Below are 57239 nucleotides of genomic sequence, written 5' to 3' on the forward strand. Positions count from 1 at the left end.
TCCAGTTTTCTGGGACCACTTCATCCTACCGCCTCGACCTAATGGACACGGCTATTCAGAAATTGCAGCGGGGAGGTGGAACATCGCTGCGAAAAACGCAAACGGACAGATTGGGGATATTGGCAGACCGACTGGTCTTGAGAATACTCTGACGAAAGCTGACTTCTGTGGATGCCTGGGGCAAATAAGCTTCGGTTGATCTATCAAGAAATTCTCCTCACGACTTTTCAGAGAAAGCGGCAGGTACCATTCACTTGCCAGCCATGTACCCCGTCGACTTGTACCGGGTGGTAGTCGGCAAAATCGTTCCTTACCTTGGCACCAGGATGACCCCACTTTCCGAGCGGATCAGAGCAATAGAGGCTCGCTACCGGCTTAAACAGAGAAGCGATGTCATCTCTCCAGTTTGCATCCGACCCATGATGCATCACTTGGAAAATCGCACCTCGACTAATCCGATCGCCAACACTGTAGAAGACCATGAAATCAGCAACCTTCTTCTTGGTGTGGAGAAAACCGTCACCTGTCAAAATCTGTCCGAACCGATCAGTTCCCAACCAACCGTTTGGTACCTGACCGATGTGTGAAACCATCTCATGGCGCGGGATCGTCACCTTCACGTTTACAAGTTCAACTCGACCAATTGGCCCCGCATAGAGAAACAGCGAAATTTCATTCCGCCGTCGTGGCGTGATGTTTTTTGCCGTTCGAGATTTGAACGTTGCATCGTAAAGTTTAGTCAACTTCTTGAGTGCCGTCTGCCGGTGCTCTTCGTTTTCGGCGTGAGTGAGTTTGTGCGCAAGGGGGCGCGCTTTGTTCTTAAATGAATTGGTGGCAAGCGCTTCGAGCCGACAGTCGTTGTAGGGGACAAACTCCCAGGCCTGAGAGACGAGGATGTATCCCCCTGGGTGGAGAAATCGCACCCGAGGATCGGCCAGTCCATCGTCAGCTCCAAGCCCGTCGATGTCGTTTTCCCCTTCGGGCTTATGATCCTTGATCAACAGCTTCGGCAACGCCTCCGGCTCAGTCTCACGTGTTGGTTCGTCCGGCGAGATCGGGGGGGCTGCCGCCTCTCTGCCCGCGCTCGGTGGTACGAGAAGGATACGTTCGATCCGCATGTCTGCACGCGCCAGAAGAAACTCCGTCGGCGCGGTCAGGAAGGTAAAAAGATCCGATCCAACAGCAGTTTGCTCGGAAATGGCAACGATCAGCCTTTCCCAAGGAGTGAGATAGGGCAAGAGCAAGGTACCTACGCTGAATTTTTTCAAAAGGTCGAGCATCCCGCTCAAATGATCTTCGTCGAAATGCGATAGCGTCACGAGGTCGAGATGGGACGTTGCCTGATCGTTTTGGAGCGCCCTAATTTCAGCGCGCACATGTCGAGCACGGGTTGATCTGCGCGAGCCTGCCTCGGTGCCACAATCGTAGACCCAGCGGAACGGATCCTGGCCGGCCCGGCTGAAGTGACCGGAGCAGAACAGGCCCTGACCGACCGGATGGAAGCGGTAGCCGAATTCGAATTCATCTAACGATGAATTTGGCGCGCCGGCGACCTCTGCCGCTCGGTTGTTTTCCTGCCAATCACCAGTCCATGCGTCCAAAAAAAAACGGCAATTTGGCAAGTCCGCGGGAGGATAGTCGGCGACGCTGGCACAAACCTCTTCGCGCGCGATCGCAGAAATGACGTTGTGATGAACGGTCCGCTGTGGGAACGAGAAATAGGCAATGAGACGCTGCTGATTGATCCCCAGTTGCTTACGATGCTTGATCAACCCTTTGACAAGGCAAATTTCGTGATCGCTTAGCGGTACACTGTCGCGCGACACTACATTCATGATTTTATCTTTTCATAGTAAAGCGGGCAGTCAGCCGCATTCATTCGGTCACCTATTTGCTGGAGCCTTCAAAAATGATCGCAGGCTGCCGAGTCTCATTCGCACCGCCCTGGTAGCCGATCCAGAGAAGCCGTGGTTCACAGCCATTGACGGCTGTTGACATGGACGGATAGCCGCCATTCTCTGGATTTGTACAGGGAAAGATCAAGCCGGAGCGCATTGATCGCCTCGAAAAGCATTATCGGCTCGCCATTCGAATAGCGACGGCGTTCAATGCGGCAACGTCTGGTAGTTCCTGGGCCCAACCAGCTGCAAACGAAATATCATTGGATTTTGGCCTTTGGCCTTCAGCCAAGAACGTTAGCTTAATCCTGGACGGCAAAGCAGCTGCTTCACCAACAAACAAAGCCTCTCTGCGTGGTAATGACGGCAAAAGTTTTATCAGAGCAGCCATGGAATCGGGGAGAAATCGGCCAACATGTTCTTGATCTCGGCCATTCGTCAGACGCAGTACGAGCCAAGAATTACACTGTGACAAAACTGTACTCTCAACGTCAGATGGTCTCTGTGATACCAGCATTAGGCCAATCCCATACTTTCTTCCTTCCCGCGCGATCCGGCGAATTGCATCTTGGGCTGCGGCATACTGCGCTTCTCCTCGATCAGGGACGTAGCGATGTGCCTCCTCGCAGACCAAAAGAATTGGGTCTCTTTCGCGCTCCTCACGCGTCTGTACTAACTTGTATGAAAACAACAGGCGCGCGAGAGCTGCAGTCAAAGGACCTGCCACTTCGGTAGGTAAACCCGAAATATCGAGAATCCGTATGGGCGCATTCGGCTTATCTTCATCCCCGCCGACAAACTGAGCCAAAATTTCTGCAAGCGCTGGATCTCCACCCACTTGGTTCCGCATTAAGAAAGATAACCGACTATCCAAGCGAAGAACCGATAGTTTGTCCAAAATTGAGGCGAATTTTTTCTGAAACTCACTTGGAGTTTCTGGTGCCCAAGTGGCCCCACTGGGCCGATTGTTTTGGCAAAGTTCGATATGCTTTCGAAACTCATCCAGATCGAAAGGGATTGGCCAGTCTCGATCAAACTGCACAATTTCCTCCATCGTTTTGCCGGGCGCTGGACGAGGAAGATCAGGATGCCCAAACTCATCTGTTTTTCTTGCTGCATCTTCGGCAGACAGCACCAATCCTGCTGCAAACATCCGGGCATGAGCCAGCGCCTTATAAACAACGTTTGATTGCGAAGTCGCTTCAAACTCCCCTTTTCCAACGACAAGACGACGAAATTCCTCGCTGGACATTAACCAATAAGGAAGTTTCGCTGCGCGAAAACCAGCGCCGCCATCTCCAGCGTCCTGATATGCTCGGTAGACAACAGCGCGGTCCCCAAATGCTGGGCCATACTCCCCGTGCGGGTCGATTATGATTACCCGTGGTCGTGAAAGCTGTCCGTCTTCCGTTGCTTTGTGACCAAGAACAGCGTGAAGGATAGCGGCCACGGCAGTAGACTTACCGCTACCTGTTGACCCCAGAACGGCAAAGTGCTGTCCGAACAGCTTGTCCATGTCAGCATGGCAAGCAACCCCATCTGCACCGACATACGAACCAAACGAAACAAAACGATTGGGGCCGCCTCCGCCTTGCATTTCGATGGCGGTATAGAGACGTCGCGCCTCCGAAAATGTGACGATGAAAACACCCTGGAGAGGAAGAGGTGAATTTCGAACGCCTCGGTCAAAGGTCAAAGCCTCTTTCGATTTCTGCCAGCGGGCTTCCTCGAATAAGTCTGCTTCAAGTACCCGCCGATCCATCCCGTCTGTCACACCATGTGCAGCAGCCTCTTCCTCAGTCTGCAAGCGAAGCAATCGAACCATACCGAAAAGGACTGTACGACCAATATGAAGTTTCACCAAGCTCCCTATTTGACCAACTGAATACACCGTTCCACCATGGGTTTGAACGAGTTCAGTTAGACTGCGCTTCAACGATACTTTAATCGTGGTTCCAGAAATCTCGAAGACTGTACCAATTTGAATGTCTGGGTCGTAGTCAAAATCACTCATTCAATTGCCTCCGCAATATCGTCAGGCAAGCCATTTTCCAGCAAATTAGTTGCACCAGAGAAGGTCCACCAATCCCGGTCCGCCAAAGGCGCGGATGGAGGAAAATATGGCCCATTCTTTCCACGGTAGAGCCCATCTTTAGCCAGTACGAATATTCGATCCCCGGCTCCGCTTGCTCCCCACTCTTCCAGTTTGCCGCCGTAAGCACCGGCAAAGGCCACAAGGGTGGTCTTGCTTTCTGGGTGAAGGAGGTGCTGACTAATGATAGAGTCAATGTGATCATCCCCAAAAGAATAACCGCAGACAAACAATACCTGCTGGCGCTCGTACGAAAGAAGACTGCGAAACCTCTGGAAAAGGTTTCCAAATGGGTCTTCACGAGATGCCATATACTTTGTAGATTGGGGATAGATCACAACATTTCCGTTCTCGTTCGACCTGCTTGGATAGATATCGTCATATCGAACACGGAAAACGCGCCCATTTTCTTCGCCGCTTCGGTACCAATCGATTGAACCATGGAGCTTCGTGATAATTGCTTTTAGACGTTGGTCTGTTGATGCCGCCTCAAAAAGGCGTTCATCCCAGGCAGCGATGGCACCACCAGAAAATCCGTCCGCGTATGGAATGCGTTCGAGGGAAAGAGCGTCTTCAATCAAGGTATCATAGTTTGTCGTAACAAAATGGATTGCATCCCGGCGTTCATCTAATCCAGCACGATTTACCCGATATAGTGTGCGAATAAATCGGCGGTGGTCTTCGATGGAAACGATTGGTTTGCCTTGCATTCCGACTTTTTCAGAATCTTCGCCCGATGCTGGTTGATACCCCCACCGAAGAATATCTCGAATGTGCCGCAGAATAGTGTGATGCGCAGCCTGAAGATTGATCTTCTTCACACGTTCATTTCCGATAGTGGCGCTCATGTCTTTTGCTCGCTCTGCAAGCGCTATGAGATCACCAAGATGGCTGAGAATATGTTCGATGTGGAGTTTGTCAGGCAGGTCGCAGCGCACCTCCGTAACGAGTTTATGCACATGCTCGTCGGCTGGATTTTTTTCCAGGAGGTGAAAGACTCGATCTGTAAGTGGATACATCAAAGGGAGTCCAGCACCGAAACTGATACCTGCCCCCGTCAGCCAAACTTGTCTGGGAGCGCGGAGATGATGGTCAAGTTGCCGCGCGGCTTCAATGTTCCCAGTCATAATTTCCCCAATACAAAATACCCTAATCAGACACTAAATCTCCCCTCCACTTCAACGCAACCTGAAAGAAGAATTCACCTTTCTTCATATTCTCTCTGCCTACGAAAGAACATGTTTTCGCTTGGGGACAAACCAACTCCGATACATTTAAGTCATATTGCTCTCGTGAGCCGGTGCGGTCATCTCTGTCAGTCTGGGGCGCTGCTACGCAGCATATCAACTGGGAAGAAATTCTGCTTTGAACCGATTTCTGGTATCAAGGTTGCAAATTTCTCCATCTGGTTTGGGCCCTAAAATTAGCCACTGGCAACTGCGGAAACCTGGTCCAGCCGCAAAATTCAGAAACGGTGTGGTCATTGCTTGGATAATACCGGTGAACGCAAAGTCTGCACCCCCCGCCACCATTTGTTTGGAACGATGGAACAAGTCCTATTTTACTAATGAATAACAGACACTTGAGACGTTCCATGGATATGCCACAGAATGTTCCGGAAAAACTCAATGGCACATGTCTATTGGCACGAAACCAAGATCGCTTGGCACAGACAAATGGCACATCCACCCTATTGAAAAGTCTATATATTTTCCATTGCAGTTTCAAATAAGATGCCGATGGAAGCATTTTTTTCCAGTAGTTTCAACCGTTTAATAAAGCCCAGCCATGAAGAACACTTGTGTGAAGTCTCACTCTCCCAAGCATCGTGTTTTCGACAAAAAAATGGGTGCTGCACAACACGTTTTGAAGCCTGCACAACACCCGAAATTTAATTCAATTTTATCAATGCGTTATATTGTATTCACGACATCCCAAGCGCTTCTTTGTACATCTCAAGCACTGCCTCCTCCTCGGCGATATCGTCTTTGTCCCTTTTCCGGAGCCGTATCAGTGTGCGCACGACCTTCACATCGTATCCACGCCCCTTCAGCTCTGAAAATACCTCTTTTTGCTGTTCCGCGAGATCGGCCTTTTCCTGGTCAAGTCTCTCGATGCGCTCGACGAACTGGCGCAGTTCACTGGCAGTTACCTTGTAGGAGTCGGTTGCTTCTTCGTAGTCACTCATCGTTTCCTCATTTGCATTCTTGGCATGGACTGGCGCTGTGGAAACCACACTATGGGATAGTGCCTCCCTCTCAGCCTTTGTTTACTCAGTCACAAAAAATTTTGGGGTGGTACTTGCGCCGACGCCGGCTGGCCTCGAAGGACGTCTTTTGCGGCGCTTCGATTGCCCTTTGCTCTTTGTCCAGTCACTCAAAGCGCTCGACAAACTGACGCAGGTCGCCTGCGGCCACGCGATGGTTTCCGCTCTTTTCGTCTTCGGTCATATCCATGGGGTCGCAGCCTCCGCAATTTGACTCATTCGCCCGGTTCAGACCCGGTCAAAGCCGAGGGATACAGGCGCGCACCCGGCCCTGCAAGACAGGAAAGGCGGCCGCCGAAAGGACCGGAAGCTTGCGCCGCCGACGCCACTGAGGTAGGCGCAGGGTGAAGCACAGGCGAGGCCGGGTTGGCGGCCATAGAGTGGAAAGGGAAACAGATGGACTATCTGATCTGGGCCGGCGGGGCCCTTTCGCTCACCGGGATGATCGGCCTCGTGTGGTGCGTAATCGTCGTGCTGCGCGCCAAGCGCAAAGGGCTGGACGACGACCAGCTCCGCGCCGTTCTGCAATCGGTCCTGCCAAGGAACCTCGGCGCGCTGCTGCTGTCAGTCTTGGGGTTGATGCTGATCATGGTGGGCCTGTTCCTGCGCTGACTGCGTGATCTGCCGATCCGACGATTTGCCCGCAGGGGTCTCTTGTATCGGACCGCAGGGCCGATGGAGATTGGCACTCGCGGCCCGATGCGGCCACCCCCCACTCTGCGCCCTATTGCGCCGTACCCATGGCGCCGTCGTCTCGGGAACAGAGCGGCGCAGGGATCGCCGCACGCAGTTTTGGTAAAAGGCCGCTCTGTCAGACCGGCACGTTGTCAAACTGGTTTTCGACCAGCTCATCAAAAAGCACCTCTTCCGTTCGGCGCAGATGCGCAGGAATGCGGGCGCCGCCAGCCTTGATCCGCGACATCACGCGGACAAACTCATGCTGAAAATCAGACCGCGCCATTTCTGGTGTCGTTCGAATTTTCTGCTCCAGAAGGCAGGCTCGTTCAATCAGTTGCTCTATGGTCATTTGATATTCATCCCCTCCACCGCAGCTTGCCGCCACCGGACCTCCGGCATTGGGCGGACTACACTTATCCACCCTACAACATTCTAAGGTTGTATCAACGGCAAAGAGAGTATTTTTGCCACATTCCGAGAAAATCTGAATATATGCCAAGATAGCAGGCATTATCTGACCGGTATAATCGACGTGACTGACCACAGCCCCAGGCTTCCCCTGCACAGTCCCCGCACATTGATGTTAGCGTTGACTCTCCTTTAGCGTGTATTATTTATCCGCATCTGGCTATGCATTGACAATCGTTTCACAATACATATCTACTTTATCGAATGTGATATTGCCCGCAGGGGTCAGGCCGCGAGGCAGGACGTGCCCGCATGAGGAATCGGAGAACACATGCCACAGGAATGGATAATGGGACTGGCCGGAGGGCTGACTATCGGGATCGCAGGCGCGATCTATTTGCTGGGCGCCGGACGCATCATGGGAGCCAGCGGAATCATTGGCGGGCTGGTCGACGGATCCGGCCGCGACACCGCCCTTGACCGGCTGTGGTTTCTGGCAGGCCTGATCGCCACTCCAGCGATTCTGATGGCTCTGTTCGGCCTGTCACCGCACACCAATGCCAGCAGCGCTCCGGCCGTTCTGGTTCTGGCGGGCGTATTGGTGGGGGTCGGAACCCGGCTCGCCAATGGGTGCACATCGGGGCACGGCGTTTGCGGGTTGTCCCGCCTGTCACCCCGCGCGATCGTGGCGACTGCACTCTATATTTCTGCAGGGATGCTGGCGATGGCTGTCCTGCGCCATATCTGGGGGGTGATCTGATGCTCCGTTCGATGATTTCACTGCTGTCCGGCGGTCTGTTTGGTGCGGGACTGATGATCTCCGGCATGACAGACACGACCCGAGTTCAGGGTTGGCTGGATATATTTGGCGCCTGGGACCCGACGCTGGCCTTCGTGCTGGGCGGCGCCTTGCTGCCGATGGCGCTGGCCTGGCGCTTGACCAGGGCTGGCCGTCCCCTGGCCGGAGGCCGCTTCCCTGCTCCGGCAACACCGACGCCGGACAGGGCGCTGATCGTCGGGTCGGTTATCTTCGGCTTCGGTTGGGCTCTTGCCGGGCTGTGCCCGGGTCCGGCGCTGGCCTCGCTTGGCTTTGGCGGCTGGCAGGGGATATTATTCGTGGCGGCAATGATTGCAGGGATGTGGATGGCACCCAGGCTGCGCTTGGTTCTGGACCGGCGCCCGGCAAAGGCGTAAAGAAAAGCCATGGATGCACGTACGCTTACCCCCCGCTATTCCGTTTCTCCTCAAATCTCAGTTGAGGATATCCCCGCAATTGCCGCCGCAGGTTTCACCACTGTGATCTGCAACCGGCCGGACGGAGAAGTCCCCCCCAGTCATCAGGCCGACACCATACGCGCTGCCACCGAAGAGGCTGGCCTCACGTTTCAGGACCTGCCCCTGACCCATCAGACGATGACGCCCGAAAACATCGCCCAGCATCGCGCCTTTATTGACGAATCGGACGGGCCGGTCCTTGCCTATTGCGCTTCCGGGACCCGCAGTTCAGTGGCCTGGGCATTGGGTGTGGCAGGCGCCGGTGACCTTGGTGTCAGCGATATCCTGACCACGGCGCAGAAGGCGGGGTATGATCTCTCAGGGTTGCGCCCGACGCTGGAATCGATGGGCGCAGAACAAAGCTGAGCCGCACTCTATTCGCGTCATATTATATGCGACCCCGAGACCCGCAGATGCTCCTGCGGGTCTTGGTGTTGGTACAGGGGCACAGACCGGGAGCACAGACCCGGAGCTCAGTCTCGGAACACAGGCCCGGACCTGGGGAACGACCGCGGCAGAACATCCGGCCAGCGCAAAGACACAAAGAACCCCTCGCATCATTGAGAACGTCACTGAAGAATCAGGAGCAGAACTCAAGAGCAGAGGCAACGATCCAAGGTGTTGCCGACGAGATCAGGTGCCTGTTTCAGGCAGCTCGCTGCCCAGACCGGCCAATTCGGAAATTTCCGCCGCCGCAGCATCCGGGTTGAAATCGCCGAGATCATTCATCGGCAAATCAGGCAGTTCTGCCATTCCGCCAAAGTCGCCCATCGGCATGTCGCCGCCCTCAAGGCCGCCGCCGAAGTCACCACCCAGATCTCCTCCGCCGAGGTCGCTGCCCAGATCACCGCCCCCCATCATGCCGCCCATATCCGCATCAAAGCCGCCAAGCGCATCGCCCGGCTCCTGCAGGCCCTGCGCCGCGATGGACAGGCCGAGTGAATTATCTTCGAGCGCCGGAGCATGCCCCTGCCCCAGGCTTTCGGAAAATACGCCTTCCTCAATGGCCATCACATTGGTGCGCGCCTCATTCAGACGCACGGCGCGGGCCCCCTTCTTCTGACCCAGCCGTCCCTTTGCAATCGTCTGACCATTGATCGCAACCATATCGGTCTCGTAGAGATAGGCCTGATCCAGATGGAGCAATTCGCCCTTTTTCAGCGCCGCGAACTGACGCAGGGGGATACGCATCTTGCACAGCACAGCCGAGAGTTCAGCCCGCATGGACCCGACGCTTGACCCCAGTCGCGGTCCGCGCACGGCGTCGGCCTCATCATATTGGTCGACGGATGGTTCGGGCAGAACCAGACAGATTTCACCCTGCATTTTGCCCGAATCAAGGTCAACGTTCAGGTTGATCACGCGGTAATCCTCCGCTTCCATCCCGAGCACGAGCGTGCGCACATCCTCAACCTGCGCGCCAAACCGATAGCCTTCAAAGATCCGCAGGTCGGTCTGGTCCTTCAGCAAGGCAGAGACTTTGCCGAACAGTTTTTCCAGGAATTCCGCGACCATGGCCGCATCTGTCGGCGTGTAGATCCGTTCGTCCGAGTTCATCCCCAGCACCGACCCCATGGTCTGTTGCTGAATGAGCGCAGTTACCGCCGCTGCATCCAGCGTCGCCGCACCGATACGGCCCTGCGGGCAATCCAGAACCACCAGAAGATGCTTGTTCGACAACAGGCCGCTCAGGTCCTCGGGCACACGGTTGGTCTGACGGGCCGCAATCACGGCCATGGGCAGCTCGCACAGGTCCTCGGCGGCGCGGGCCACTGACCTGCGCAATGCCTTGAGCGTGATCGAGCCGCCACTGCCGCTCGTCCCGTCCTTTGAGGCAGCAAGTTTCCGCGCCAGTCCCCCGACCGCGCGGTTGCTATCCTGCGTTTGATCCTTGTCAGTCATAAAATGAACCTGAGCCTTCCGCACCCTTGTAGAACTGGTTCTAGCGTAGTGCTGGTTACTAAGAGCTTTACAGCTTTCAGAGGATTTCTTCTATTTTCGTATGAAATGGCAAAGTTACCCGAAATGCAGCGCCATTTTGGCCCGGTAAATATGAAATATCCCCCCCAAGCCGACGCATGATTTCGCGACAAATCGCCAGCCCGAGACCCGCACCGCCGGCACGTTCCGGCGTAACCCTTGAGAACTTCTCGAATATCACTTCCTGGAAATCAACCGGCACGCCTTCACCATTGTCGTAGAGATCAATATGGACCACCTGTTTCCCAAAAGTAACGTCAATTCGCAATTCCGGATCTGGCGCAACGCAATATTTTTGGGCGTTGGCGATCAGGTTGATGAAGACCTGTGACAATCGATCCACATCGGTTTCCAGCTCCACCGCTTCGGCGCGATGATCGCGGTGCACGCGCAGCGCCCCCTCCGCGCCTGCCAAAGCCGAGGCCACTGCATGATCCAGCACATCCGACAGCTGACGGCGCGACACATTCAGCGTCACCTCGCCGCTCTCCAGCACACTGAGATCCAGCAGATCGTTCAGCAGACGGGTCAGGCGCAGGGCTTCGTCGTGGATGATTGATGCGTATTTATGCTGCTCGGCAAGGCTCAACCCCTGCTCATCCCGCAGGATTTCCGAAAAGGCCCGCACCGAGGTCATCGGGGTGCGCAATTCATGGCTGACCTGGCTGAGAAACGCGTCCTTCTGCTCTGACAGGCGCGTCAATTTCTGATTGGTTTCCCGGAGCTTGCGGGCGGTAGTGGAGAGTTCCAGCGATTGCGCCTCCAGCCTGCTGGAATACTCCAGTAGCTGCGCCGATTCGTCGGCGACCGCCAATAGGTCCTCGACCGAGACGGCGGCGCCGCTGACGATCTGGCCGATCATCGCATGCGCGGCTGCGGCACCAATAGAGGCGCTCAGTTCCCGTTCCAGTTGCTCCAGAAAGGCCGGTGTCGGTTCCGGCAGAGGGCCTTGCCCGCCCTGCCTGTCCACCGCCGCCTGAAAAAACGCCTGCGCGTCCTCGGGGCCCAGGATGCGCTGCGACATGATCATCAGATCCTCGCTCTGTGCGACAGACCCCGTCCACCCGCCCGGACCTGCGGAATGGTCAAAGACATGCACGAACTGCGCCCCCTGCAGCCGTTCCATCGGGCTCGGGAAACTCAGCACAGAGACCACGCAGAACACCACGACGTTGAGCGTCATCGACCACAGCACGCAATGGACGATCGGATCCAGCCCCTCGATCCCGAACAGCGCCTGAGGCCGCAGCCAGGACAGGCCGAAAGGACCCGCGCGGAGGGTCTCGGCTGAGAACACGCCCCCCGCCACCTCCGGCAACAAGAGCGTGTAGCCCCAAAGACCAAAGCCGACAAAAAGCCCCGCCAGCGCGCCCGCACGGGTCGCCCCGCGCCAGAACAGCCCCCCGACAAGGGCCGGCAGGATCTGGGAAATTCCGGAAAACGAGATCAGCCCGATCGCAGCCAGCGCCGCCCCGCCACCGGAGATCTGATAATAGGCGTAGCCAAGCCCCATGATCGCCGCGATCGAGAACCTGCGGGCAAACAACACCACGCTGCGCACATCGCCCGACACGGAAGCCCCGCCAAACGCATCGGTGGAGCGCAGCCACACCGGCATCACGATATGGTTCGACACCATCGTCGAGAGGCTCATGGCTGCCACGATGACCATCGATGTCGCCGAGGAGAACCCGCCCAGAAACGAGAGCATCGCCAGCCCGTTCTGGCCCTGCGACAAGGGCAGCGTCAGCACGAACAGATCCGGGTTTGACCCTTGCGGCATCAGCTCCAGCCCGAGTGCGGCAATGGGGATCACAAAGATCGAGATCAGCAGCAGATAGGTCGGAAAGGCCCAGGCGGCGATGCGCAGGTGCCGCTCGTCCTCGTTTTCGACCACCATCACCTGAAACATGCGCGGCAGGCAGACAAAGGCAGCGGCGGAGAGAAACGTGATCGCGGTCCAGCGCCCGCCCTCCACCTGCCAGGCCCCGATGGGCGAGGCGTCGATCCGGGCCAGCGTCTGTGACACCCCGCCCGCAAGCCCCCAGACCACGAAGATGCCGACCGCCACCAGCGCCACCAGCTTCACCACCGCCTCCAGCGCGACGGCCATGACCACCCCGTGGTGGCGTTCATTGGCATTCAGGTTGCGGGTGCCGAAGAGGATGGCAAAACAGGCCAGCCCGGTGGCGATCCAGAACACCGTGCCGCTCTCGTTGTAGCCGCGGGCCGGATCGGCGGCGGCAAAGGTCGCCACGGAAAGCGTGATCGACTGCAGCTGCAACGCGATATAGGGGGTGACGCCCACCACCGCCAGCAGGGTCACCCCGATGGCCAGCACATTGGACTTTCCGTATCGTGCGGACAGCAGATCGGCAATCGAGCTGATCCGCTGACTGCGCCCGACCCGGACCAGCTTGCGCAGCCCCCACCACCAGCCGATCATCACCAAAGTCGGCCCGAGGTAGATGGTGACATACTCCATGCCCGACCGCGCCGCGTAGCCCACCGCGCCATAAAAGGTCCAGGCGGTACAGTAGATTGACAGCGACAGCGTATAGATCAGCGGCGATCCCATGAACCGCGCCCCCCGCCCCCGCAACGCCTGTCGGTCCGCCCAGAAGGCCACCATGAACAGGATCGACACATAGCCGATACTGACCAGCGCCAGCAGGTTGAGTGAGGTCATGCGCCGCGCTCCGGATCCTGGGGCCCGACCACAGTGGTCGCAGTGGCCACAATAGCCACCTCTGACTCCGGCGGCTCTTCCAGATCCAGCGGGGCGCTGAGCCCGGTCCAATGCACCGCCCAACGGCGCACCGCAACTGAGAAGCCAACGGAGAACAGGATCAAGCCGACCCAGACCGAAAAGATGTAGATCATGGCAGACGACATGCTGCTGCCGCCATCGCCGCCGCCGCGCTCCGTATCACCTGCCATCCGAGAGGCGGACAGAGCGTCCTCAACAGACCCCTCGCCCTCCGGCCAGAGCAGAGGCACCAGAAACAACAGCGCCCCGATCAAGGGAGCGAGCCGCGCGATATCCATCAACCGGCGACGACGGTAGGTGCGCTGCTCCACAAAGGGGGCGCGCAGCTCATCCTTGCCCCCGGCCCCGTCGGAACGGATCATCCGGCCCTGCTCAGCCTGCGTCGCGCACGCGGGCGCTCTGCAGAGCCTGCGCGTTCAGATCCCGCACAGCGGTCAGAACCTCGGCATTGGAGAATGGTTTTGTCATGAAGCGGGTCACCCCTGCACGTTCCGCCATTTCGCGATCTTTCACCTGACCGCGCGCTGTCAGCATCAGAACCGGTAGATGAGCCAACGCATCCATCTCTCTGATTTCACGGATGATTTCCATACCGCTCTTTCCGGGCAGCATCAGGTCCAGAATAACCAGATCCGGTGCAGCGGCCTCGATCACCGCCAGCGCATCGCTGCCATCGGCGTGCACATCCACCTGCCATCCCTCGCGCGACAGCAGAAAGCGGATGGCCTCCGCTATATTGGCTTCGTCTTCGATCAGAACGACTCGTCCAGCCATAAATCCTATTGCCCTCCCCCTTGCACCACACCGATCGACGGCTCCTCCGGGTGCAGACCGGATCTTGCACCAAACGGCGCCCGGTGTCACGTGGCAGTTACACGCGATCCAGCCCGGGATCCTCGGAGCCGCGCAGAATCGAAGGCTCGCGCCGGGCAGCACAGCCGCGCCGGACGCAGATCCGGCAACTCGCCCCCACCGGGCGCGACCCGGCCGCCGGAGAGGCATCGGGCTGATCTCCGGGCAGGATCAGCATCGCCGCGCGCCGGACCGGATCGCTGTCAAAGGTCAAAGGTTCCGCCGCCCAGGAAATCGCAAAGCACAGGCTGTCCCGTGCCGCCCGCCCCTGTTGGTGCACCTGCCGCCGGATCGGAACATCCGGCTGGGACAAGGCCGTGAACAAGGGCCACAGCGGACAGGAGGCGCCAAGGCGCGGCAGCGAAAACCCCGCCACCGGCTTGCGAAACAGGATGGAACCGGACGCATCGCACACCACCAACCCCGAAGCCTGGCCGAGGGTTTCTTCGGGCAGCGCAGCAAGACGTCGCAGAACCCTGTGCACCTCGACGCCGAATTCCCGCGCCAGCGCCCCGGGCGCCACCCCAAGTCGGCCCAGAGCCTCGCTCAGCACCGTCAGCGGCATCGCACGTGCGTCGGTCTCGTAATCGGCCAGGGCGGACGCTGCGAGTTTCTGCGCTGCACGCCCCTCCAGTTCGGGCGCCGCAGTGGCCAACTCTGCTGCCGTGGTGCGCCCCTCCTCAAGTTCGGGGAAATGAAATCCCCGCGCCGCGAAGAACGCCTCCACCTCCTCCTGTGGCAGGCCGCGCCGGTCGGCACTGCTGTCGCCGTCGTCGAGAAACCGCACCAGCGCCCGGCTGCTGTCGGCGAGCCGCTGGGCGTCCTGATCGAGGTTGCGGTGAAACCTGTCGCGCCACTCGGCCGCCAGCTCGCCCGGTTCGGCCAGAATGGCAGAGGTGGAGCGGATGGCCGCAGCGGTGGACAGAACCTCATGCAAGGAGGCCGCCAGATGCGGGTCATGGGTCAGGCGGTCCGACAGCCCGCGCACGGTACGTTCCAGCGCGCCAATGCGGCTGTGGGTCTCGGCCAGCACCTCGGCCCAGCCGGGAAAGCGGCCCGCGAACTCGTCGACGCGGTCCAGTTCGGCATTGCGCGCGCGTGCATCCGCGGCCGCCTCCCGCAGGGCCGCCACCAGCGTCGCCTCGACCCCTTCGCTCAGGACCGACGGCTCCACCCCCAGCGCCTGCGCCAGCGTCACCAGCAGCTTGCCGCCGATTCTGCGACGGTTGTGTTCGATCAGGTTGAGGTAGGAGGCAGAGATCCCCACCTCCCGCGCCAGATCCGCCTGACGCAGCGCGAGCATCAACCGTCGTTCCCGGATCCGGCTCCCTGTGAGACTGTCTGACCCCAACGGCATCCTGTGGCATCCCTCTGACCAAAACGCCGGTTTTTCAACAGCTTTCTGCAAAGCAGAATAACACAATTTACCAAACCACCGCCAACGCTGTACATTTATTTACAGAAAAACTCCGCGAAACAAGGGTTTTATTGCGCGGCTTTACAATAGCCCCGCATACTCGCTTTGCACAATGTTGCAGGGGACGCGCGAAAGTGAGGAGTCGCGCCTCGCCTTTTTCATCCAAGGGAGGAACCCAATGTCCAAATTAGACGTAAGCCGTCGTGGCCTACTCAGAACCGGTGCCGTGACAGGTGCAGGTCTGGCGCTGCCGACCATTTTCACCGCTCAAAGCGCGGCGGCTTTCACCAATGATCCGACCGGTGGCTCTGTCACGCTCGGTTTCAACGTGCCACAGACCGGCCCCTATGCCGATGAAGGCGCGGATGAATTGCGGGCCTATGAGCTCGCCGTAGACCACCTGAACGGTGACGGCGACGGCGGCATGCTCAACTCCTTCAGCTCCAAGGCGCTCGAAGGCAGCGGCATCCTGGGCAAGAAGGTCGAATATGTGACCGGTGACACCCAGACCAAATCCGACGCGGCGCGCGCCTCAGCGAAGTCGATGATCGAAAAAGACGGTGCCATCATGATCTCCGGCGGTTCGTCCTCCGGTGTTGCGATCGCGGTTCAGGGCCTGTGCCAGGAAGCCGGCGTGATCTTCATGGCGGGGCTCACCCACTCCAACGACACCACCGGCAAGGACAAGAAGGCCAATGGCTTCCGCCACTTCTTCAATGCCTATATGTCCGGTGCCGCGCTGGCGCCGGTGCTGAAGAACCTCTATGGCGATGACCGCAAGGCCTATCACCTGACGGCCGACTACACCTGGGGCTGGACCCAGGAGGAATCGATCAAGGCCGCCACCGAGGCGCTTGGCTGGGAAACTGTCAACACGGTGAAGACCCCGCTCGCGGCGACGGACTTCTCCTCCTATATCGCACCGGTTCTGAACTCCGGGGCGGATGTGCTGATCCTGAACCACTACGGCGGCAACATGGTGAACTCGCTCACCAACGCGGTCCAGTTCGGCCTGCGCGACAAAGTGGTCAACGGCAAGAACTTTGAAATTGTCGTGCCGCTCTACTCCCGCCTGATGGCCAAAGGCGCAGGCGCCAACGTCAAAGGCATCCACGGCTCCACCAACTGGCACTGGTCCCTGCAGGACGAAGGCTCCAAGGCGTTCGTGCGCTCCTTCGGCACCAAATACGGCTTCCCGCCGTCACAGGCCGCGCATACCTGCTACGTGCAGACATTGCTCTATGCGGATGCGGTCCAGCGCGCGGGCTCCTTCAACCCCTGCGCCGTGGCCGAAGCGCTCGAAGGGTTCGAGTTCGACGGTATGGGCAACGGCAAGACGCTCTATCGTGCCGACGACCACCAGTGCTTCAAGGATGTTCTGGTTGTGCGCGGTAAAGAGAACCCGACCTCCGAGTTCGACCTTCTGGAAGTTGTCGAGGTCACTCCGCGTGAACAGGTTGAATATGCACCTGACCACCCGATGTTCGCAGGCGGCCAGCTCGGCTCCTGCAACCCGGGCGCGTAAGCGAGAGCAAAACAGCCAGGTCGGGCGCCCATGATGCGCCCGACCACCCTTCTCCCGCACAGTCCGGCCAACCTGAAACGCGCCTCGGCACTCCCGGGTCGTGGCCTGCTGCTGCATTCCCAAAACCAACCACCCAGACGAACCGGAAGGTGGGACCCATGGACGCGTTCCTTCTACAGATCCTAAACGGGCTCGATAAGGGCTCTGCCTATGCGCTGATTGCGTTGGGCCTGACACTCATTTTTGGCACATTAGGCGTCGTGAACTTTGCCCATGGGGCCCTGTTCATGATCGGGGCCTTCTGCGCGGTGACCGTGCAAAAGATTCTCAGCCTCAGCGTAGAGACCATCGACCCGGACAAGACCGACTTTCTCGGCAATCCGCTGAAGGTCAAAACCCCCTATGTGGAGAATTGGTTCGGCCCCGACATCGGCGGCACCATCATCGACTGGTCGGTGCCCCTCGCGATCCTGTTCGCGATCCCGATCATGATCGCCGTCGGCTTCATCATGGAGCGCGGCCTGATCAAGCATTTCTACAAACGCCCCCACGCGGATCAGATCCTGGTGACCTTCGGTCTCGCCATCGTGCTGCAGGAAGTGATCAAGTATTTCTACGGCGCCAACCCGATCCCGACCCCCGCACCGGATGCCCTGAACGGCGTTGCCAACCTCGGCGCGATCATCGGCATGGACCTGATCTATCCGGTCTGGCGGATCGTCTATTTCTGCTTTGCCTGCCTCATCATCAGCGGCGTCTTTGCCTTCCTGCAGTTCACCACCTTCGGAATGGTGGTCCGGGCGGGGATGGCCGACCGCGAGACGGTGGGCCTTTTGGGCATCAACATCGACCGCCGCTTCACCATCATGTTCGGCATCGCCGCCGCCGTGGCGGGGCTCGCCGGGGTGATGTACACGCCGATCAACTCGCCCAACTACCACATGGGCATGGATTTCCTTGTGCTCAGCTTCGTGGTCGTCGTCGTCGGCGGTATGGGCTCTCTGCCCGGGGCCGTGCTCGCGGGGTTTGTGCTCGGGATCCTCGAAAGCTTTGCCTCAATGGAATGGGCCATCAACCTGATCCCCGGAATCAACCAGATCATCATCTACCTCGTCGCAATCGTCATCCTTCTGGTCCGCCCGCGCGGATTGATGGGGCGCAAAGGCGTGATGGAGGACTAAGACCATGTTCGGACTAGATAAAAAAGACACATCCCTGCTGATGATCGTCGCTGTTCTGACGCTCTTCGCACCCTTCATCCTGAACCCGTTTCCCACCGGATCCGGTCTGGCACAGTTCAATGCCGGCTATCCTGATCTGATGCAGCGGTTCGTCATCTTCGGCATCTTCGCCATCGGCTTCAACATCCTGTTCGGCCTCACCGGATATCTGTCCTTCGGCCACGCGGCCTTTCTCGGGGTGGGATCCTATTCGGCGGTCTGGATGTTCAAACTGCTGAGCATGAACGTGCTGCCTGCCATCCTGCTCAGCGTCATCATCTCAGGTCTGTTTGCGCTGGTGATCGGCTTTATCAGCCTGCGCAGGTCGGGCATCTATTTCTCGATCCTGACGCTGGCCTTTGCACAGATGTCGTTCAGCCTCGCCTACTCGGTGCTGACCCCGATCACCAACGGTGAAACCGGCCTGCAGCTGACGCTGGATGATCCGCGCGTTCTGGGCGTCACCGCCACCGCAGACGGGTCGATCCCGGTGACCAACCTCTTTGGCCTTGAGATGCGCGGCACCTACGAGATGGCCGTCGGCCCCTGGGCGTTCCAGTTCAACATCGGCTACTACCTCTGCGCGCTGGTGCTGATCGCCGCCTTCTACCTGGCGATCCGGATCTTCCGCTCCCCCTTCGGCATGATGCTGCGGGCGGTGAAATCGAACCAGCAACGGATGAACTACACCGGCCTCAACTCCAAACCCTACACCCTCGCGGCCTTTGTGATCTCGGGCATGTATGCAGGTCTTGCAGGCGGGCTGATGGCCTCGATGGATCCCCTCGCGGGGGCCGAGCGGATGCAATGGACCGCCTCGGGCGAAGTCGTCCTGATGACCATCCTCGGCGGCGCAGGCACCCTGATCGGGCCGGTTCTGGGCGCGGGCTTCATCAAATACTTCGAGAACATCTTCTCCAAGATCAACGACAACGTGCTGCACGGCTGGTTCAGTTTCATGCCCGACGGGCTTGAGGATTTCGTCGTCTTCATCGTGCACCCCTTCATCGGCAAAGGCTGGCACCTGACGCTTGGCATTCTGTTCATGCTGGTGGTGATCTACCTGCCCGGCGGGCTGGTCGAGGGCGGGCAGCGCATCGCAGGCTGGATCAAGGGCAACAAGCAGTCCGACGCCCAGCAAAGCGAAACCAAACCCGCGGAATAAGGAGAGAAAACAATGGGTATTCTCGAAGTCAAAAACGTGGGCAAACGCTTTGGCGGCTTGCAGGCGCTCTCTGATGTGAACCTGTCGGTCCGTGAGAACTCGGTCCATGCGATCATCGGCCCCAACGGCGCGGGCAAATCCACCCTGCTGAACTGCCTGGTGGGCAAGCTGATCCCGGACAGCGGATCGGTGATGTTCGACGGCCAGTCCGTGCTGGGCCGCGCGCCCTACGAGATCAATCAGATGGGTATTTCCCGCGTGTTCCAGACGCCGGAGATCTTTGGCGATCTGTCGGTGCTGGAAAACATGATGATCCCCTGCCTGGCCAAGCGCGACGGTTCGTTTGAACTCAATGCCATCGCCAATGTCATGGGCCAGAGGGACATCATCGAAAAGGCAGAGCGCATGCTGGAGGAGATGAACATGGCCGACAAGCGGCACATGAACGCCGCCTCCCTGTCCCGCGGCGACAAACGTCGGCTGGAAATCGGCATGTGCCTCAGTCAGGAACCACGCCTGTTGCTGCTGGACGAACCGACGGCGGGCATGGCGCGCGCCGATACCAACAATACCATCGATCTGCTCAAACAGATCTCCGATCAGCGCAGCATCACCATCGCCATCATCGAGCACGACATGCATGTGGTGTTCTCGCTGGCCAACCGGATCACGGTGCTGGCGCAGGGAACACCGCTGGTCGAAGACGATCCCGAAAACATCCGGGGCAATCCAAAGGTCCGCGAAGCCTATCTCGGCGAGAGCGCGTAAAGGAGCACGACAATGAACGTCAAACCTGATTTCTCCAGAAGCTCGAACCAGGCAGCGACCGCTCCGGCCTTTCTGTCGGTCTGGGATGTGCATGCCTACTATGGCGAGAGCTATATCGTTCAGGGCATCAACTTCAATGTTCACGAGGGCGAGATCCTCGCCCTGCTGGGGCGCAACGGCGCGGGCAAGACCTCGACCTTGCGCTCCATCGCCCGCACCGGATCGCCCATGGTCACCAAGGGCGAGATCTGGCTCGATCACCAGCCGCTGCATCTGATGGCCTCGCATGAGGCCGCCACCGCAGGCCTCGGTCTGGTGCCCGAGGATCGCCGCATCATTCCCGGCCTCACGGTCGAGGAAAACCTGCAGCTGGCTCAGATCGCACCCCCCATCGGCTGGTCGATCGAGCGCCTCTACGAGCTGTTCCCCCGTCTCGGCGAACGGCGCAAACAGGAGGGTGTGACATTGTCCGGCGGCGAACAGCAGATGCTGGCGATTGCCCGGACGCTCGCCCGCGACATCAAGGTGCTGCTGCTGGATGAACCCTACGAGGGTCTGGCCCCGGTGATCGTGGATGAGATCGAAAAGACCCTGGTCCATATCAAGGAGCAGGGCATGACCACCATCATCGTGGAACAGAATGCCGTGCGCGCGCTGCAACTGGCGGACCGGGCGGTGATCCTCGACACCGGTGGTATCGTCTTTGACGGCCTCGCCGAGGAGGTTCTGGAAAACGAAGAGCTGCGGGCCGAATACCTCGCGATCTGATCTCGCTCGCTGCAATTTTCTCCCTGTCGCACAGCAATGGACGGCTGCGCGCACCTCATCGACCGGGTTCCCTCAGGGCCCGGTCGTTTTTTGTCGGCCAACTGATCCGCCTGCCCTTCCCCCCCGCCCGGACTTCAGCGTAAAACCATCTCCATGAGCGATCCTGCCTTTGATTTTGCCCCCGTCGGACTGGCCCTGCTGGAGCACCGCGTGATCAAGCGCTGCAACCGGCAGTTTGCGGAGACCTTTGGTGGCACCTGCGCCGAGCTGACCGATCTGCCGATCGCCGCGCTCTATCCCAGCCCCGAGGATTACCGGCGGATCGGCGCGCGCCTGCAACTGCCCGAAGCCCGCAGCGGCGTCTATCACGACGAGCGGATCATGCGCCGCACCTCCGGCGCGCTGTTCTGGTGTCGCGTCCGGGGGCGGTCGATCAGCCGCGAACAGCCCTTCCAGACCGGGGTGTGGTCCTTTGCCGACCTCTCGGACGAGCGACCCGTTGTCAGCCTGACCCCCCGGGAACGCGAGGTGGCCATTCTGACCTGCCGGGGGCTGTCGGCCAAGGAGATCGGCCAGCAACTGGATCTGTCCTATCGCACGGTAGAGACTCACCGCGCCCGGCTGCTGGACAAATTCGGGGCCCGAAAGCTGCCGGAACTGGTGGCCAAACTCACCGGCATGCCATTGTAATCCAACCGTCAAACCCGAGGGAATGCGCTAAAAACGATTGAAACCCTTGGCCTTCGCGCTCATCTTGTGGCGAAACCAAGTGCGCTTTCCTTATGGTCATCGATGGCCTATAAGGCCGAAAATTTCCGCTCCGGTATCTCCCGGGGCCAGACAGGACCCTGCCGAGGAACAAAATGACAAATAAATCTCATGACGCAGATGTGGAATTCATCAAGGCTCTGGCAGAGCTTTTGCGGGAAAACGACCTGACCGAACTGCAGGTCAAGCGCGATTACGGTGAGGATGACAGCCTGAACGTCCGGGTTTCGCGTCAGCTTGTGGCCGCGCCAGCAGCACCGGTGCAGGTTGCCGCCGCAGCCGCCCCTGTTGCCGCCGCCGCCCCAGCCGCCCCTGCGGCCGAGGTTGCCGAAGATCCCGCAGCCCACCCCGGCGCTGTGTCTTCGCCCATGGTCGGCACCGTCTACCTGCAGCCCGAACCCGGCGCCCCCTCCTTTATCAAGGTGGGACAGCAGGTGGCCGAAGGCGATACGCTGCTGATCGTCGAAGCCATGAAAACCATGAACCATATCCCGGCCCCCAAGGCCGGTACCGTGAAACGCATTCTGGTCGAAGACGGTGCCGCGGTCGAGTTTGGATCGCCGCTGGTCATCGTCGAGTAAGGATCCCACATGTTTGACAAGATCCTGATTGCAAACCGGGGCGAGATCGCGCTGCGCGTGATCCGTGCCTGTCGCGAAATGGGCATCCGGTCCGTGGCGGTCCATTCCACCGCCGATTCCGATGCCATGCATGTGCGCATGGCTGACGAATCGATCTGCATCGGCCCCCCCTCCGGCGCCCAGAGCTACCTGTCGATCCCGGCCATCATATCCGCCTGCGAAGTGACCGGGGCCCAGGCCATCCACCCCGGCTATGGCTTTCTGTCGGAAAATGCCAATTTCGTGCAGATCGTCGAAGATCACGGCATCACCTTCATCGGCCCCTCCGCGGCGCATATCCGCCAGATGGGGGACAAGATCACGGCCAAGGATACTGCCAAATCCCTTGGCATTCCCTGCGTGCCCGGCTCTGACGGGGGCGTTCCTGACGTGGAAACGGCCAGAACCGTCGCCGCCGAAATGGGCTATCCCGTGATCATCAAGGCCACCGCCGGCGGCGGCGGGCGCGGCATGAAAGTCGCCAAGACCGAGGCCGACCTTGTCCAGGCTTTCCAGACCGCGCGCTCGGAATCCAAAGCGGCCTTCGGCAATGACGAAGTCTACATGGAGAAATACCTCCAGAAACCGCGCCACATCGAAATTCAGGTTTTCGGCGACGGCAAGGGCGGCGGCGTACACCTGGGAGAGCGCGATTGCTCTCTGCAACGCCGCCACCAAAAGGTCTTTGAAGAGGCGCCCGGCCCCTGCATCACCCCAGAAGAGCGCGCCCGCATCGGCAAGATCTGCGCCGATGCCATCGGCGAAATGGGCTATTCCGGCGCGGGCACCGTGGAATTCCTCTATGAAGATGGCGAATTCTATTTCATCGAGATGAACACCCGCCTGCAGGTGGAACACCCCGTCACCGAAGCGATCTTTGGTCAGGATCTCGTGCGCGAACAGATCCGCATCGCCGCCGGCCTGCCGCTGTCGTTCACGCAGGACGAGCTGCAGATCAACGGCCATGCCATCGAAGTCCGCATCAACGCCGAGAAACTGCCCAACTTCTCGCCCTGCCCGGGCAAGATCACGGCGTTTCATGCGCCCGGCGGGCTGGGCGTCCGAATGGATTCCGCCCTCTATGACGGCTATTCGATCCCGCCCTACTACGACAGCCTCATCGGCAAGCTGATCGTTCATGGCCGCGACCGCAACGAGGCGCTGGCGCGGCTCAGCAGATCCTTGGGCGAGCTGATCGTCGATGGGATCGACACCACCGTACCGCTGTTCCATGCGCTGTTGCAGGAAGAGGCCGTGCAAACCGGGGACTACAACATCCACTGGCTGGAAAAATGGCTCGACGCCAACCTGCAGGGCTGATCTGCCAGAACCGGGGCGGCCCCCATGGTCGCCGCCCCGCCGCGCCGCGTCGCGCCTGCTGCCCTCTCTGTGATGCCTGTGACGCCACTCTCGCCTGTGTCGGGGTCGGTTCGTGACGCTCAGTGCCGATCTGTTGTTGCATGCCTATGCCAGCGGCGTCTTTCCCATGGCCGAAAGCCGCGATGACCCGGAGGTGTTCTGGGTCGATCCCAAACGCCGCGGCATCCTGCCGCTTGACGGGTTTCACATTTCCCGCTCGCTCGCCCGATCCCTGCGCCGCGATGACTATTCCATTGAAATAAACAGGGATTTCTCCGCCGTCGTGGAGGGATGCGCGGCGCGTGACGAGACCTGGATCAACGAAGAGATCTTTGATCGCTATCATGAACTGCATGAAATGGGCTTTGCCCACTCGCTCGAAGTCTGGGGCGAAACGGGGCTGATCGGCGGCGTCTATGGCGTGTCCCTTGGCGGGGCCTTCTTCGGGGAAAGCATGTTTTCCCGCCGCCGCGACGCGTCAAAAATCGCCCTCGCCTATCTGATCGATCGCCTCGACCGCGCGGGCTACCTTCTCTGCGATACCCAGTTCATCACACCGCATCTGGCCTCGCTCGGAGGACAGGAAATTTCTCGCGCGTGCTATCGCAGATTGCTAGCCGAGGCGCTTCAGAAAGAGGCCTCATTCCTGGCCCCCGCCATCCCGTCGCCTCAGGCGCTCTTGCAGCGCAGAACCCAAACATCGTAGCGCCGGTGATCCAGCGCGTTCAGCGCCGGACTCGATGCGATCATCCAACCCTCGAAAAACACCTGACCATCCATCGGATCACGTACCGTGAGATAGGCAAAGGCATCGCCCGTCGGATTCTCGGCCGGGTATCTGCATTCCTGCAGGGTCACGAGCAGACCAAAAATCTCGGCCGATCCGCCTGTCGGCAAGTCCACGTCGATGCTCTTGCCGTTGACCTTATCCAATCCCCGCAGGCTGACGGTATTGCCGGTCTCGGCCTCCAGTCGTTCCACGGTTTCGCGGATCTCGGGCACAAGCGGTTGCGCGGGCGCCGGAGTCAGCTCTTCGATAACGATGGATTGGGCCAGGGCAGAGGATGCGCACATCGCCGACAGGATCAGGGCCGATGCCGCCCGCCGCAGCCGCATCAGGAGCCGTCGTCGCCGCTGCCTGCGACGAACTTCACCAGAAGCGAAATCAGGCTCACCGCCCCTTGCGTATCGGTGATCTCGTCCCCGGCCTCAAGATTGAAGGGCGACCCGCCCGGCATCACCTCGACGAAATTCCCGCCCAGCAGGCCTTCGGAGGCGATCACGATCGCGCTGTCATCGGGGATCATGATCCCCTCGTCCACGGTGAAGGTCGTATCCGCGCGGAAGGTTTCCGCATTCAGCGCAACATTGGTCACGGTGCCGATCTTGACCCCCGCCAGACGCACATCGGTGCCGACGCTCACTCCCTCCAGAGAGCGAAAGGAGGCGGTCAGCGGATAGCTGTCGCCGCCGCGCGCCAGACCGGCCGCCTGCGCCGCAAAAATCGCAAAGCCCGCTGCCACGGCGAGCACAACGCCGCCGGTCAGAACTTCGGTGGTGGAATGGGTCATCTCATCCTGCCTTTTGGCCAGATCAAAGAGTGCGCCTCCCTCTGCGGGAAGAGCAGCCAGACTAGGTTATTCGGGGCTCCAGGCCTCGTAATCGCTGCGGTCCTTGGGCTCACCACCCGCGCGGATAGACCCCGCAGGCGCATAGGCCAGCATGGTTCCGGTCAGGTTTTCCTGATGCGGCTTTTCCCAGACCTTGTGCGGCAGCGGCTTTTCGCTCGGCACCTCGTTGAAGGTCCGGTGCAGCCAGCCATGCCAATCCGCACCCACCCGAGACGCCTCCGCCTCGCCGTTGAAAATAACCCAGCGACGGCTGTCATCGGCCGTGTGGTAGAACACATTGCCCTGATCGTCTTCCCCGACTTTGACACCCTTGCGACGGGTGAAAAGCATGGTGCCCAATGTGGCGCCGTTCCACCATGTCACGGCCTGCAATAGCGTATTCAGGATTCCCATGGGTCCCTCCGAAAGTATCGTCTCCGATATGGCGTATTCTGCGCCCGAGGTCCAGTGGTTCGCGCGCCCCCGACCGAAGACACCGGCGGGAAATGGCACTTTTAACGCAAACGCTTAGGCCGAAGTCTGTTTTCCAGAGGCCTCGCTGCGCTGTTCACAGAGCCGCAGCCGGTTGCCAAACGGATCGGTGACGGTGATCTGCAGCCCCCATGGCATCGCATCCAGCCCGGGTTTCAGATTGTGATATCGCTTTTCGCCCAGCTCCTGATGCAGGGTCATCGCGCCGGACACCGGGACAAAACAGGTGGAGCCCGGCGTTGCATCCCCGTGATGCTCACTCAGATGCAGCAGACAGCCGGACCGGGAAATCTGCATATAAAGCGGCATATCGTCTTCGTAGCGATACTCCCAATCCACGCGAAAGCCGAGGTAGTCGAGATAAAATTCCCGCGCCTTGGCGTCATCAAAGATGCGGATCACCGGAATGGCCGGAGAAATCTCTACCTCGGGGCCTGTGGGTTCGGGATGGTGCTCAGTCATTCACATGTCCTCTGCCGGGCTGGCCAAAGCCGTGACTTCGATCTCGATCCGATACTTGGGATCAATCAGATTGCATTCGATCATGGTGGCGGCAGGTGGGTTCGCCCCGAAGGTTTCGGCAAGGATCGGCCAGCAGGGTTCGAACTCTGACGCATCGGGCAGATAGTAGGTCACCCGCACGACGTCTGCGAAACTGACACCTGCTTTTTCCAACGCGGCGCCAATGACTTGAAGCGCGCTCTTGCATTGCGAAACCACATCGCTGCCCTGCCCGACGGTGCCTGCAACATGGACAAAGCCACCGGCAACTACGGCGCGACAATAGCCGATTTTTGCCTCGAACTCGCCGCCGGACGAAATCCGTTTGATCGTCATGTCTACTGTCTCCTTTTGTGTTTGAAGGATATGCTATGCGCGCAGTGCGGGCGACAACATTGCGTTTTGTTCAACCCTGCTATGCATGCGTGTTTCCCCCCAGGGTTTCGTCGAAAAAGCCCAGTATTGCCGACCAGGACCGCGCCGTGGCCTTGGCGCTGTAGTGCATACCTCCGGACACGTTCTTCGCATTGGGGTTGGTAAAGGCGTGACCGGTGTGGCCAAAGCTCAGCACCTGCCAATCCGCACAATGGTCGGTCAGCTCCTGCGCCAACTGTTGCAGCGCGGTGGGCGGCGCCAGTGGATCGTCCCATCCGTGCAGAACCAGAACAGCGGGCTGCATCTCTTGGGTGGCGAAATTCGGCGCGTCATAGACACCATGGACCGAAACGCAGGCCCGCAGCGCAGCACCACTGCGCGCCAGATCCAGCACTGCCTTGCCACCGAGACAGTACCCCATTGCGCCAATCCGAGAGGCATCGACATGGCTCAGCCCCCCGATCGCGTCCCGCGCTGCGGCCATCCGGCGGACCAGGACCCGCCGGTCCGCCGTGACCCCGGCCATCAGCGCGCGCGCCTCCTCGGGTGTCTCGACCCGGGTGCCATTGCCGTAGTAATCCACCGCCAGCGCAACATAACCCAGCTCTGCCAGGTCATCGGCCACCGCCCTCTCGAACCCGCTGATGCCGCCAAAGGCCGGGGCGATCAAAACCCCCGGCTTGGGTTCCGGGTCTTCCTCATTCCAGGCCAGATACCCGATGAATGTGTCGACCCCGTCGCTATAGGAAAACACCTCATTTTTCATAAAATTGCCCTTATTTCAATGCAATGGAGCGCGGACCTCCACTGAATACAGGCCAAGATCAGCCCCCTATCCGCCCTCTGTCACACCCTTGTCCGACCTCTGCCACACCAGAATCAGGCGCCCGCTATATGAAAAAGGCCGGTATCGCGCGGACACCGGCCTTTCTGCAATCTGACGTCAGGCCGTCCGCAGGGTCATCCTGCGCTGGCAGATTCCTTTCCTTCGGCATGGATCATCAAAGGCTGGGCGTTGGTATTCACCGCCTCCTCATTGACCACGACCTTGGTCACGCTTTCCATTCCCGGAAGCTCGAACATGGTGTCGAGCAGGATATCTTCGAGGATCGACCGCAGGCCACGGGCGCCCGTCTTGCGCTCGATCGCCTTCTTGGCGATTGCCGACAGGGCCTCCTCGGTAAAGTCCAGCTCGGTTTCTTCCAGTTCAAACAGGCGCTGATACTGTTTGATCAGCGCATTTTTCGGTTTGGTCAGGATGGTGATCAGCGCATCCTCGTCCAGATCTTCAAGCGTCGCCAGAACCGGCAGACGTCCGACGAACTCCGGGATCAGGCCGAATTTCAGCAGATCTTCGGGTTCGAGATCCTTGAACGTTTCCCCGACTCCCGCTTCGCTTTCGTCCCGCACATCGGCGCCAAAGCCCATGGCAGAGCCCTTGCCGCGCTGCTTGATGATCTTGTCCAGGCCGGCAAAGGCACCGCCGCAAATGAACAGGATGTTGGTGGTATCCACCTGCAGGAATTCCTGCTGCGGATGCTTGCGCCCCCCCTGTGGCGGCACCGAGGCAACGGTGCCTTCCATCAGCTTCAGCAAGGCTTGCTGCACGCCCTCGCCGGATACGTCGCGGGTGATCGACGGGTTTTCCGACTTGCGGGTAATCTTGTCGACCTCGTCGATGTAGACAATGCCGCGCTGCGCCTTTTCCACATTGTATTCAGAGGATTGCAGCAACTTCAGAATGATGTTTTCGACGTCCTCGCCGACATAGCCCGCCTCGGTCAGCGTGGTGGCATCGGCCATGGTGAAGGGCACGTCGAGAATCCGCGCCAGCGTCTGCGCCAGCAGCGTCTTGCCGCAGCCGGTGGGGCCGATCAGCAGGATGTTCGACTTGGCCAGTTCGATATCGCCGCCCGACTTCTGCGAGTGATTGAGACGTTTGTAGTGGTTGTGAACCGCCACCGACAACACCCGCTTGGCGGTCGCCTGACCGATCACATAGTCGTCCAGAACCTGGCAAATATCCTTGGGCGTCGGCACGCCATCGGTTGCCTTCATCCCCGAGGCCTTGGTCTCCTCGCGGATGATGTCCATGCACAGCTCGACGCATTCATCGCAGATGAACACGGTGGGGCCCGCGATCAGCTTGCGCACTTCATGCTGGCTCTTGCCGCAGAAGCTACAGTAAAGCGTGTTCTTGCTGTCGCCGCTCGTGTTCGTTGCCATGGTCTACCTTTCATCCGCCTCGGAGCCAGCGCAGGTCAGTTCGCCCCGATTTCCGGCCAGCTTAGGACAGCTCCCAACCGGCCACAATGTCAAATTGTGCTCCCAGCCCCCCGCAGAGGTGAAGGGAGCACAAAGCCCGTGCGATCGCGCGGGATCAGCTCTCGTCGTCGTCGCCCTTGGCGCGGTTTTCCACGATCTCGTCGATCAGGCCAAATTCCTTGGCCTGCTCCGGTGACATGAAGTTATCCCGCTCCAGCGCCCGTTCAATGGTCTCATAGTCCTGACCGGTGTGTTTTACGTAAATCTCGTTCAGGCGACGCTTCAGTTTCAGCGTCTCTTCGGCGTGGATCATGATGTCCGTCGCCTGGCCCTGATATCCGCCGGAGGGCTGGTGCACCATGACCCGGGAATTGGGCAGGCTGAAGCGCATGCCTTTCTCGCCCGCCGTCAGCAACAAGGACCCCATCGAGGCCGCCTGGCCGATCACCAGCGTCGACACTTTGGGTTTGATGTACTGCATGGTGTCGTAGATCGACAGGCCCGAGGTCACTACGCCACCGGGCGAGTTGATATACATCGAGATTTCCTTGGACGGGTTTTCCGCCTCAAGGTGAAGCAGCTGCGCCACGATCAGCGACGACATGCCGTCATGAACCTGCCCGTTCAGGAAGATGATACGCTCCTTCAGCAGGCGCGAGAAAATATCATACGCCCGTTCGCCGCGGCTGGTCTGTTCAACGACCATCGGCACGAGAGTGTTCATGTAGGTTTCTGTTGGATCAATCATTGGACCTGCCTGTCTTGGGATCTCGACGGGTACCATACCCGAAAGAGGATTACCCGAGTCTTAGTGCTGCGAAAAATGAGCTGCAAGAGGTCGCCCCGCATTTTAGCGCCAGTTCCGCCCGTCTGATGCGCCGCTGCCCGTTGCGGCTTGCGGCGTACCGAACGGCCGTGGTGTCGCAATTCACCAGATCGGCGTCGTAAAATCCCGGCAAAATCCGCTGCCGGAGCGCTAGCTGATACAGCAATGCCCTATCCCTATCCTGTGCGGGCCAGACCCTGCCAACATGGATTTGCCCATGTCAGATGACAGTTTTGTTCAAAAAGGCGCGGCCGCGAACCTGACGGTCGCCCATGCCGGCGCGCCGCAGGATTTCTATTTTCTGCTGCTGCCCAAGGCCACCATGCTGCCGGTCGCCGCCGCGATAGAGCCGTTGCGGATTGCAAATCAGGTCACAAACACAAAGCTTTACCGCTGGTTCATCATGACCGAGACCGGAGCGCCGGTGCGCTGTTCCAACGGCATGGTGGTGACGCCGGACATGGCGCTGGCGCCGCTGCCTTCGGAGGCTGTGGGCTTTGTCTGCGCCGGGGTCGAGCCGCAGGACGCCGCCAGCGAGACCACGCTGAACTGGCTGCGCCGCCAGCATCGGTTTGGCCGCCAGATCGGCGGCATCTGCACCGGCGCCTTTGCGCTTGCGCAGGCCGGGATCATCAGGGACCAGCCCTTCACGCTGCATTGGGAAAATCAACCGGGTTTTACGGAACGTTTCGAACATCTGAAGCCCTCACCGAATATTTACGAGGTCACGGCCGGCCTGATGACCTGTGGCGGCGGCAGCGCGGCCACCGATATGATGCTGACCCTGATCGAGCAGCGCCATGGCAAGCAACTGGCGATCATCGTGGCCGACATGTGCCTGCACGTGCGCTCCACCAGCGGCGCGGCACCGCAGAAATCCACCTACGCCGTCGCCATCGGCAGCCGCAACCAGCGCCTGCTGAGCGCCCTTCAACTGATGCAGGACGCCATCGAAGAGCCGCTCTCCATCGCTGCGCTCTGTGATCGGCTGGACATTTCCCGCCGCCAGCTGGAACGGCTGTTCTCCCGCTATCTCGATCAGAGCCCGATGCATGTCTATTCCGACATGCGGCTCAGCCACGCCTTTGCGCTGATGAACGAAACCTCGATGTCGGTGACCGAGATCGCGCTCGCCTCCGGCTTCAACAGCGCCACCCATTTCTCACGTCAATTCAAACGGAAATTCGGCGCCAGCCCGCATTTCTTCCGCAAGGGCTGGGCCTGATCCACCGCAGGACCCTGCCCGCCATCGGCCCGCAGCCGCGAACGGTCCGGCACCGGGACAGGCCGTGAAACGCACTGAAATGTGACGAGTATTTCAGCCACAATGCGGCTACACCCCTGTGCAGGAGCGGAGGACCCAAATGTTTCAGACCCGACTGCGCGGCTTTCACTTGTGCCATTCCCGATCGCGCCGCCAGCGTGGCAGCCGGTGCCGCGCCCTCACGCTCGCGATGCTCCTGCTGGCCCCGCCCGCCTTCATAGCCACGCCCGGCGTCATAGTCCCGCCTGCCTTCGCCGCGAATCTCCAACCGCGCGAGGGGTGGTCGATCCAGACCAGTGACAAGGGCTACGCGGCTCTGCTGCGGGACCTGAAATCCGCGGTCAAGACCGCCGGCATGGGGCTCGTCACCGAAGCAGGCCCCACCGGCGCCGCCGCCGCGCGCGGCATCATCCTTCCCGGCAACCGGGTTCTGGGGGTCTTTCGCAATGACTTTGCGGTCGCCATCCTTGCGCTCTCCACCGCCGCCATGATCGAGGCCCCGGTTCGTATTTATGTCACCGAAGCTGCGGATGGCCGCGCCACCCTGTCCTACAAGACACCGACGCATGTCTTCGCCCCATATATGGCCGAAGCAGGCCCGGATCTGGCAACCCTTGCCGCTGAACTTGATACAATTTTTGCAGAAATTGCCGGGGCCGCGCTGCGCTAGGCGCAGCCTCCCGGCGCCACAGAAACGGACAGACCGATGACAGAAACTCTCCGCGCCGCCGATGTTCTGGCCCGCCGCCTGTATGACGCGGGCTGCCGCCACGCCTTTGGCATGCCCGGTGGCGAAGTGCTCACGCTGATTGATGCGCTGAGGAAGGCGGGCATTGCCTTTCATCTCGCCAAACATGAAAACTGCGCGGGTTTCATCGGCGAGGGGGTCCACCATGCCGACGGCGCCCCGGTTCTTCTCGTGGCGACTCTGGGCCCCGGGGCGCTGAATGGGGTGAATGTGGTGGCCAACGCGTTTCAGGACCGGGTGCCGATGCTGGTGCTGACCGGCTGCGTCGATGCGGATGAGGCCCAGACCTACACGCATCAGGTGCTCGACCAGCAGGCCGTCTTCGCGCCCATCACCAAAGCCAGCTTCCGCCTCGATGCCGCAGCAGCCGGGGTTATCGCCGACAAGGCGGTCACCCTCGCCACCGCGCCCCGCCAGGGACCGGTCCATATCGACGTGCCGATCACGGTCGCCACCTCCCCCGCCAGAGAGCGCGACCTGCGTCAGGCGCCTGCGGGCGATACAGTGCCAGCGGATGCAGCATTGGCGCAGGCGCATCACTGGCTGACGGATGCCGACCGGCCAGTGGCCATCGTCGGACTGGACGCGCTCTGCCCGGGTGGCCCCGACGCAACCCGGGCCTTTCTCGAGACCCATCAGATCCCCTTCATCACCACCTACAAGGCAAAAGGCATCCTCGCGGAAGACCACCCCCTTTGCCTCGGTGGTGCGGGCCTGTCGCCGCGGGCCGACGGCCATCTGCGGCCCCTGATCGACGCGGCCGACCTGATCCTCTGCATTGGCTATGACCCGATCGAGATGCGCACGGGCTGGCGCGATCTCTGGGACTGCCGGGCGACCCGGGTGATCGATATCTCGCCCGAGCCCAACACCCACTACATGCATCAGGCCTCGCTGACGCTGCTGAGCAGCCTGCCAGCGACACTGACGGCCCTCACGGCACTGACGGCGCGGTCCGCTCCCGGGGCGTCACGGCCGCTCTGGACCGGTGGCGAGGTCACCACCGCCCGCGCCGCGCTGGACGCGGCCTTCCCGCTGACCGATGATTGGGGTCCGGCGGGCGTCATTGCCGAATGTATGGAAAGCTTGCCGCCGGATGCCCTCCTGACCGCCGACAGCGGCGCCCACCGCATTCTGCTCAGCCAGATGTGGAGCTGCAGCGAACCGCGTCAGCTGGTTCAGTCCTCCGGCCTGTGCACCATGGGCTGCGCCCTGCCCCTGGCCATCGGCCGCAAGCTGGCCGAGCCGGATCGCACCGTTGTCAGCTTCTCCGGCGATGCCGGTTTTCTGATGGTCGCAGGCGAGCTGGCCACGGCCGCCGAACTGGGCATTGCGCCGGTCTTTGTGGTCTTTGTGGACGCCTCGCTGGCGTTGATCGACCTCAAGCAGCGCCAGCGCCAGTTGCCGGGCACCGGCGTGGATTTCGGCCACCATGACTATGCCGCCATGGGACGCGCCTTCGGAGGCCACGGCCACAGCGTGCGCACACGGTCCCAATTGCGCGCCGCCCTGACCGAGGCCATGGCCGCGGATCGCTTCACCGTTATTGCTGCTGAAATCAACCGCGAGGGCTATGATGGCCGTATCTGACCTGCCTCCCCACGGCCTGTCCCATGGCGCGCTGCGCGGCGTCAAGGTGCTCGACCTCACCCGGATCCTTGCCGGGCCCACCACCACACAGTTGCTGGGGGATCTCGGGGCCGATGTGATCAAGGTGGAAAACCCCGGCACCGGCGGCGACGATACCCGGCAATGGGGGACGAGCGTTGCCCGGGACGCGGATCTCACCCCCTATTTCATGGCCGCCAACCGCAACAAACGATCTCTGGCGCTGGATATATCCCAACCGGACGGGCAGCAGGTGATCCGCCGCCTCGCCGCGCAGGCCGATGTGCTGATGGAGAACTTCAAACCCGGCGGGCTGGCCCGCTACGGGCTCGACTACCACAGCCTCCGCGACGCCTGCCCGCGCCTCGTCTATGCGTCGATCTCGGGCTATGGCCACACCGGGCCGAACCGGGAGAAACCAGGCTACGACCTGATGGCCCAGGGCTATGGCGGCATGATGTCCCTGACCGGCGCCCCCGATGGTGCCCCGATGAAGGCCGGGGTCGGCATCGCCGATGTGATGTGCGGCATGTACGCCGCCGTCGGCATCCTGTCTGCCCTGCGTCACCGCGACCTCACCGGCGAGGGCCAACAGGTCGAGGTCGCCCTGGTGGATTCCCAGATCGCCTGGCTGATCAACGAAGGCGTCGGCTACCTCAATACCGGCCAACTGCCGGTGCGGCGCGGCAATGAGCACCCCTCGATCATGCCCTATGGCAACTATCAAACCTCCGATGGCCACGTGATCCTCGCCGTCGGCAACGACAGTCAGTTCCGCCGCTTCATGCGGTTTCTCGCGCTCGAAGGGCTGGCGGACGATCCGCGATTTGCGACCAATCCGGCCCGCCTCGACAACCGTCAGGCGCTGACCGACATCCTGATCCCGGCCCTGCGGCGGCACAGCACCCAGACCGTGATCACCGCGATGGAGGCCGCAAAAGTGCCGGTCGGCCCGGTTCAGACGCTGGATCAGGTCTTTGCCAGCGATCAGGTCGGCGCGCGGGATCTTGTGGTCACGATGGAGTCCAACGGAACCCCTTTGCGCCTCCTCGGCAATCCTCTGAAATTCTCGCGGACCCCGGTCACCTACCGCAGACCGCCCCCGACCTGCGGCGCCCACAGTGACGAGATTCTCGCCACCGACCACCCCTTCGCCGAGGACTGAAACATTTGCGCAATTGCGGCGCCCCCTACCGGCGCCGCAATGTTACAAACCCCGCCACAAGCCCCCCCGCCTGCTGCCCAAATCAGCAGGTGCGACTGGGTTTGTGCGTCTTTTTGCCCACCAGGCCGCCGCAAGCCGCCGCTTTCCCGCCGACCGCCACACGCGCCTTCACCAAAGCGCGAGCAGGGGGCGCGCGGTGAAACCAGCTCCGCTAGCATCTTTCGCAAGACCTGTATTTTCAGCAGATTGCGAAAGTGAAACGCCCATGGCCCAAGATATCTTCGGACAGGACTGCAGCCTGTCGGACGCCCGCGTACTCAACGAGTGGAACGCCGTGCAGATCGGAGTGCTGGCCCATGCGGCGCGCACCGCCGATCACCTCGGCGCAGTGCTGGCGGCGGCCCCGGACTTCGCGCTGGGACAGGCCATCAAGGGGCTCTCTGTGCTGATGCTGGGCCGGTCGGAACTGCGCCCGGTGGCACAGGACGCCCTGCGCGACGCCCGCGCGGCCTTTGACACCGCCCTGCCCCGCGAACGCAAATATGTGGAGGCCCTGGCCGCCTGGCTGGACGGCGCCCCGTCGCGCACGGTGGCCCTGATGGAAGAGGTCCTCACCGACTGGCCCTGTGACACGCTGGCGATGAAGCTCAGCCATGGCACCCGCTTCATTCTGGGCGACGCCCGCGGCATGCGCGCCTCGGTCGAGCGCGTCCTGCCCGCCTATTCTGCCGACCACCCCGGCCATGGCTACCTGTTGGGATGTCACGCCTTTGCGCTGGAGGAGACCGGCGAATACGACCGGGCGGAAATCACCGGCCGCCAGGCGCTCTGGACGGCGCCGGACGATGCCTGGGGGCTGCATGCGGTGGCCCATGTCCACGACATGACCGGCAATGCCCGGGCCGGTCTGGACTGGCTGGAGGGGCGCGAAGAGGCCTGGGCCCATTGCAACAATTTCCGCTACCACGTCTGGTGGCACAAGGCGCTGATGCATCTCGACCTTGGCGAGGCCGACGCCGTGCTGCGGCTCTATGATACCGAGGTCCGCAAGGACAAGACCGATGACTACCGCGATATCTCCAATGCGACATCACTGCTGATGCGGCTTGAGCTGGAGGGGATCACGGTGGGCGACCGCTGGGAGGAGCTGGCGAACCTCTGCGCCGGGCGGACCGAGGACGGCAGCCTGATTTTTGCCGATCTTCACTACCTTCTGGGCCTCGTTGGCGGCGATCGCCGGACCGCCACACAGCGTCTTGTTCAGCGGATTCGCGCCGATGGCGCCAACCCCACCACAGAAGCTGCGCAAAGAATGGCCGATCCGGGCTGCGCCGCAGCATTGGGGCTTGAGGCCTTTGGCGAAGGGGATTACCGAACAGCATTCGGTTACCTCGCTAAGTCGCGGGATTCTTTACAACTTGCAGGCGGCAGCCATGCCCAGCGCGATGTCTTCGAACGGATGACAATCGACGCGGGTCTGCGGGCAGGAAACTGGTCGCAGGTGGAGGCCATTCTGGAGGACCGGCGACGCAAACGCGGTGGGACCGAAGACAACTACGCGCAGGCCCGGCGCGCCCTGATTGCATCCGCCAGAAATCCCCGGACCGACAGCCGGAACAATGGCGATGCCCAGAGCGTTCCGGCTGAGTGATCTTTTGGAGAATTGAAGCAGATGGCAGACATCGCGCCCTTTCCGGCGCCTGAACAGGGCAGTGCGTCTCGGGCTGCCGCCAATGCCCTGACCGCGCCGACGGACGCGGAGACAACGCCCGCGCGCCTGCGCGATCCGCGGCTTGATTTCTATCGCGGCATTGCGATGTTCATCATCCTCGTGGCCCATATCCCCGGCAACCGCTGGACCGGCTGGATCCCCGCCCGGTTTGGATTTTCCGATGCGACAGAGATATTTGTCTTCTGTTCCGGCATGGCCTCCGCCATCGCCTTTGGCGGATCTTTCGCGCGCCATGGCTGGTGGATGGGAACGGCCCGCGTGGTCTATCGCTGCTGGCAGGTCTACTGGGCGCATATCGGGCTGTTTTTCTTTCTCGCCATGTCGATGGCGGCGCTCGACCTGACTGTCGGCGGGAGCGGCGGCGGCAGTCAGGAGAGCTATATCGGTTCGCTCAACCTTCACCCCTTCTTTGCCAACACCGTACAGCAGATGGTCGGGATCTTCACGCTGACCTATGTGCCCAATTATTTCGACATTCTGCCGATGTATCTGGTGGTGCTGGCGCTGATGCCCGCCGTCATGGGGCTGCAGCGCGCAGGCAGCTGGGCGGTGGGATGTTTCTGCGTCTCGCTGTGGCTGCTGGCCAACCCCTATATGCTGGCGCTCGGCCCCGATGGGCTGTCCCTCCCGGCAGAGCCCTGGTCAGACCGCGAATGGTTCTTCAATCCCTTCGGCTGGCAACTGCTGTTCTTCACCGGATTTGCCTTCATGTCCGGCTGGTTGCCAAAACCCCCCGTCCACTGGGCGCTGGCGGCGCTGGCGGCGGGCTTTCTGATCCTGTCAGCCCCCTTCGGCTCGTGGAAAGTCTTCGGCTGGCTGAACACCGCAGCGCCCGACCTCGGCAGCGCCATCCGCCCGGTCTGGACCGTCACCGCAGAATGGCGCGAAAAGACCGATTTCGGCCTGTTGCGCTACGCCCATTTCCTGTCGCTGGCCTATCTTGCCTGGATCGTTGCCGGTCAGAACGGTCAGAACCTCGTGGCCCGGGGGCGCTCTCTCGCGGCCCGCAGCTGGTCGCATCTGCTCGCCATTGTCACCAAGGTCGGCCAGCAAAGCCTCGCGATCTTTGTCGTGTCGATGGCGCTGGCGCGGTTCCTCGGGGCGGCGCTCGACCAGACCGAGCGCGGCATTGCCGTGACCGCCGCCGTCAATCTCGCAGGTTTCGCCCTGATCATCCTCTGTGCCTATGGCGCAGCCTGGTTCAAATCCCAACCCTGGAGACGCAAACGATGAGCACATTCAGCCGTCGTGCCTTTCTCGCCTCTGCCTCGGCACTGACCCTTGTCGCCGTCGCACCCGCCGCCCGATCCAACGGCGCTGTGCCGTTTTCCCGCGCCGAGGTCATCGCCCGCGCCCGCGCCCTTGCCGGTCGCCCCTTCAGCCCGCGCAGCAAAGTGCCCGCCGACTGGCTGTCGATGACCTACGACCAATACCGCTCCATCCAGTTCGACGTCGGCAAGGCGCTCTGGTCGGGAACCGATCGCAGCTACAACGTGGATTTCTTCCTGCCCGGCCTCTATTTCGAACGTCCCGTCCAGCTGCACACCGTCACAGGGGGCATGGCCGCCAGCGTCCCCTTTGACATCGACCGATTCACCAGACACCCCGAGATCTCGCCCGAGCTGTCAACCGAGGGCGCGCTCGGCTATTCCGGGTTCCGCCTGCGCACCGATCTGGACGATCCCGATCACCCGGGCAAAAAGACTGAATTCTGCGTCTTTCAGGGCGCCAGCTATTTCCGCGCCATCGCCAAGGGCAACGCCTATGGGCTCTCGGCCCGCGGATTAGCCCTGAAAACCGGCGAGCCGGAGGGCGAGGAATTTCCCGACTTCGTCAGCTTCTGGCTTGAGGCCCCCGGACCGCTGCAGGAGAACATGGTGGTCCATGCGCTGATGGATAGCCCCTCCGTCACCGGCGCCTACCGGTTTGACATCACACCCGGAAACCCCTGTGTGATGGATGTGGAGGCAACCCTCTTTGCGCGGGAGGAGCTGACCCATGCAGGCCTTGCGCCGCTGACCTCGATGTTTCTGTTCGATGGCACCAACCACCAGCGCTTTGACGACTTCCGCCCGGCCGTCCACGACAGCGACGGGCTGCTGCTGAAGAACGGCAACGGCGAGGTCATCTGGCGCCCGCTCGCCAACCCGACCCGGCTGCAGGTGTCGAGCTTTGTGGATGAAAACCCCACCGGATTTGGCCTGATCCAGCGGGCCCGCAAACTGTCCGACTTTGCCGATCTTGAGGCCCATTACCATCGCCGTCCCTCGCTCTGGGTGGAACCCAGGGGCGATTGGGGGGCCGGTGCCGTGACCTTGGTGGAGATCCCCGCCGACAAGGAGATCTACGACAATATCGTCGCCTACTGGCGCCCCGCCACCCCCTATGAGACAGGCGCCCAGATCGATCTCGCCTATCGCCTGTCCTGGGGCGAAGAACCAGTTCTGGATCTGCCGCGGGTGATCAACACGGCCTCGGGGGCAAAGATCTTTGGTGATCCCGGCCGCCTGATGGTGATCGACTACGAGGCGCATCCCCTGTTCGAGGCGGAGCCGGATGCCTTTGAAATCCACGTGTCCTCGCCGCATCTCGATCCCAGCGCGGGCATTCTGGAACGCAACCCCGAAACCGGTGGCATGCGACTGGCGTTTTCCTTTGATCCGGGCAGCCGCACCCATGTGGAACTGCGTGCGCAGTTGCGCCACAACGGCAAAGCGGCGTCCGAGGTCTGGCTTTATCGGTGGACTGTTTAAATGACTGTGTCTTCTCACCCTCCGCTTGTTCCCCCGGAAACGCCGCTGGCGATGCCGGAACAGGATTTCGACCGGGCATTCCGCGACAGCGCGGCCCCGCAGGACAGCCTCTCCCACCCGGATGTGGCACTCTGGCGCATCCTTGCCTTCTCGCCCGCGATGGCGGCCACCCTGGTGCTGGGCTGGGTGATGCAGGGCTGGTTTGCCGCCGATGGCACCACCGCGCTGGAATGGGTGCTGCTGGTGCTGATCGCGTTCAATTTCTTCTGGATCACCTTCACCGTCTCGACCGTTCTGCTGGGGCTCTACAGCCTGTCGCGCACGCGTCCGAAAACCGCCAGAACCCCGCGACGCCCGATGCGGGTTGCGCTTTTGGTGCCGGTCTACAACGAGGACCCCTCCTATGTGCTCGGCAATGCCCGCTCCATGCTGGAGGAGTTGCATGCGATCGGCGGTCTGCACCACTATGAGATGTTCATCCTCTCCGACACCCGCTCCCCGGAGACCGCAGCTCAGGAAGAGCAGAGCGTCCGCGCCCTGCAGGCCGAGCTGCCGCCGGGGCTGGCGCTCTATTATCGGCGGCGCGCGAAGAATACCGCCCGCAAGGTCGGCAATATCCACGACTGGGTGACCCGCTGGGGCGGCGCCTATGAGGCCATGCTGGTGCTGGATGCCGACAGTCTGATGACCGGGCGCGCCATTGTCCGCCTGACCGATGCGCTGTCCCGCGATCCCGGCGCCGGGCTGATCCAGAGCTTCCCGCAACTGATCGGCGCCCGCTCCGTGTTCGGCCGCATGCAGCAGTTCGCCAACGGTGTCTATGGGCTGGCGCTGGCCGAAGGGCTGGCACGCTGGACCGGCCATGAGGGCAACTACTGGGGCCACAATGCCATCATCCGCACCCGCGCCTTCGCGGCCTGCGCGGGCCTGCCGGAACTGCCGACGCTGACGGGCGGAACATCGATCATCATGAGTCATGACTTTGTCGAGGCCGGCCTGTTGCGCCGGGCCGGCTGGCGGGTCCGCTTCCTGCCCCGCATTCGCGGCTCCTACGAGGAAACCCCCGCCACCCTGATCGATCATATCCAGCGCGACCGCCGCTGGTGCCAGGGCAACCTGCAGCATCTGCGCCTCCTCGGCACCACCGGATTTCACTCCATGTCCCGCTTCCATCTGGCACATGGGGCAATCGGCTATCTGATGGCGCCCGTGTGGTTCGCCCTCCTGGTGATCTGGGCGCTGATCGGCCGGGACGATGGCGGTTCGGTGCTGACGTATTTCTCCGAAACCAACCCCACCCGCCCCTCCTGGCCGGACATGAGCGAGCCGCGCCACGTGGCGGTGATCATCCTGATCTACGCAATGCTTCTGCTGCCAAAGCTGCTGTCGGTGGTGGCGCTGCCGCTGACCGGGCGGCGGATGGCCGATTACGGCGGCCTCGGGCGGTTCCTGCTGTCCATGCTGACCGAGATCCTGCTGGCGATCCTCTATGCGCCGATCCTGATGGTGCAGCAGATGATCGCGGTCCTGCGCACCGTGTTCGGCCTGCAGAAAGGCTGGGCGCCGCAGGCGCGCGACGGCGGCCACTACAGCCTGCGGACCCTGCTGCACTGCCACGCGCTGGAAACCCTCAGCGGCCTGGCCTTGTGGATCGGGATCGGCTCCGGTCTGGTCTCGCTCTGGCTTGTGCCCATTGCCGTGTCTCTGGTGCTGGCTGTCCCGCTTTCGGCGCTCTCCAGCCTGCGTCTGCCGCCCGGCTGGATGGGCACGGCAGAGGTCCTGAGAGAGCCGCGCATCAACCGTGCGGCGCGCCACTATCGCAGCCTGCTGCGTCAGAACCTCCTCGTCCGGGACAGACCCGTGCAGCCCGCCGAATAGCGCAGCCCCGCCGGCCTCCTCCCGCAGGCCCCCAAGGGGGAAACGGCTGCGGGCGGGGCGAGAGAGTGGGGCTCGACAAAGGCCCCGCAGGAGTACAGATACGAGTACAGGCAGGATTTCAGGCGGGCGGCGCGCCCGATCAATCCGCCGCGTCGCCTCCGCGGTGCGGATCCTCCAGCCAGTCGAGCACCCGGTCGGCCCATCCCGGCGGCACCATATGTCCGCCGGGAAACAGCTCAAACGTCAGCGCGCCGCCGGAGCCACCCTCCTCCCGGCCTTCACTTTCCGCGCCTCCCTCGCCAGTCTCGCCCCCCGCGCCAGTCTCGCTGCCCTCACCTGACCCGCAGGACCAGCTCCGCAACAACAGCTGCTCCTCTTGATGTCGCCAGATTGCATCCGGGGTATGGTTGTCACAGCCCAATGTCTCGCGCCACAGCTGGAGCCCGGCCCAAATGTCACCCTGGATAAACCGCCTGCCCCCCGTTACGCCCCCCAGAACGCGCCCCTCCAGCGGCACCGTCCGATCCAGCCAGCCGTGGCTGTGGTAGATCCGGACCGGCCCGGCACAGGTAGCGGGCTGCGGCCGCCAGAAGCCGCCGGACACCGGCAGATAGGCCGCAAAGGCATCCGGCTCCCGACAGGCCAGATAGTTCACCATGAAAGCGCCGGAGGAAAAACCCGCAAGAACAGAGGCTTCGACGTCGATATCAAAGCGTCTCCCGGCGTCGTCCAGGACCTGCGGCAAGAAAGTGAAATCATCCCGAGTGCCGAGTTCCGGCAAAAAGGACCAGCTGCGCGGACCATTTGGCCGAGGCGCACCATCCGGTGCAATCACCGCATATCCGCGCGCGGTCAGCGTCTCGACCATTGCGCTCATGCGCAGAACCCCTGCCCCGGATCCCCCATGCCCATGAAGGAACATCACGGCCGGAATGGCGCCCGTCTGCTCCGGCGGCAGGACGATCTCATAGGTGCCGCCGGGCAATCTACAGGCGCCCGGCTCCGCGCCGCATCCGGCCAGGCCCGCTCCCGCCGTCAGGCTCAGCGCCGCCGCGACGCCCCAGATCACCCTCACCATGCTGTCCCCGGCCCTCCGGACCTCAGCCACCCCGGTCCCGCCGCCGGATCTGCGCCCAAGCAGCAGCGCCCGACGGGGCGGCTGGATATCCGGAGACCCCGTGCCATCCGGTTCCGGAGCTCTCCCTTTGCTGCCGCCGCGCGGCAAGCGGCCCTGTTCAGGGGAGGGCTACATCTGGGGTGTTCCTGTGTCATGGCCGGTCCCGTTTTGACGTCCGAATGGTTTGCTTTTGCCCCGATGTAGCATGTTTGCCCGGGGCCGTCACAGCGCCGTCACAGGGCCAGACCAGCGGCCGCGATCACCATCGCGTCATTGGCCCACTGCGCCCCACAGTTCGCCTCACTGCGCCCCACAGTTCCCCACAGCGGCCGAAGCCGCCTCCGCAAAGAGGTCGAAAACATGCGGCCAGGTGTCACATTTTGTCGGTTCCGGACCGAAATACCCAAGATTCTGTCCGGAATGGCTGGAACAGCGCTGGAAAATTCCTTAGTCAGCTCACAACTTGCAGCTTAATGTCTGCTTAATATCTGCCAAAAGATCCAACTGCCCGACCAGGAGAGTATGACGTGTCCCTTTTCTTGATTGCGGCCCTGCCCTTTCTCGGCGCGCTGTTTCCCGCGCTTCTCATTCGTGCCGGACGCAATGCCTCGGCCTCTTCTGCGGCGCTTGCCTCCGGGCTTGCCTTTGTCGGGCTGATGCTCCACGCCCCCGCCATCCTGAGGGGCGAGACCGTGCAGGTGGGCATCGACTGGCTGCCGGTGCTCGGACTGCATGCGAATTTCTTTCTCGACGGGCTTGGGTTCCTCTTTGCAACCATGATCCTCGGGATCGGTCTGTTGATCATCCTCTATGCCCGGTTCTACCTGTCGCGACAGGATCCGATGGGGCAGTTCTACACCTATCTGCTGCTGTTTCAGGGCGCCATGGTCGGCATCGTTCTGTCGGACAACATATTGCTTTTGCTGGTATTCTGGGAGCTGACCTCGCTGTCGTCCTTCCTGCTGATCGGCTATTGGAAGCACCTCCCCGAAGGCCGTCAGGGCGCCCGTATGGCGCTGACCGTCACCGGCATGGGCGGGCTGGCGATGATCGGCGGCATGCTGATCCTGGGCAATATCGCAGGTTCCTACGACATCAGCGTGATCCTGCAGCACAAAGACGCCATCCAGTCCTCTGATCTCTACCTGCCGGCGCTGATCCTGATCCTGATCGGTGCCTTCACGAAATCGGCGCAGTTTCCCTTCCACTTCTGGCTGCCCCATGCGATGGCGGCTCCGACGCCGGTCTCGGCCTATCTGCACTCTGCCACCATGGTGAAGGCGGGCCTGTTCCTGATGGCGCGGCTCTGGCCGGTGCTGGCAGGCACGCCCGAGTGGTTCTACATTGTCACCACCACCGGCCTGATCACCATGGTGATCGGCGCGGTGATCGCGCTGTTCAAGGATGACCTGAAGGCGCTGCTGGCGTTTTCCACCGTGTCTCACCTCGGTCTGATCACCATGTTGCTGGGCTTTGGCACCAAGGCGGCGGCGATCGGCGCTGTTTTCCACATCATCAACCACGCCACGTTCAAGGCGGCGCTCTTCATGACCGCAGGCATCGTCGACCACGAGGCCCACACCCGCGACATCAAACGTCTGGGCGGGCTGCGCCACCTGATGCCGGTGACCTTTGTCATTGCCACCGTGGCGGCCCTGTCGATGGCGGGCATCCCGCCGCTGAACGGCTTCCTGTCAAAGGAGATGATGCTGGAAGAGGCGAGCCATACCTACTGGCTGCAGAACCCCTATGTGGTGCCTGCGCTGGCCTGTTTCGCCGCCGCGTTTTCCGCCGCCTATTCGTTTCGCTATATCGCGCATGTGTTTCTCGGCCCGAAACGCGACGACTACCCGGCAAAGCCGCATGATCCCGGCTTTGGCATGTGGGCCTCGCCCGCGCTGCTGGTCACGCTTGTGGTGCTGATCGGGCTGTTTTCGGCGAAAATGGTCGGCCCGCTCGTCGATGCCGCCGCCGGAGCCGTCACCCAGAGCCACCCCCATGCGCATCTGAAGCTTTGGCACGGGGTCACCCCCGCGCTCTATATGTCCGGTATCGCGGTGGGGGGCGGTGTCCTGCTGCTGGCGCTGCACGCCGGGCTGGAGCGGATCTGGACCGCGCTGCCACGACCAGAGGCCAAGGTGATCTTTGACCGCCTCACCGGGGCGCTGACCGAACGGTCCGCGGCGATCACCGCGCGGCTCCACGACGGTTCGCTGACCCGTTATGCGCTGATCATGGTGACCTTCACGCTGGTGATCAGCCTCTTTGCCTATGGCACCGGAACAATCGGAGCCCCGACCCGCGACCTGCAGGACGTCGGCCTGCTGCCGCTGGTCGGCTGGATCTGCCTGATCGTGGCCACCGCCTGCATCGTGCTGTTCCACCGCCAGCGCTTCATTGCGCTGATCCTGATCGGCATCATTGGCCTGATCGTGTCTCTGGCCTTCAACTTCCTCTCTGCGCCCGACCTGGCGCTGACCCAGATCTCGGTCGAGGTGGTCACAATCATCCTGATGCTGCTGGCGCTGAACTTCCTGCCCAAGCAGACCCCCGCCGAAAGCCCGGTTCCGGCGCGGATGCGCGACGGGGCGATCTCCATCCTCTGCGGCCTTGGGGTTGGCGGGCTGATCTATGCGCTGATGCTGCGGGATTTTGCCGTGCCCTCCATCTCGGAGTTCCACCTGGCCAATGCCTACAAGGGCGGCGGCGGCACCAATGTGGTCAACGTTATTCTGGTTGATTTCCGCGGCTTTGACACCTTTGGCGAAATCATCGTCCTTGGCATTGCGGCGCTGGTGATCTTTGCCCTCACCGAAGCGGTCCTGTCGACCCGTGTCCGCGCCTATCTGCTGAACCGCGAGCCCGACATGCCGCAGGCCGGTGACAGCCACCCGGGCCTGATGGTGGTGGTCACCCGGATGATGATGCCCGTCGCGCTGATGGTTGCGGCCTATATCTTCTTCCGCGGCCACAACCTGCCCGGCGGCGGTTTCATCGCCGGGCTGATCGCGGCCATTGCCGTCATCATGCAGTATATGGCCTCCGGCTTTGGCTGGGCGACCGAGCGCCAGCGCATCCCCTACCACGGGATCATCGGCTCCGGCGTGCTCATTGCCGCCGCCACCGGCCTCGGGGCCTGGTTCAGTGGCCAGCCCTTCCTGACCTCGGCCTTCGGCTACGTCCATCTCCCGCCGCTGGAGGAATTCGAACTGGCCACCGCGGCCCTGTTTGACCTCGGCGTCTTTCTCGCCGTGGTCGGCGCGGTGATGCTTGCGCTCGAAAGCCTCAGCCGCTTTGCCTGGCAACCGGGCATTCCGACCGAACACGCCATGGACATCAACCCCGCCCGCGACACCGCGGCGCAAGACCCCAAAGAGGCCTGAGCATGGAATTACTAGTTGCCTCAGCCGTCGGCCTGCTGACCGCAGCCGGGATCTACCTGATCCTGCGCCGCCGCACCTTCCCGGTGATCCTCGGCACCTCGCTGCTGTCCTATGCGGTAAACGTGTTCCTGTTCGCCACCGGGCGGCTGATCACCAATGCGCCGCCGATCCTGAACAAATACGCCGATGTCCCCTATACCGATCCGCTGCCGCAGGCCCTGGTGCTGACGGCGATCGTGATCTCTTTTGGCATGACCGCCGTGGTGGTGATGGTCGCCCTCGGCGCCTACCTCAGCGCCAAAAGCGACAGGATCAATATGGATGAAACGGCCAGCGCCGACGGAGAGGACGCATGAACCACCTTTTGATTGCGCCGATCGTGCTGCCTGCTCTGGTGGCGCCCTTCATCATCATGACGCTGCGCTACCACATTGATCTGCAGCGCATATTCTCTGTTGCCAGCACGGTTCTTCTGGTGGCCATCGCGCTGGTGCTGGCGGTTCAGGCCGCCGATGGCACCGTCCAGATCTACGAGCTGGGCGACTGGCAGGCCCCCTTTGGCATCGTCCTGGTGCTGGACCGGCTGTCGGCGATGATGGTGCTGTTGACCACGCTGCTGGCGCTGGCCGTGAACCTCTATGCGGTGGGCAGCAAATGGGACGAGCGCGGACATAACTTTCACGCCCTCTACCAGTTCCAGCTGATGGGCATCCTCGGCGCCTTCCTGACCGGCGACGCCTTCAACCTCTTTGTCTTCTTCGAGGTGCTGCTGATCGCCTCCTACGGTCTGATGATCCATGGGGGTGGCACCCGGCGATTTCAGGCCGGGGTGCAATATGTGGTCTACAACCTCCTCGGCTCCACCCTGTTTCTGTTTGCGCTCGGCACCATCTATGCGGTGACCGGCACCCTCAATATGGCGGATCTTGCGGTTCAGGTGGCGGCGCTGCCGGCCGAGGACAGCGCCCTGATCCGGGTCGGCGCGGTGATGCTGCTGCTGGTCTTCGCGATCAAGGCCTCCTTGCTGCCGCTACACTTCTGGCTGCCTGCCTCCTATGCCCATGCGCCTGCCCCGGTGGCAGCGCTGTTCGCGATCATGACCAAGGTCGGCGCCTATGCGATCCTGCGGATGTACACGCTGGTCTTCGGCCCCGATGTCGCCGTGGTCGAGGGGCTGGTCGGGGACTGGCTGCTGCCTGCGGCCCTGCTCACCGTCGCCGTCGGCGCCATCGGCGTGCTGGGATCGAAAGAGATCGGTCGGCTGATGTCCTTTGGCGCGATCACCTCTGTCGGCACCTTGCTGACCGCCATTGCGCTCTTCACCCCCGAGGCAGCGGCTGCGGCGCTCTACTACTCCGTGCATTCCACCTTGGCGGCGGCGGCGCTGTTCCTGATTGCGGACATGGTGCGCGAACGCCAGGGCGGCGCCATCGCGGCCCATCCGGTCATGGCCCAGAGCGGGTTGATCTCGGTGCTGTTCTTTGTCGCCGCCATCGCCACCGCAGGCATGCCGCCGCTCTCCGGTTTTCTCGGCAAGCTGCTGATCCTCGACGCCGCCCGCGACGATCCGCATGCGGTCTGGGTCTGGGGCGTGATCCTCGTCAGCTCGCTGATCACCATCATGGGCTTTGCCCGCGCAGGCACGCTGATCTTCTGGAAGAGCCATGGCCTCGACACCTCGGACACCCTCGCAGAGCCGGAGATCGAAGTCACCGGCGCGGATCAGGACGCGGCCCCTGTGCCCGCCCGCCCGGCGGCATTGCCCTTTGTCGCGACCTTCGCGCTCCTTGCCGGGCTGGTGGCGCTCACGGTCTTTGCCGGTCCGATGACCCGCTACACCGCCGCCACGGCGCAGGACCTCTTCGCCCCAGGGGCCTATATCGACACGGTTCTGGCCAATAGGGATCGCCCCGTCACGGAATCGGATCATGAGTCTGCGGGCTATGGGACTGCGGCTCACGGGGACGGCTCCGGCCACGGCGCCGACGACGCCACCACCACAGAGGAGAGCCACTGATGAAGCTTCTGAACCGCTTCCTGCCGCACCCGCTGCTGACGCTGATGCTGACGGTGATCTGGCTCCTGCTGGTGAACCGCTTTTCGCTCAATTCGCTGGTGTTCGGATTTTTCCTCGGCCTGCTGATCCCGGTGATCACCCAGCCCTACTGGCCGAACAGGCCAAAGCTGAAAAAACCGCTGAAGCTGATCTCCTATACTCTGCTGGTGTTCTGGGACATCATTGTCGCCAATGTCACCGTCGCGCGGATCGTGCTGTTCATGCCCAACAGCAAACGCCGGCCCGCCTGGGTGGAAATCCCGCTTGATATCCGCACCCCCGAAGCCATTGCCATGCTGGGCGGCACCATCACCATGACGCCGGGCACCCTCACGGCGGATATCTCGGCGCAGGGGCGCTCGCTGCTGGTCCATTGCCTGCACGCGCCCGACACCGATGAGATACGCGACGAGATCAAGACCCGCTACGAGGCCCGCCTGAAGGAGATCTTCGGATGATCGACTATGCCTATGCTTTTGCCTTTTCCTGTTTCGCCGCCGCGCTGCTGATGAACCTGTGGAAGATCCTGATGGCCCACGAGATCACCGACCGGATCCTGGCGCTGGACACGATGTTCATCAACGCCATTGCCATGGTGGTGCTGTTCGGGGTGCTGCTGGGATCCGAAATCTTTTTTGAAGCGGCGCTGATCATGGCGATGCTCGGCTTCATCTCCACCGTGGCCTACGCGCGCTTCCTGCTGCGCGGCAACATCATCGAATGAGGAGACGGACATGATCATCGATATCCTCATCGCAGGGTTCGTCGCCGTCGGCGGTCTCTTTGGCTTTGTCGGCTCTTTCGGGCTTCTGAAGCTGAACGATCCGATGTCGCGGATGCATGCGCCGACCAAGGCCACGACGCTGGGGGTTGGCGGTGTTCTCATCGGCTCCATGCTGCATGCCTGGGCCTATGAGGGACATATCTCGGCGCATGAGCTGCTGATCACGCTGTTCCTGCTGGTCACCGCACCGGTCACGGCAAATTTCCTTGCCAAGGTGTTCATCAATCAGCAAACAAAACCCGACGATCTGCCCGGACCCAGCGCCTGCAGCCTCTGGGCCACCCACGACAAACCGGAACATCACCGGACCTCCGAGCAGCCGACCGACACCTGACGACCGCAGACCGGTCGCATGACACGCCGAGGCCGACCGCAATGATACAGCCCCATCTGCCCCTGACCCGCGATCTGGTGCTTGTGGGCGGCGGGCACAGCCATGCGCTGGTGCTGCGGATGTGGGGGATGAAACCGCTGCCCGGCGTGCGGCTCACCCTGATCAACCCCGGCCCGACCGCGCCCTATTCCGGCATGTTGCCGGGCTTTGTCGCGGGTCATTATGACCGCGAGGCGCTCGATATCGATCTGGTCCGGCTGGCGCGCTTTGCCGGTGCCCGTCTGGTTCCGGGCGCCGCAGAGGGGATCGATCCGATCGCGCGCCGCATCTCTGTGCCCGGGCGGCCCGCAATCGCCTATGACCTGGCCTCCATCGACATCGGTATCACCTCCGCCATGCCCGCGCTGCCGGGGTTTGCCGACCATGCGGTGCCCGCAAAACCGCTGGGCGCCTTTGCGGCGGCATGGGACAGCATCCGTCAGGGCGAAGGCCCCGTCCGCATCGCCTGCATCGGCGGCGGCGTGGCCGGGGCGGAGCTGCTGCTGGCGATGGCCTACGCCCTGCGGCAACAGGGCCGACTGGCCGGGGCCACATTGATCGACCGCGGCGCGGCCCTCTCGACCCTCGGCCCCCGGAGCCAATCCCGCCTGCGCGACGCCCTTCGCGCCCATGACATCGAGATCCGCGAGCATTGCGAAGTGACCGAGATCACGGCCCGGTCCGTCTGCCTGGGCGACGGCAGCGAAATCGCCAGCGACTTCACCGTCGGGGCCGCCGGGGCGAAACCCTATTCCTGGCTCGCGACCTCGGGCCTTCAGCTGCACGAGGGCGCGCTTGTGGTGTCGCCGGGCCTGCGCACCTCGGACGAGGCCATCTTTGCCAGCGGCGACTGCGCCCATATGGCCCATGCCCCACGCCCAAAGGCCGGTGTCTATGCCGTGCGTCAGGCGCCGGTGCTGTTTCACAATCTGCAGGCGACACTGGCGGGCGGCCGACTGAAGAGCTACCAGCCGCAGGCGGACTACCTCAAGCTCATCTCCATGGGCGCAAAGACCGCGCTGGCCGACCGCGGCGGGCGCAGCTTCGCGGGGCCTGTGCTATGGCGCTGGAAAGACCACATCGACCGGAGCTTCATGGCAAAATTCGCCAAACTTCCGGTCATGGCCATGCCTGCCCTGCCACGGTTCCGCGCCAAAGGGCTCGATGCCGCCGTGGGAGACAAGCCCCTCTGCGGCGGCTGTGGCTCCAAGGTGGGGCGGCGCAGCCTGCAGGCGGGACTGGGCCATTTCACCGGTGCCAGCCGCCCGGACGTCACCCGGCTGCCCGGTGACGATGCCGCACAGCTCAGTACCGGCGGCGCGACACAGGTCCTCACCACCGACCACCTGCGCGCCTTCACCGAAGACCCGGTCACCCTGACGCAGATCACGGCCGAGCACGCCCTGAACGACATCTATGCCATGGGCGGCGACCCCCAGGCCGCCACCGTCACCCTGATCCTGCCCCGTCAGTCCCCCGCCCTGCAGGAACGCCTGCTGGCCGAAATCGCCGAAGCCGCCGATGCGGTGATGAGCCGTGCGGGCGCGGCCATCGTGGGCGGGCATACCTCGCTCGGCTCCGAACTGACGGTGGGATTCACGGTCACCGGCCTGTGCGACACCGCCCCGGTGACCCTCGCGGGGGCACAGCCGGGCGATCATCTGATCCTGACCAAACCGCTCGGTTCCGGCACCATTCTTGCGGCGGAAATGTCCGGTCAGGCCCGTGGACGCTGGGTGCAGGGCGCGCTGGACCTGATGCGCCAGAGCCAGCGCAAGGCCGCCGAGATCCTGCGCGACGAGGCGCACGCCATGACCGACGTCACCGGGTTTGGCCTGATGGGGCATCTGCAGGGGATCTGCGCCGCCTCCGCGCTTGGCGCCGACATCCGCTTTGGCTCCATTCCGACACTGCGCGGCGCGCCGGAACTGGCGGAGGCCGGACTACGCTCGACCCTGTTTGCGGAAAACGCCGCGCTTGTGCCGGACCTCGTGGTCACCGGCGCGCGGGCCTTGGTGTTTGACCCGCAGACCTCCGGAGGCCTTTTGGCCGCCGTCAGCCCGGATCAATCGGAAATCCTGCTCAACCGTCTGCGCAACCACGGCTACCGCGCCGCAGTGATCGGTCGCATGACAGAGACCGGCGGTGGCATCACCCTGCGCTAGCCCGTCTGTCCTCACGCCCCGGCCAGGGTCAGAACAAGGACAGCGTCAGAACAAGATCAGGCGGGGGTCAGGCCAATTTCAGGACAGGGCCGCCAAAGTCGTCAGTATAGTGTCCGCCGCCCGGTTCAGATCGCGCGCGTCAAGGGTCGGCACCGCGATCCGCGCGAGGACCTCCGCCCGGTAGCGGCCGCGCGCCTTGCGATAGGCGGGATCATAGTGATCGGCCATCAACCGCTCGGTCAGGGCCGGTTTGTCACCTGCGTCAATCAGCTCCATCCAGCGGTCCACCACCGCATGAGACCGATGCGCGCGCAGCGGATCCAGCCGCCTGCGCAGCCTGTCGCCGTCCGAGAGGATATCGTCATAGGCCTTCGCCAGATAGGCACAACGCGCCGCAAACGGCACCTCCAGATCGATCCTCGGCGCCGCCTTCATCGCCGACCAGAGACTTGGCGGCAGACTCCGCGCTCCGATCTTGCTGGCCTCGGCCTCGATCAGCACCGGGCGCGCCGGATCCATCCGCAACAGGGTGCAGGCGATCAGGCTTTCAAACCGCTTCTGGTCCGGCTGCCCGCCCGGCATATCCCCCAGCAAGGACCCCCGGTGACCCGCCAGCCCCTCAAGGTCCAGCACCTGCCCGCCCCGCTGCCCCACCTGCTGCAGGAGCTCCGTCTTGGCCGTGCCCGTCAGCCCGTCCAGCAGCACCAGCCGATGCGGCAGCACATCCCGGTAGAGCGCCGCATGCACCAGACGGCGATAGGTCTGATAGCCGCCGCTGACCACCTCGGCCCGCCAGCCGATCTGCTGCAGCATCCAGGTGAAGCTGCCCGACCGCTGCCCCCCGCGCCAGCAATAGACCAGCGGTCGCCAGCTGCCCTCGTGGTGGCTGAGCCGATGCTCAATGTGATCGGCGGCGTTGCGAAACACCATGGCAGCGCCGATTTTGCGGGCCCGAAACGGATTGTCCTGCACATAGATCGTTCCCACCTCGGCGCGTTCCTCATTGCTGAGAACGGGCAGATTGAGGGCGCCGGGCACATGGTCCTCGGCGAATTCCGCCGGGCTGCGGACATCGATCACAGTGTCGTGCCCATGGGCGAGAAAATCGGAAAGTGTTTGAAACGACTGGGCCATGCTCCATCTCTATCGTCACGGGGCATGCAACAAAACAGAAATCCCGCCCCGCGCGGGTCCCCTCCCGGAACGACCCGATGATCCCCACGATCAAAGATCGGTAGAACGCCCACCATGCCGGACCGTGATTTTGAATTCGACCGCTTGCCTGCGACGCTCATTCGGCGCCTGAACCAATTTGCCGTTGCGCGGTTCACCACCAGCATGGCCGAGGCCGGGCTGGATCTGACGCCGGTCCAGTTTTGCGCGCTTGCCGCATTGCACGCCCATCCCGGCGTCGATCAGGCGACATTGGCAGGCCTGATCGGATACGACCGCGCAACCCTCGGCAAGGTGGTGGGTCGGCTGGAAACCAAGACGCTGCTGAAACGGCAGATCCCCGCAAATGATCGCCGCGCCCGCAGCCTGCATCTGACCCGGGCCGGCGCAGAGCTGCTGGTCAGGGCTGAGCCCTTGGTGGAGCAGTTGCAGCCGGACATCCTCGCAGGCCTCACCCCGGCCGAGCAGTCAAGGTTGGTCAGCCTGCTGGGCAAGCTCCTGTGCGCGCTGGAACGCGGCGCACATGACGCCCCGCCGATGCTGTCCTCCCGGTCCGAGGATCCGTGACGCCCCAGGCCGCGCAATGCAGGCTGTTCAGTTCCCCAGCCGCTCAGCCGCGCCCACGCGCCAGTTCAATGCGGGCTTCGATCAAAGACAGATCCGCAATGATCCGGCGCCGTTGCGTGCGATCCCCGGTGTCGCGCAGCTCGGCGCGCAGGCGCGCCAGTTCACGACTGAGCGAGACCACCTCCGGCACCGCGCCTGCGTCCTTCAGGATGCGGTTCATCACCGCGTTCTCCGGGTCATCGCAGGGGGGCAGTGGCTTGCCTGCGCCTTCGAGGTTGTCAAAGGCGCCGTCTTGTTCCGCAGCCGCGATCCGCGCGTTGATGAGGTCGATCAGAGGATGGTCCATTGCCGCAGAAATAGCGCCCACCGGCCGATGGTGCAACCGTGCGCCCGGGACTTCAGAGCGATGGGAGGCCCGCACGCCCAAGGCAGGGAAGTTGTCCCCCGCACGGCATGCGCCCCCGCACCCCAATGAAAACCCCCGCCGGATCGCTTCGGCGGGGGTTAATACTGTGTTACCAATATGTCACACATCCTGACCCATTGTTTCGCACGCGAAACATCAGGTCAGCAGTGCTGACTTATTTCTTGGTGATGCGACCATCGGTATAGGCGCTGTAGGGACCTTCGGCAGCCAGGAACTCTGCGACCACATCTGCCAGATCGGGACCGAAGTCATAGGCGTTCTTGTCATCGCCCGAGAACATCTTGTAGCCGTCACCGCCATTGCGAACATAGTTGTTGGAGACCACACCGTAGATCTTGGCCGGATCGATCGGGGTTGCCGTTTCGCCCTCCAGAACCATCACGTCGGAAACCCGCGCGCCCGGCTCTTTCGAGGCGTCAAAGGCAAAGCTCAGCCCTGCGACCTGCGGGAAACGCCCGCCGCCTTCCTCGACCTGGCTGACACCGTTTTCCAGCGCATCAATCATGGTCTGACCGCTGATCTGGAAGGTCGACAGGGTGTTCTGGAACGGCAGAACCGTCAGCACTTCGCCCATGGTGACCTCGCCCGCGTCGATGGAGGAGCGCAGGCCGCCGCCGTTCTGGATCGCGATGGAGACGCCCTGATCCTTCACCCGTGCCAGCATCGCATCGGCCACCAGATTGCCCATCGGGCATTCCTCGGCGCGGCAGACATCGCGCGAGCCTTCGATTGCGGTCTCAGCTGCCGCCACCACTTTGTTGCGGATCTCGTCCAGCGGCGCCGCCAGTTCGGCAATCCGGGCCACGGTGGTTTCGTCCTCGGACACGGCTGCATCCATGATCAGCGGCTCGCCCGCGGCCTCGGTCACATTGCCCGCGTCATCGAATGTGACGTTCAGCTCGCCCAGGAATTTGCCATAGGCATAGGCCTGTACGATCGCCACGTCGTTCACCATGGTCGGATAGGGGCCGGCCGCACGATCGGATTCGTTGGACAGATAGGTGTTGGAATGGCCGCCGACGATCACATCGACGCCGGTGGTGCCCGCAGCGACTTTCTGGTCGACCACATAGCCCGAGTGGCTGAGCACGATGATCTTGTTCACGCCGCTGGCAGTCAGACGGTCCACCTCGCCCTGCACGGCCGCGACAGGATCCGAGAAATGCACGTTGGGACCGGGGCTTGCCAGCTCGTCGGTGTCTTGGGGCGTCAGGCCGATCAGGCCGATCTTCTCGCCGCCCTTTTCAATCACCGTGGATTTCAGCAGCTTGTCGGACAGGAATTTCTCGGCCGAGAAATCGGCGTTGGACATCAGCACCGGAAAGTCCACCGCATCCATGAAACCGCGCAGCACTTCGGGGCCGTCGTCGAATTCGTGGTTGCCCACGGTCATGCCGTCATAGCCGAGCTTGTTCATCATCTCGGCAGCGACCTTGCCCTTGTAGTAGGTGTAGAACAGGGTGCCCTGGAACTGGTCGCCCCCATCCACAAGGATCGAATTCCCTGCCCGCGCACGGGCCGCTTCGACCGCCGTCACCAGTCGAGCGGAGCCGCCAAAGCATTTGCCTTCTGTGTTGTCCTCGGAGGAGCAGCCGCTGTCGTATTTGCTGATCGGCTCAAAACGGGCGTGAAAGTCGTTGGTATGCAGAATCGTCAGCTTGTACTCTGCCGCCGCCATGCCTGCGGTCAGACCCAGCGCTGCGACAGTTGTCAGAAAACGTGCGATCATGAGATATTCCCTCACCTTTGTTATGGCACCGGAACCGGTGGTGTTATGCGACCGATACTCGGGGTGTTTGCCCGGTCAGTCAAAGCCATTTTACCTGACAGCACCAGCTCGACGCAGGGGAAACTTTGATATGGTGACAACACAAGCATCTTGCACCGGACACGGCCTGCGGGCATGAGGGATCTCATGCTGATATACAAGATTTTCCGTGACGATGAGTGGCGCGCCTTCGAGGCCGCCGGTGAAACCGAGGGCGCGCCCGTAGATCTTGCGGACGGGTTCATTCATTTCTCGACCGCCACGCAGGCTGCCGAAACCGCTGCGCGCCATTTTGCCGGGGCCGAAGGGCTGTGGCTTCTGGCCTTTGACGCGGACGCCCTGGGCGATGCGCTCAAATGGGAGCCCTCGCGCGGCGGGGCGCTGTTTCCGCATCTCTTCCGCCGGCTTCAGCGCGCCGAGATGCTCTGGGCCAAGCCGCTGCCGCTGGTGGATGGCCAGCATCAGTTCCCCGGCGAGATGGTCTGACACACCGCTTTGATACGCCGCTCTGATGCACCGCTCTGATGCACAGCAGAGCTGACAGTCTACTCTCAAACGCCGCTCTGACAGAAGGACCCGAGACCGATGAAGCTTTCCGAGACACTGGCGCTGGCGGTGCTGCACCGTATGGATCCGGAGGCCGCCCATGGCCTGTCCATCCGGGCGCTGAAGGCCGGGCTGACACCGCGTCCCGGCCCTGTCACCTCCGCCCGGCTGAAAACCGACGTGGCCGGGCTGTCGCTGCCCAACCCGGTGGGTCTGGCAGCCGGGTTTGACAAGAACGCCGAGGCGCTCGCCGCCCTGACGCAGGCGGGCTTCGGCTTTATCGAGGTGGGGGCCGCGACGCCCCGCCCCCAGCCCGGCAACCCCAAACCCCGCCTGTTCCGCCTGACCGAAGACCGCGCAGCCATCAACCGCTTTGGGTTCAACAACGCCGGGATGGAGGTGATCGGCTCCCGCCTTGCCAAACGTCCTGCGGCAGGGGTGATCGGCCTCAACCTCGGGGCCAACAAGGACAGCGCTGACCGGGCGCAGGATTTCGCGCAGGTGCTTGGGCACTGCGGCGCGGACATCGATTTTGCCACCGTCAACGTCTCCTCTCCCAACACCGAAAAGCTCCGGGATCTGCAGGGCAAAGCCGCGCTGTCCGCGCTGTTGGCAGGGGTGATGGAGGCACGGGCGGATCTGCCGCGGCCGATCCCCGTCTTCCTGAAGATCGCCCCGGATCTGGATCAGTCGGCACTGGATGACATTGCGGCGGTGGCGACCGAAAGCGGGATCGACGCGGTGATTGCCACCAATACGACCCTGTCACGCGCGGGGCTGCAGAGCCGCCACCGCGACGAAGCCGGCGGGTTGTCCGGTGCGCCCTTGTTCGAGGCCTCGAACCGGATCCTGGCGCAGCTCTCGCAGCGTCTGGACGGTGCCGTGCCGCTGATTGGCGTCGGCGGGATCTCCTCTGGGGCAGAGGCCTATGCCAAGATCTGTGCGGGTGCCTCGGCAGTGCAGCTCTACACCGCTCTGGTCTATGGCGGGCTGTCGCTGGCGGGGGAGATCGCGACAGATCTCGACGCGCTGCTGGCGCGGGACGGGTATGACACCGTCGCGGAGGCCGTTGGCAGCAAACGGGCTGACTGGCTCTGACCGGCGCGCCGTGATCTGCAGCGGAGCGGGGCTGGACCGGACCGGGGGTCGGTGAGCTCCCGCGCGGCTCCGCTGCTTTGAAAAGCCGCGTTTCCCCTTGGGCCGGGCAGGCCGCGCCGAAGGCGCGGCCTGCCCCCCGGCGATTTGCACAGCAAAGCGCAAACCCTCGGCCGCCCGCCATCCTGCCACGCAAACGTTCCTCAGCCCCCGTCTCTCAGGCCGCAGCGACGGCCCCCAGCAGCCGGGGATAGCGCGCACCAAGGGTCACCGCCCGCGCCACATTCAGCACCATCACGGCCAACCACAGCCCATGGTTGCCCAAGGCCGGTACAAAAACCGCCAGCGCCAGACAATACACTCCAACCGACTGCAGCATGGCGATCCGCATGTCCCGGGTCCAGGTGGCCCCGATGAAAATCCCGTCCAGCATATAGCTTGCGACGCTCACCAACGGCGCCAGAGCCACCCAGAACAGGTAGTGGCGCGCCACCGCGCGCACATCCGGCGCGGTCGCCATCAGGTCAATCAGCACCGGCCCGAAGACCCAGAAACAGCCGGCAATCACCACCGACAGACCCAGCCCCCATTGTCCCGACACGGTCACCGCCTGGCGCAGGCGGCCGGGATCGCGGGCCCCCACCGCACCGCCCACCAGCGCCTCGGCGCTGAAGGCGAACCCGTCCAGCGCAAAGGCCGTGATCTCCAGAAACTGGATCAGCACCTGATTGGCCGCCAG

The 57239-nt window shown here is 62.2% G+C and carries 55 protein-coding genes (1 of these 55 running past the window's edge); 32 read left to right on the forward strand and 23 right to left on the reverse strand.

Annotated elements, in window-relative coordinates; genetic code table 11:
- Positions 1-227: 227 nt before the first annotated feature.
- The 4 genes from FGE21_RS08000 to FGE21_RS08015 form a co-directional block, all read right to left on the reverse strand.
- Entirely contained in the window at positions 228-1835 is a 1608-nt protein-coding gene (locus FGE21_RS08000) for a hypothetical protein (protein ID WP_139662782.1), read from the reverse strand.
- Between the two features lie 238 nt (positions 1836-2073).
- Positions 2074-3912, reverse strand: a complete 1839-nt coding sequence (locus tag FGE21_RS08005; RefSeq protein ID WP_139662783.1) for an ATP-binding protein — start codon at positions 3910-3912, stop codon at positions 2074-2076.
- Positions 3909-5009, reverse strand: coding sequence for an SIR2 family protein (locus FGE21_RS08010; RefSeq protein ID WP_176695388.1), 1101 nt, complete (start codon positions 5007-5009; stop codon positions 3909-3911). Before FGE21_RS08010 ends, FGE21_RS08005 begins: the two co-directional genes overlap by 4 nt.
- Positions 5010-5914: 905 nt before the next feature.
- A complete protein-coding gene (locus FGE21_RS08015) occupies positions 5915-6178 on the reverse strand; it encodes a DUF2312 domain-containing protein (protein WP_139662784.1) in 264 nt (87 codons plus the stop codon).
- A 37-nt stretch (positions 6179-6215) separates the two neighbouring features.
- Between FGE21_RS08015 and FGE21_RS08020 the strand changes: the two genes are divergently transcribed.
- Together FGE21_RS08020 and FGE21_RS08025 are read left to right on the forward strand one after the other, a co-directional pair.
- The gene (locus tag FGE21_RS08020) at positions 6216-6470 is read left to right on the forward strand and encodes a hypothetical protein (protein ID WP_139662785.1); all 255 of its coding nucleotides are present in this window, start codon (positions 6216-6218) and stop codon (positions 6468-6470) included.
- A 182-nt stretch (positions 6471-6652) separates the two neighbouring features.
- Positions 6653-6868, forward strand: coding sequence for a hypothetical protein (locus FGE21_RS08025; protein ID WP_139662786.1), 216 nt, complete (start codon positions 6653-6655; stop codon positions 6866-6868).
- 199 nt (positions 6869-7067) lie between these two features.
- On the opposite strand, the gene FGE21_RS20350 is transcribed toward FGE21_RS08025, so the two are convergent.
- Positions 7068-7433, reverse strand: coding sequence for a hypothetical protein (locus FGE21_RS20350; RefSeq protein ID WP_255731440.1), 366 nt, complete (start codon positions 7431-7433; stop codon positions 7068-7070).
- A 240-nt stretch (positions 7434-7673) separates the two neighbouring features.
- Between FGE21_RS20350 and FGE21_RS08035 the strand changes: the two genes are divergently transcribed.
- Genes FGE21_RS08035 through FGE21_RS08045 form a run of 3 tightly spaced genes read left to right on the forward strand, consistent with a single transcriptional unit; the run spans position 7674 to position 8983 of the window.
- Entirely contained in the window at positions 7674-8102 is a 429-nt protein-coding gene (locus FGE21_RS08035) for a YeeE/YedE family protein (protein WP_139662787.1), read from the forward strand.
- Positions 8102-8536 (forward strand): DUF6691 family protein, encoded by a 435-nt coding sequence (locus tag FGE21_RS08040; protein WP_139662788.1) that lies wholly within the window; start codon positions 8102-8104, stop codon positions 8534-8536. The genes FGE21_RS08035 and FGE21_RS08040 overlap by 1 nt, the downstream gene beginning before the upstream one ends.
- Positions 8537-8545: 9 nt before the next feature.
- Positions 8546-8983: a TIGR01244 family sulfur transferase gene (locus tag FGE21_RS08045; protein ID WP_139662789.1), complete on the forward strand. Its 438-nt coding sequence runs from the start codon at positions 8546-8548 to the stop codon at positions 8981-8983.
- 267 nt (positions 8984-9250) lie between these two features.
- Here FGE21_RS08045 and FGE21_RS08050 read toward each other — a convergent pair whose 3' ends face one another.
- From FGE21_RS08050 to FGE21_RS08070, 5 genes are all read right to left on the reverse strand, one after another.
- Positions 9251-10519 (reverse strand): FliM/FliN family flagellar motor C-terminal domain-containing protein, encoded by a 1269-nt coding sequence (locus FGE21_RS08050; RefSeq protein ID WP_139662790.1) that lies wholly within the window; start codon positions 10517-10519, stop codon positions 9251-9253.
- 76 nt (positions 10520-10595) lie between these two features.
- Complete coding sequence (locus FGE21_RS08055; protein ID WP_139662791.1) at positions 10596-13286, reverse strand: ATP-binding protein; 2691 nt, start codon at positions 13284-13286, stop codon at positions 10596-10598.
- A complete protein-coding gene (locus tag FGE21_RS08060) occupies positions 13283-13729 on the reverse strand; it encodes a hypothetical protein (RefSeq protein ID WP_255731443.1) in 447 nt (148 codons plus the stop codon). Before FGE21_RS08060 ends, FGE21_RS08055 begins: the two co-directional genes overlap by 4 nt.
- Positions 13730-13739: 10 nt before the next feature.
- The gene (locus FGE21_RS08065) at positions 13740-14141 is read right to left on the reverse strand and encodes a response regulator transcription factor (protein WP_139662792.1); all 402 of its coding nucleotides are present in this window, start codon (positions 14139-14141) and stop codon (positions 13740-13742) included.
- Between the two features lie 97 nt (positions 14142-14238).
- Positions 14239-15570, reverse strand: coding sequence for a helix-turn-helix transcriptional regulator (locus tag FGE21_RS08070; RefSeq protein WP_139662958.1), 1332 nt, complete (start codon positions 15568-15570; stop codon positions 14239-14241).
- A gap of 244 nt (positions 15571-15814) precedes the next feature.
- Between FGE21_RS08070 and FGE21_RS08075 the strand changes: the two genes are divergently transcribed.
- The 9 genes from FGE21_RS08075 (at position 15815) to aat (ending at position 24535) form a co-directional block, all read left to right on the forward strand.
- Positions 15815-17161, forward strand: a complete 1347-nt coding sequence (locus tag FGE21_RS08075) for a substrate-binding protein (protein ID WP_139662793.1) — start codon at positions 15815-15817, stop codon at positions 17159-17161.
- A 158-nt stretch (positions 17162-17319) separates the two neighbouring features.
- Entirely contained in the window at positions 17320-18342 is a 1023-nt protein-coding gene (locus tag FGE21_RS08080) for a branched-chain amino acid ABC transporter permease (protein WP_139662794.1), read from the forward strand.
- 4 nt (positions 18343-18346) lie between these two features.
- The gene (locus FGE21_RS08085) at positions 18347-19546 is read left to right on the forward strand and encodes a branched-chain amino acid ABC transporter permease (protein ID WP_139662795.1); all 1200 of its coding nucleotides are present in this window, start codon (positions 18347-18349) and stop codon (positions 19544-19546) included.
- A gap of 12 nt (positions 19547-19558) precedes the next feature.
- Positions 19559-20314, forward strand: a complete 756-nt coding sequence (locus FGE21_RS08090) for an ABC transporter ATP-binding protein (RefSeq protein ID WP_139662796.1) — start codon at positions 19559-19561, stop codon at positions 20312-20314.
- Positions 20315-20326: 12 nt separating this feature from the next.
- The gene (locus tag FGE21_RS08095; protein ID WP_139662797.1) at positions 20327-21082 is read left to right on the forward strand and encodes an ABC transporter ATP-binding protein; all 756 of its coding nucleotides are present in this window, start codon (positions 20327-20329) and stop codon (positions 21080-21082) included.
- A 153-nt stretch (positions 21083-21235) separates the two neighbouring features.
- Positions 21236-21772 carry a PAS and helix-turn-helix domain-containing protein gene (locus tag FGE21_RS08100; protein WP_139662798.1) on the forward strand — a complete coding sequence of 179 codons (537 nt, stop codon included), beginning with the start codon at positions 21236-21238 and terminating at the stop codon, positions 21770-21772.
- Between the two features lie 173 nt (positions 21773-21945).
- A complete protein-coding gene (gene accB / locus FGE21_RS08105) occupies positions 21946-22431 on the forward strand; it encodes an acetyl-CoA carboxylase biotin carboxyl carrier protein (RefSeq protein ID WP_139662799.1) in 486 nt (161 codons plus the stop codon).
- A 9-nt stretch (positions 22432-22440) separates the two neighbouring features.
- Entirely contained in the window at positions 22441-23790 is a 1350-nt protein-coding gene (gene accC, locus FGE21_RS08110) for an acetyl-CoA carboxylase biotin carboxylase subunit (protein WP_139662800.1), read from the forward strand.
- A 112-nt stretch (positions 23791-23902) separates the two neighbouring features.
- Positions 23903-24535 (forward strand): leucyl/phenylalanyl-tRNA--protein transferase, encoded by a 633-nt coding sequence (aat, locus tag FGE21_RS08115; protein WP_139662801.1) that lies wholly within the window; start codon positions 23903-23905, stop codon positions 24533-24535.
- Here aat and FGE21_RS08120 read toward each other — a convergent pair.
- From FGE21_RS08120 to FGE21_RS08155, 8 genes are all read right to left on the reverse strand, one after another.
- Positions 24499-24945, reverse strand: a complete 447-nt coding sequence (locus FGE21_RS08120; protein ID WP_255731444.1) for a DUF2155 domain-containing protein — start codon at positions 24943-24945, stop codon at positions 24499-24501. The genes aat and FGE21_RS08120 overlap by 37 nt on opposite strands.
- A complete protein-coding gene (mlaD, locus tag FGE21_RS08125) occupies positions 24945-25400 on the reverse strand; it encodes an outer membrane lipid asymmetry maintenance protein MlaD (RefSeq protein WP_139662802.1) in 456 nt (151 codons plus the stop codon). The genes FGE21_RS08120 and mlaD overlap by 1 nt, the downstream gene beginning before the upstream one ends.
- A gap of 66 nt (positions 25401-25466) precedes the next feature.
- On the reverse strand, positions 25467-25853 hold the full coding sequence (locus FGE21_RS08130) for an NADH:ubiquinone oxidoreductase subunit NDUFA12 (RefSeq protein WP_139662803.1): 387 nt from the start codon (positions 25851-25853) through the stop codon (positions 25467-25469).
- Between the two features lie 114 nt (positions 25854-25967).
- Entirely contained in the window at positions 25968-26393 is a 426-nt protein-coding gene (locus FGE21_RS08135; protein ID WP_139662804.1) for a glyoxalase superfamily protein, read from the reverse strand.
- Positions 26394-26768, reverse strand: a complete 375-nt coding sequence (locus tag FGE21_RS08140; protein WP_139662805.1) for a RidA family protein — start codon at positions 26766-26768, stop codon at positions 26394-26396.
- A 79-nt stretch (positions 26769-26847) separates the two neighbouring features.
- On the reverse strand, positions 26848-27573 hold the full coding sequence (locus FGE21_RS08145) for a dienelactone hydrolase family protein (protein WP_139662806.1): 726 nt from the start codon (positions 27571-27573) through the stop codon (positions 26848-26850).
- Positions 27574-27767: 194 nt separating this feature from the next.
- A complete protein-coding gene (gene clpX / locus FGE21_RS08150) occupies positions 27768-29033 on the reverse strand; it encodes an ATP-dependent Clp protease ATP-binding subunit ClpX (protein ID WP_139662807.1) in 1266 nt (421 codons plus the stop codon).
- Positions 29034-29187: 154 nt separating this feature from the next.
- Positions 29188-29820: an ATP-dependent Clp protease proteolytic subunit gene (locus FGE21_RS08155; RefSeq protein ID WP_139662808.1), complete on the reverse strand. Its 633-nt coding sequence runs from the start codon at positions 29818-29820 to the stop codon at positions 29188-29190.
- A gap of 295 nt (positions 29821-30115) precedes the next feature.
- On the opposite strand from FGE21_RS08155, the gene FGE21_RS08160 reads away from it, so the two are divergent.
- The 8 genes from FGE21_RS08160 to mdoH all read left to right on the forward strand — a co-directional run bounded on the left by FGE21_RS08160 (position 30116) and on the right by mdoH (position 41046).
- Positions 30116-31123, forward strand: a complete 1008-nt coding sequence (locus FGE21_RS08160) for a GlxA family transcriptional regulator (protein WP_139662809.1) — start codon at positions 30116-30118, stop codon at positions 31121-31123.
- A gap of 229 nt (positions 31124-31352) precedes the next feature.
- The gene (locus tag FGE21_RS08165) at positions 31353-31832 is read left to right on the forward strand and encodes a DUF302 domain-containing protein (protein ID WP_139662960.1); all 480 of its coding nucleotides are present in this window, start codon (positions 31353-31355) and stop codon (positions 31830-31832) included.
- A gap of 36 nt (positions 31833-31868) precedes the next feature.
- On the forward strand, positions 31869-33500 hold the full coding sequence (locus tag FGE21_RS08170) for a thiamine pyrophosphate-binding protein (RefSeq protein WP_139662810.1): 1632 nt from the start codon (positions 31869-31871) through the stop codon (positions 33498-33500).
- On the forward strand, positions 33487-34683 hold the full coding sequence (locus FGE21_RS08175) for a CaiB/BaiF CoA-transferase family protein (RefSeq protein WP_139662961.1): 1197 nt from the start codon (positions 33487-33489) through the stop codon (positions 34681-34683). The genes FGE21_RS08170 and FGE21_RS08175 overlap by 14 nt, the downstream gene beginning before the upstream one ends.
- 265 nt (positions 34684-34948) lie before the next feature.
- Positions 34949-36334, forward strand: a complete 1386-nt coding sequence (locus FGE21_RS08180) for a tetratricopeptide repeat protein (protein ID WP_139662811.1) — start codon at positions 34949-34951, stop codon at positions 36332-36334.
- Between the two features lie 21 nt (positions 36335-36355).
- A complete protein-coding gene (locus FGE21_RS08185) occupies positions 36356-37648 on the forward strand; it encodes an OpgC family protein (protein WP_139662812.1) in 1293 nt (430 codons plus the stop codon).
- Positions 37645-39168, forward strand: coding sequence for a glucan biosynthesis protein (locus FGE21_RS08190; protein WP_139662813.1), 1524 nt, complete (start codon positions 37645-37647; stop codon positions 39166-39168). The genes FGE21_RS08185 and FGE21_RS08190 overlap by 4 nt, the downstream gene beginning before the upstream one ends.
- The gene (mdoH, locus tag FGE21_RS08195) at positions 39169-41046 is read left to right on the forward strand and encodes a glucans biosynthesis glucosyltransferase MdoH (protein ID WP_139662814.1); all 1878 of its coding nucleotides are present in this window, start codon (positions 39169-39171) and stop codon (positions 41044-41046) included.
- Between the two features lie 139 nt (positions 41047-41185).
- On the opposite strand, the gene FGE21_RS08200 is transcribed toward mdoH, so the two are convergent.
- A complete protein-coding gene (locus FGE21_RS08200; RefSeq protein ID WP_139662815.1) occupies positions 41186-42124 on the reverse strand; it encodes a PHB depolymerase family esterase in 939 nt (312 codons plus the stop codon).
- Between the two features lie 566 nt (positions 42125-42690).
- On the opposite strand from FGE21_RS08200, the gene FGE21_RS08205 reads away from it, so the two are divergent.
- From FGE21_RS08205 to selD, 7 genes are read left to right on the forward strand one after another with little or no spacing between them, the layout of a single operon-like run.
- Positions 42691-45546: a monovalent cation/H+ antiporter subunit A gene (locus FGE21_RS08205; protein WP_139662816.1), complete on the forward strand. Its 2856-nt coding sequence runs from the start codon at positions 42691-42693 to the stop codon at positions 45544-45546.
- A 2-nt stretch (positions 45547-45548) separates the two neighbouring features.
- Positions 45549-45902, forward strand: a complete 354-nt coding sequence (locus FGE21_RS08210; protein WP_139662817.1) for a Na+/H+ antiporter subunit C — start codon at positions 45549-45551, stop codon at positions 45900-45902.
- Positions 45899-47563 carry a monovalent cation/H+ antiporter subunit D gene (locus FGE21_RS08215; RefSeq protein WP_139662818.1) on the forward strand — a complete coding sequence of 555 codons (1665 nt, stop codon included), beginning with the start codon at positions 45899-45901 and terminating at the stop codon, positions 47561-47563. The genes FGE21_RS08210 and FGE21_RS08215 overlap by 4 nt, the downstream gene beginning before the upstream one ends.
- Positions 47563-48060, forward strand: a complete 498-nt coding sequence (locus tag FGE21_RS08220) for a Na+/H+ antiporter subunit E (RefSeq protein WP_139662819.1) — start codon at positions 47563-47565, stop codon at positions 48058-48060. Before FGE21_RS08215 ends, FGE21_RS08220 begins: the two co-directional genes overlap by 1 nt.
- The gene (locus FGE21_RS08225) at positions 48057-48326 is read left to right on the forward strand and encodes a K+/H+ antiporter subunit F (RefSeq protein WP_139662820.1); all 270 of its coding nucleotides are present in this window, start codon (positions 48057-48059) and stop codon (positions 48324-48326) included. Before FGE21_RS08220 ends, FGE21_RS08225 begins: the two co-directional genes overlap by 4 nt.
- Before the next feature lie 10 nt (positions 48327-48336).
- Positions 48337-48720, forward strand: a complete 384-nt coding sequence (locus tag FGE21_RS08230) for a Na+/H+ antiporter subunit G (RefSeq protein WP_139662821.1) — start codon at positions 48337-48339, stop codon at positions 48718-48720.
- 41 nt (positions 48721-48761) lie between these two features.
- Positions 48762-50924: a selenide, water dikinase SelD gene (gene selD / locus FGE21_RS08235; RefSeq protein WP_139662822.1), complete on the forward strand. Its 2163-nt coding sequence runs from the start codon at positions 48762-48764 to the stop codon at positions 50922-50924.
- A gap of 78 nt (positions 50925-51002) precedes the next feature.
- Here the strand turns inward: selD and mnmH are convergent, their stop codons facing one another.
- Complete coding sequence (gene mnmH, locus FGE21_RS08240) at positions 51003-52058, reverse strand: tRNA 2-selenouridine(34) synthase MnmH (protein ID WP_139662823.1); 1056 nt, start codon at positions 52056-52058, stop codon at positions 51003-51005.
- A 114-nt stretch (positions 52059-52172) separates the two neighbouring features.
- Between mnmH and FGE21_RS08245 the strand changes: the two genes are divergently transcribed.
- Positions 52173-52664, forward strand: a complete 492-nt coding sequence (locus FGE21_RS08245) for a MarR family winged helix-turn-helix transcriptional regulator (protein ID WP_139662824.1) — start codon at positions 52173-52175, stop codon at positions 52662-52664.
- 43 nt (positions 52665-52707) lie between these two features.
- On the opposite strand, the gene FGE21_RS08250 is transcribed toward FGE21_RS08245, so the two are convergent.
- Positions 52708-53010, reverse strand: a complete 303-nt coding sequence (locus FGE21_RS08250) for a DUF1992 domain-containing protein (protein ID WP_139662825.1) — start codon at positions 53008-53010, stop codon at positions 52708-52710.
- 235 nt (positions 53011-53245) lie between these two features.
- Complete coding sequence (locus FGE21_RS08255) at positions 53246-54820, reverse strand: bifunctional UDP-sugar hydrolase/5'-nucleotidase (RefSeq protein WP_139662826.1); 1575 nt, start codon at positions 54818-54820, stop codon at positions 53246-53248.
- Positions 54821-55006: 186 nt separating this feature from the next.
- On the opposite strand from FGE21_RS08255, the gene FGE21_RS08260 reads away from it, so the two are divergent.
- Entirely contained in the window at positions 55007-55345 is a 339-nt protein-coding gene (locus FGE21_RS08260; protein WP_139662827.1) for a DUF952 domain-containing protein, read from the forward strand.
- 99 nt (positions 55346-55444) lie between these two features.
- Positions 55445-56503, forward strand: a complete 1059-nt coding sequence (locus FGE21_RS08265) for a quinone-dependent dihydroorotate dehydrogenase (RefSeq protein WP_139662828.1) — start codon at positions 55445-55447, stop codon at positions 56501-56503.
- A 214-nt stretch (positions 56504-56717) separates the two neighbouring features.
- On the opposite strand, the gene FGE21_RS08270 is transcribed toward FGE21_RS08265, so the two are convergent.
- Positions 56718-57239, reverse strand: the end of a protein-coding gene (locus FGE21_RS08270) for an MATE family efflux transporter (RefSeq protein WP_139662829.1). It continues 801 nt past the right edge of the window; 522 of the gene's 1323 nt are visible here — the last part of the coding sequence; the start codon falls outside the window, past its right edge; it ends in the stop codon at positions 56718-56720.

This window comes from Phaeobacter sp. B1627, assembly GCF_006265095.1.
In the GTDB taxonomy this organism is placed as follows: domain Bacteria; phylum Pseudomonadota; class Alphaproteobacteria; order Rhodobacterales; family Rhodobacteraceae; genus Epibacterium.

Coding starts and splice junctions, on each gene's coding strand:
- FGE21_RS08000 (WP_139662782.1), bottom strand. CDS start 1,835: ATGAATGTAGTGTCGCGCGACAGTGTACCGCTAAGCGATCACGAAATT.
- FGE21_RS08005 (WP_139662783.1), bottom strand. CDS start 3,912: ATGAGTGATTTTGACTACGACCCAGACATTCAAATTGGTACAGTCTTC.
- FGE21_RS08010 (WP_176695388.1), bottom strand. CDS start 5,009: ATGTATCCACTTACAGATCGAGTCTTTCACCTCCTGGAAAAAAATCCA.
- FGE21_RS08015 (WP_139662784.1), bottom strand. CDS start 6,178: ATGAGTGACTACGAAGAAGCAACCGACTCCTACAAGGTAACTGCCAGT.
- FGE21_RS08025 (WP_139662786.1), top strand. CDS start 6,653: ATGGACTATCTGATCTGGGCCGGCGGGGCCCTTTCGCTCACCGGGATG.
- FGE21_RS08035 (WP_139662787.1), top strand. CDS start 7,674: ATGCCACAGGAATGGATAATGGGACTGGCCGGAGGGCTGACTATCGGG.
- FGE21_RS08040 (WP_139662788.1), top strand. CDS start 8,102: ATGCTCCGTTCGATGATTTCACTGCTGTCCGGCGGTCTGTTTGGTGCG.
- FGE21_RS08045 (WP_139662789.1), top strand. CDS start 8,546: ATGGATGCACGTACGCTTACCCCCCGCTATTCCGTTTCTCCTCAAATC.
- FGE21_RS08050 (WP_139662790.1), bottom strand. CDS start 10,519: ATGACTGACAAGGATCAAACGCAGGATAGCAACCGCGCGGTCGGGGGA.
- FGE21_RS08055 (WP_139662791.1), bottom strand. CDS start 13,286: ATGACCTCACTCAACCTGCTGGCGCTGGTCAGTATCGGCTATGTGTCG.
- FGE21_RS08060 (WP_255731443.1), bottom strand. CDS start 13,729: ATGATCCGTTCCGACGGGGCCGGGGGCAAGGATGAGCTGCGCGCCCCC.
- FGE21_RS08065 (WP_139662792.1), bottom strand. CDS start 14,141: ATGGCTGGACGAGTCGTTCTGATCGAAGACGAAGCCAATATAGCGGAG.
- FGE21_RS08075 (WP_139662793.1), top strand. CDS start 15,815: ATGTCCAAATTAGACGTAAGCCGTCGTGGCCTACTCAGAACCGGTGCC.
- FGE21_RS08080 (WP_139662794.1), top strand. CDS start 17,320: ATGGACGCGTTCCTTCTACAGATCCTAAACGGGCTCGATAAGGGCTCT.
- FGE21_RS08085 (WP_139662795.1), top strand. CDS start 18,347: ATGTTCGGACTAGATAAAAAAGACACATCCCTGCTGATGATCGTCGCT.
- FGE21_RS08090 (WP_139662796.1), top strand. CDS start 19,559: ATGGGTATTCTCGAAGTCAAAAACGTGGGCAAACGCTTTGGCGGCTTG.
- FGE21_RS08095 (WP_139662797.1), top strand. CDS start 20,327: ATGAACGTCAAACCTGATTTCTCCAGAAGCTCGAACCAGGCAGCGACC.
- FGE21_RS08100 (WP_139662798.1), top strand. CDS start 21,236: ATGAGCGATCCTGCCTTTGATTTTGCCCCCGTCGGACTGGCCCTGCTG.
- accB (WP_139662799.1), top strand. CDS start 21,946: ATGACAAATAAATCTCATGACGCAGATGTGGAATTCATCAAGGCTCTG.
- accC (WP_139662800.1), top strand. CDS start 22,441: ATGTTTGACAAGATCCTGATTGCAAACCGGGGCGAGATCGCGCTGCGC.
- FGE21_RS08120 (WP_255731444.1), bottom strand. CDS start 24,945: ATGCGGCTGCGGCGGGCGGCATCGGCCCTGATCCTGTCGGCGATGTGC.
- mlaD (WP_139662802.1), bottom strand. CDS start 25,400: ATGACCCATTCCACCACCGAAGTTCTGACCGGCGGCGTTGTGCTCGCC.
- FGE21_RS08130 (WP_139662803.1), bottom strand. CDS start 25,853: ATGGGAATCCTGAATACGCTATTGCAGGCCGTGACATGGTGGAACGGC.
- FGE21_RS08135 (WP_139662804.1), bottom strand. CDS start 26,393: ATGACTGAGCACCATCCCGAACCCACAGGCCCCGAGGTAGAGATTTCT.
- FGE21_RS08140 (WP_139662805.1), bottom strand. CDS start 26,768: ATGACGATCAAACGGATTTCGTCCGGCGGCGAGTTCGAGGCAAAAATC.
- FGE21_RS08145 (WP_139662806.1), bottom strand. CDS start 27,573: ATGAAAAATGAGGTGTTTTCCTATAGCGACGGGGTCGACACATTCATC.
- clpX (WP_139662807.1), bottom strand. CDS start 29,033: ATGGCAACGAACACGAGCGGCGACAGCAAGAACACGCTTTACTGTAGC.
- FGE21_RS08155 (WP_139662808.1), bottom strand. CDS start 29,820: ATGATTGATCCAACAGAAACCTACATGAACACTCTCGTGCCGATGGTC.
- FGE21_RS08160 (WP_139662809.1), top strand. CDS start 30,116: ATGTCAGATGACAGTTTTGTTCAAAAAGGCGCGGCCGCGAACCTGACG.
- FGE21_RS08165 (WP_139662960.1), top strand. CDS start 31,353: ATGCTCCTGCTGGCCCCGCCCGCCTTCATAGCCACGCCCGGCGTCATA.
- FGE21_RS08170 (WP_139662810.1), top strand. CDS start 31,869: ATGACAGAAACTCTCCGCGCCGCCGATGTTCTGGCCCGCCGCCTGTAT.
- FGE21_RS08175 (WP_139662961.1), top strand. CDS start 33,487: ATGGCCGTATCTGACCTGCCTCCCCACGGCCTGTCCCATGGCGCGCTG.
- FGE21_RS08180 (WP_139662811.1), top strand. CDS start 34,949: ATGGCCCAAGATATCTTCGGACAGGACTGCAGCCTGTCGGACGCCCGC.
- FGE21_RS08185 (WP_139662812.1), top strand. CDS start 36,356: ATGGCAGACATCGCGCCCTTTCCGGCGCCTGAACAGGGCAGTGCGTCT.
- FGE21_RS08190 (WP_139662813.1), top strand. CDS start 37,645: ATGAGCACATTCAGCCGTCGTGCCTTTCTCGCCTCTGCCTCGGCACTG.
- mdoH (WP_139662814.1), top strand. CDS start 39,169: ATGACTGTGTCTTCTCACCCTCCGCTTGTTCCCCCGGAAACGCCGCTG.
- FGE21_RS08200 (WP_139662815.1), bottom strand. CDS start 42,124: ATGGTGAGGGTGATCTGGGGCGTCGCGGCGGCGCTGAGCCTGACGGCG.
- FGE21_RS08210 (WP_139662817.1), top strand. CDS start 45,549: ATGGAATTACTAGTTGCCTCAGCCGTCGGCCTGCTGACCGCAGCCGGG.
- FGE21_RS08215 (WP_139662818.1), top strand. CDS start 45,899: ATGAACCACCTTTTGATTGCGCCGATCGTGCTGCCTGCTCTGGTGGCG.
- FGE21_RS08220 (WP_139662819.1), top strand. CDS start 47,563: ATGAAGCTTCTGAACCGCTTCCTGCCGCACCCGCTGCTGACGCTGATG.
- FGE21_RS08225 (WP_139662820.1), top strand. CDS start 48,057: ATGATCGACTATGCCTATGCTTTTGCCTTTTCCTGTTTCGCCGCCGCG.
- FGE21_RS08230 (WP_139662821.1), top strand. CDS start 48,337: ATGATCATCGATATCCTCATCGCAGGGTTCGTCGCCGTCGGCGGTCTC.
- selD (WP_139662822.1), top strand. CDS start 48,762: ATGATACAGCCCCATCTGCCCCTGACCCGCGATCTGGTGCTTGTGGGC.
- mnmH (WP_139662823.1), bottom strand. CDS start 52,058: ATGGCCCAGTCGTTTCAAACACTTTCCGATTTTCTCGCCCATGGGCAC.
- FGE21_RS08245 (WP_139662824.1), top strand. CDS start 52,173: ATGCCGGACCGTGATTTTGAATTCGACCGCTTGCCTGCGACGCTCATT.
- FGE21_RS08250 (WP_139662825.1), bottom strand. CDS start 53,010: ATGGACCATCCTCTGATCGACCTCATCAACGCGCGGATCGCGGCTGCG.
- FGE21_RS08255 (WP_139662826.1), bottom strand. CDS start 54,820: ATGATCGCACGTTTTCTGACAACTGTCGCAGCGCTGGGTCTGACCGCA.
- FGE21_RS08260 (WP_139662827.1), top strand. CDS start 55,007: ATGCTGATATACAAGATTTTCCGTGACGATGAGTGGCGCGCCTTCGAG.
- FGE21_RS08265 (WP_139662828.1), top strand. CDS start 55,445: ATGAAGCTTTCCGAGACACTGGCGCTGGCGGTGCTGCACCGTATGGAT.